Below are 57,671 nucleotides of genomic sequence, written 5' to 3' on the forward strand. Positions count from 1 at the left end.
AGATGTTTGACTTGCTCATAAAATAAAATTTGAATTAACGTTGACGTTTATTTTGTTCAGTTTTCAATGTTCAATTCCTGTCACCCTCAAGCGACTTCTATAATATATCACCTTATTTTAATACCGTCAATAGATTCTATAACTTTTTTATAAAAAAATTTGCTTTACTAAAGATAAAAAGGGAGAGGGCTTTTTCAAGCGCCACTCCTGCAATCATATTAAAGTTGATATATTACAAAATCTCTTCTATATAAAGCTCTCTCATTTTTTCTAAATCTACAATACTGTTATCTCCAGAAAGTTGCACTAATGGTCTCGTTGGATACTGTTGCTTCATAAAAAATATGTTCCCACGTTGACCATTAGATAGTCGTACAGCTGTTCCGGGACCCATTTTCATAAAAATAGAAATTAAAGCTTTTACTGCTTTTATATCAAACTTACCGAAATAATCCTCTTTTATTATTTCAAGTGCTTTAAAAGGAGGGACGTGACTTTGATCCTCTTTTGGAGCCGTTAACTCGTAAAACGTATCCGCTACTGCCACAATTCGTGAAAGTGGATGAATCTTTTCCCCTTTATCTCCCATAGAATATCCGGTGCCATCTAGTCGCTCATGATGCTGGAAAATAGCAATCTTCGCTTCTTGTTTCAATAATTTTAATTCCTTCACCATATTGTAACTATGTAAAGGGTGCTTTCGCAGTTCTTTTTCATTTTCGTTAGTAGAGACTTTCAATATGCTCGTAGGCACTTTAGCTAAACCACAATCAGCTAACACGCCTGCAAGAGCAGCTTGAATAATCATTCCATTTTCAAAATTTAATTTCTCAGCAATACTACCGCTCATTAATCCAACAGCAAGAGGATGGTGAAAACGATAATGCCCGCTTGTCCATTTATGCAGATGAAGGAAAAGATCAGAATTTAATCGAACTTGCTCAAGTAAAGGCAGGATAATTCCTCGAATTTTCACTATATCTATACTCATTCCAGCTTGCCATTTAAGGAATTCTTTATTGTATTGTTGTTCACCTTCCATGTACTGTTTTGAAAATTCTTCCTGTGAAAAATCGAGTGTAACTTTCAGCGAACTCTTTTCATCTGTTACTTCAGGTAGAGTCGAACCATCTATTTGAACATCTACTTCCTTGATCAAAAAAGCTTTTAACAATTCAATGTGGCGGTCCGTTAAGATTGTATTTTTAGCAATTAAGGGGCAGGATGTTTTACCCATAACATCATCTTGCAATACATACCCCGCTTGCAGATCCTCTACTTTTATATACATAGGCCCAATCTCCAAGTTTTTATTTCTATTCTACCAAATCATTAGAGAAAGGAGGAATATAATTTTTAAATCTGTTTACTTATAGCAAGAAAGCCTGGTTATTAAAAATACATAACCAGGCTTTCTTACTGTTATTCAAAAGATTCATCTTCTTCTATCATCTCTTCTTGCGTTTCTTCTTTGGCAATTTTAGCGACAGTAGCTACCGTCTCATTATCGTCTAGTCGGATCAGCTTTACACCTTGCGTGTTTCTTCCGGTAATGGAAATATCATTTACATCCATTCGGATGAGGACACCACCGAGAGTAATTAGCATTAAATCTTCTTCACCAGTAACAGTTTTCACCGCTACAAGAGAGCCATTCTTTTCAGTGATATTACATGTTTTCAATCCTTTACCGCCTCTTGTTTGAATACGGTACTCAGTTTCAAGCGTGCGCTTTCCGTAGCCATTTTCGGTAACGATGAGAATATAGCCATCTTTCTCTAACAGTTCCATTCCGACAACAGCATCGTTCGATGAGAGCTTGATTCCTTTCACACCAGTAGAGACACGTCCCATTTCACGTACATCTTCTTCAGCAAAGCGAATCATCATGCCATCCTTTGTCCCCATAACAATCTGCTGCTTTCCATCTGTCAAACGTACAGAAATTAATTCGTCGTCTTCTTTTAAATTCAAAGCTCGCAAACCATTGGTCCGAATATTGGCATAATCAGCAAGCAATGTCCGTTTGACGATACCTGATTTTGTAGCAAAGAACAAGTACGAATCTGCTGTGAATTCTTTAACACGAATCATCGTGTTCACCCACTCATCTTTCTCCACTTCTAACAAATTAATAAGTGGAATTCCTTTCGCTGTTCGGCTATATTCAGGAATTTGATATCCCTTTAAGCGATATACCTTCCCTTTGTTTGTAAAGAACAGAATTGTATCATGAGTCGATGTCGTTAGTAAATGTTCAACAAAATCATCTTCATTTGTTCCCATTCCTTGAATGCCGCGACCTCCGCGTTTTTGGCTTCGATAAGTAGAAGCTGGCAAACGTTTCACATAGCCGTTATGGGTTAATGTCACAACGACTTGCTCCCGCGGAATAAGGTCTTCATCCATAATCCCTTCCACACCAGCATCCATGATTTCTGTGCGTCGCTCATCGTTAAAGCGCTGTTTAATTTCTAATAGTTCTTCGCGAATAATCTCCAATATTTTTTCTTCATCTGCTAAAATCGCTTTTAATTCAGCGATTAACACTAATAGATTTTGGTATTCATCTTCAATTTTTTCTCTTTCTAATCCTGTTAAACGCTGCAGACGCATATCAAGAATAGCTTGTGCTTGCTTTTCGGATAGAGAAAAATTGTCCATTAACCCTTGTCTGGCGATATCCGTTGTTTGTGAACTGCGAATAAGCGTGATGATTTCATCAATGTGGTCGAGCGCAATACGCAGCCCTTCTAAAATATGAGCTCTTGCTTCCGCTTTCCTTAGCTCAAACTCTGTTCGTCGGCGAATAATCACTTTTTGATGTTCAAGGTAATGATGCAAACATTCTTTCAGATTTAACACTTTTGGTTGGCCATCAACAAGCGCCAATAAATTAATTCCAAAGCTTGTCTGCATAGCAGTATATTTATATAAATTATTTAAAAGTACGCTGGAGTTCGTATCTTTACGGACTTCCATCACGATCCGCATTCCTTTGCGGTCAGATTCGTCACGCAAATCAGTAATGCCTTCAATTTTCTTATCGCGTACAAGTTCAGCAATTTTTTCAATTAATTTGGCTTTGTTCACTTGATAAGGAAGCTCTGTGACAATAATGGTTTCCTTGCCGCTTGCTTTTTGTTCGATTTCTACTTTCGCCCGAATAACGATGGAACCTTTACCCGTTTCATAAGCCCGACGAATGCCACTTCTCCCCATAATCATACCTGCTGTTGGGAAATCCGGCCCTGGAATATACTCCATCAGCTCAAGCACATTCAAATCTGGATTGTGACTTAAAGCAACAATTCCATCTATTACTTCCCCAAGCTGGTGTGGTGGAATATTGGTGGCCATTCCTACAGCGATACCGGACGTTCCATTAACTAATAGATTAGGGAATCTAGCTGGAAGAACAGCCGGCTCTTTCTCCGATCCATCATAGTTATCTTTATAATCAATGGTGTCTTTATTGATGTCACGTAATAGTTCCATCGAAATTTTAGACATGCGCGCTTCTGTGTAACGCATCGCAGCTGCTGCATCGCCATCGACAGATCCGAAATTTCCATGACCATCAACAAGCATGTAACGATAGCTAAAATCTTGCGCCATCCGCACCATGGTGTCATATACAGCTGTATCGCCGTGAGGATGGTACTTACCGATTACTTCACCAACGATACGAGCAGATTTTTTGTATGCTTTATCAGCCGTCATGCCAAGATCATTCATGGCGTATAAAATACGGCGGTGAACAGGCTTTAATCCATCTCGTACATCTGGCAAAGCACGAGAGACAATGACGCTCATCGCGTAATCTAAAAAGGATGAGCGCATTTCTTTACTAATATTAATCTCTTTTACTTGAGAGTTAGGCGTTTCAGCCATTTTCAAAGACCTCCTTTAACGGACACTTATAGAAAGAGAGACAGGATAGATTCAATCTATCCTGCTTATAAAGCAGCCTTTACGGGCATTATATATCTAAGTTTTTTACATAGAGAGCGTTTTCTTCGATAAATTGACGACGGGGCTCCACTCGATCCCCCATGAGAATTTCAAACGTTTCATCCGCCTCAATAGCATCTTTTAAGCTTACTTGAAGTAATGTTCTTGTCTCAGGATTCATCGTTGTTTCCCAAAGTTGTTCTGGATTCATCTCTCCAAGACCTTTATAACGCTGAAGTCCTGGTTTCGTATTTTCAGGCAGCCCAGCAAGAATCTCTTCTAATTGACGATCATTGTAAGCATAATCGATCTTTTTCCCTACCGTCACTTTATATAAAGGCGGTTGAGCAATATAAACATACCCCGCTTCAATGAGCTGTCTCATGTAGCGGAAGAAAAAAGTAAGCAACAATGTACGAATATGTGCACCATCAACATCAGCATCTGTCATGATCACTAACTTATGATAACGAGCTTTAGAAACATCGAAGTCTTCTCCAATACCCGTACCTAAAGCAGTTATAATGGTACGAATCTCATTATTAGACAAAATTTTATCCAATCTTGCTTTCTCTACGTTAATAATCTTTCCGCGTAGGGGTAAAATTGCTTGGAAATGACGATCGCGTCCTTGCTTCGCTGATCCACCCGCTGAATCTCCCTCAACAACATAGAGTTCACTAATTTTCGGATCACGCGAAGAACAATCTGCTAATTTTCCTGGTAAACTAGATACTTCTAAAGCGCTCTTTCTACGCGTTAATTCTCTCGCTTTTTTTGCAGCAAGCCGTGCACGAGCAGCCATCAGCCCTTTATCAACAATTTTACGAGCAACAGCTGGGTTTTCTAGCAAAAAGGACTCAAACCGAGCAGAGAAAACAGAATCCGTCACAGTTCTTGCTTCAGAATTGCCCAATTTCGTTTTCGTTTGTCCTTCAAACTGAGGATCTGGATGTTTAACCGATACAATGGCTGTTAATCCTTCACGCACATCTTCTCCAGACAAGTTCTGATCTGCTTCTTTAATTAATCCGTGCTTGCGGGCATAATCATTAATGACACGAGTTAAAGCAGTTTTAAACCCGGATTCGTGTGTTCCACCTTCATGGGTATTAATATTGTTAGCAAAAGAATAAATATTGCTAGTGAATCCCTCATTGTATTGTAAAGAGATTTCTACAGATATGCCTTCTTTCGTTCCTTCCATGTAAATCGGTTCGCTATGAATGACTTCCTTCGTGCGGTTTAAATGTTCAACATAAGATTTAATTCCGCCTTCATAATGATATTCATTGATTTTGCCTTCCTCTCGCTTATCCTCAATGATGATTTTAATGCCGCGGTTTAAAAAGGCAAGTTCACGAAGACGGTGCGCTAACGTATCATAATCATAGACTAATGTTTCCGTAAAAATTTCAGGATCTGGACGAAAGTGAATTGTTGTACCTGTATGATCTGTTTCCCCAATTACTTTCAGATCTGCTTCAGGAGCACCGCGTCTATAAGATTGATAATAAATTTGGTCATCTCGATGAACGTATACTTCTAGTTGGGTAGACAGTGCATTAACAACAGATGCACCCACTCCATGAAGGCCTCCAGATACTTTATATCCGCCGCCTCCGAATTTTCCGCCGGCATGAAGTACTGTTAAAATAACCTCTACAGCCGGGCGGCCCATTTTTTCATGAATGCCGACTGGAATTCCACGGCCATTATCTTTTACTGTAATGCTATTATCTTCTTCAATTGTTACACGAATTTCATCACAGTAGCCTGCTAGTGCTTCATCAATACTATTATCTACAATCTCCCATACAAGATGGTGCAAACCTTTTCCGCTTGTTGAGCCAATATACATCCCTGGCCGCTTTCGAACAGCTTCAAGACCTTCTAAAACTTGTATCTGGTTTTCATCATAAGAAGGCTGGTTCGTTGTATTATGTTGTTCCATAGTCAAATTCATTCACCTGCTCTTTCTTCAAAAACCTTCAGCAAAGTCTGTTATACTTCAGGCTTTTGCAAATAATTATCAAATATTCTCTTTTTTAATGTGTTTGATGAAAACGCCGAAAGATATAATTGGTTGTCTATACCGACAATCGATTTACAATTTTCATTTTTTAATAAAGCGTCATCATAAATAATGTCGATTGTTTCTTAGGATGTTAAATCTATTATTTCATAATCAGCAATCGCGATTATGTCATTTACTTGAAGAATGATGACCTCAACGTGAACATACATGGGCTAAATCCTCACTTTATTTGTGTCATCGTTCCAGCTTCAACTGTAAAGGTGGACGCTTCTTGCAAAGTTTGGTGATTGATTCCTTCTGTGCTTGTCGTCGTAACGAATGTTTGAACTTTTCCCTGAATTGTATTTAGCAAATGAGACTGGCGATAATCGTCAAGCTCTGACAATACATCATCCAATAAGAGAATAGGGTACTCCTTGATTTCAGAATGGATCAATTCAATCTCCGCTAATTTCACAGATAGTGCCGTCGTTCTTTGTTGTCCTTGTGAGCCAAATGTTTGAACATTCTTGTCATTGACATAAAAGACAAGATCGTCTCTATGCGGACCACTAAGGGTCACTCCTCGTTCAACCTCTTTCTGTCTTTGCAAATGATATTTTTCCTCGAATATACTTACCATTTTCGACCAATCGTTCTCTTCTGATACCCCAACAGACGGTTCATATGCAATATTTAATTGTTCTGTTCCTCGGGAGATGCCAGAATGAATAGCACTTGCCCAGTCTTGAAGTAAGTGAATAAACTCAAAACGTTTTCTGACAATTTTCACAGCGAGATCAATCAACTGTTCCGTCAACACGTCGAGCATGGTGTAATCCGTTGTTTTTTTGATTTGCAATTGCTTTAAATAGTGATTTCGCTGTTGGAGCACTTTATGATATTGACTAATCTCGTGAAGATACACTGGTGAGACTTGCCCAATTTCCATATCTATAAAACGCCTTCTTACTTGAGGATTCCCCTTCACAAGATGAAGATCCTCAGGCGCAAACATGACAACGTTCATATTCCCGATATATTGACTAAGACGCTGCTGCTCTAAATGATTGCACTTCGCTTTCTTCCCTTTTTTAGAAATAATTAACTCCAAAGGGACGGAATTTCGAGATTTTTCTACTCTCCCTTTTATTTTAGCATACTCCGCTTCCCAGCGAATTAAATCTTTATCATTAGAGGTGCGATGAGACTTTGCCATAGCAAGCACATAAATAGATTCCATAACATTTGTTTTTCCTTGAGCGTTTTCGCCAAGAAAAACATTCACTTTATTTTCAAATTGCATATCTAAGTTCAAATAGTTTCTATAATTTTCTAATTGCAATTCCTTAATGTGCATGAGCAAAACACCCTTTTGTTTTATGAATCCGCTATAATAAAAATACCAAATCCAGGGATTTCTATTTGATCTCCTACCCGCAATTTTCTACCTCGGCGCTGATCTAATTCTCCGTTCACATACACTTCATGCTCACTCAAGAACCACTTAGCCATCCCACCTGTTTGAATTACTTCAGCCAGCTTTAAAAACTGCCCAAGAACAATATATTCCGTTTCAATCACTACTCTATTTTCCATTTTTCATCACTGCCTTCGATTGAATTCTCTAATACTTTATTTTACTAAACTTTTCACATTAACACAAAGATAGAAAAGCGGAAGCAGCCGTTGAGACTCGGCAGACATAAGATGGACCGCCGTAGTGGCGTTCTTTGCCACGTAGGCGTGACAGCTTATGTCCGAGAGTCTGGCTGCTATAGCTGGACAGGAAAAGCGGAAGCAGCCGTTCGGCCACTTACGAAAAAAAGAAGGCTGCCCAGCTTTGGGAAACAGCCTTTTTCTCATTGTTTATGTCTTTAAGAGAATTAATACGTTCTAACAGGCAAAATTAACTGTAACGTTGAATCGTCATGTTGCGGACGAATGACAAAAGGTCTCATCGGGCCTGCGAATTGAATATTAATTTCTGTTCCTTCAAGTGCTTTCAGTGCGTCCATCATATATTTAGCACTAAAAGAGATTTTCAGATCTTCCCCTTCTACCGCTTGACTGCGCACTTGCTCTGTCACTTTACCGATTTCAGGAGAATTGGAAGAGATTTCAATCATTTCATCTCCAATCATGGAAAGTTTTACAACATTATTGCGTCCTTCTCTTGCTAATAAAGAAGCCCGGTCAATAGCTTGTAAAAATTCTTTAGAGTTTAACTCTAATTTAGTTTTGCTATCTGTAGGGATTAAGCGGCTTGTATCAGGATAGTTTCCTTCTAAAAGTCTAGAGAAAAACAATAAATGTTTCGCACGGAACAAAACTTGATTTTCAGTAATAACAATTTCAACTGCATCTTGGCTATCATCTAAAATTTTGCTTAATTCGCTTAAGCTCTTTCCTGGAATCACTACGTTATATTCTGCATCTGACATTGTTTCAACAGCCGCTTTCCTTAAAGCTAATCGATGACTATCTGTTGCAACACAGCTCAAGGTTCCATCTTCAATCCGCCAGTTGACACCTGTCAAGATGGGGCGTGTTTCTGAGGTGGACACGGCAAATACGGTTTGTCGTACCATCGCTTTCAACAAATCAGTAGGCAATTTGAATACTTCCTCTTCCTCAATTCTTGGCAGATGAGGGTATTCGTCTGGATCTAGTCCATTTAAGTTAAATTCAGCTTGACCAGAACGAATCACTGTTTGAAAAGATGAAATGACTTCGATTTCAATCGTATCAGAAGGCAATTTTTTCACAATCTCATTAAAAAAACGAGCATTTAATACAATGGATCCTGTTTGTTTAATATCGGCTAGAACTATCTCGTCTTCTTCTTTTGGGATAAAAGATTCAATTGAAATATCAGAATCGCTACCTGTTAATTTAATTCCCTCTGTACCTGCATCTATTTTTATTCCTGTCAAAATGGGAATCGTGGTTCTTGAACTGATCGCTTTTAAAACATCTTGCACACTTTGAGCAAATCGATCTTTTTGAATAGAAAATTTCATTTCTCTGCCTCCTGCTTTTTTAGAATAATTGCTTTTCTAACTGCATATATTAATTATTTTATATTAAAAAATAATAGTAGTACTAGTAGGGGTTGTGAATATGTGGATAACCCTATAGAACGAAAGTAAATACAGTCTATCCACATGTGGACAGACTGTTTGTAAAGTCAGCTAAGTTATTCACATTATTAAGATTTTAAAATGTTTTGGATTTCTTTCACATTGTATTGAAGTTGGCTATCCGTTTCTAATAATCTGGAGATTTTTTCGTGAGCATGGATGACAGTCGTATGATCACGGCCTCCAAATTCTTCTCCTATTTTAGGCAACGAAAAATCAGTCAGCTCTCTAGATAGATACATCGCAATTTGTCTAGGGAAAGCGACGGATTTCGTTCGTTTTTTCGCTTTAAAATCCTCAAGTTTTACGTTGTAATGTTCTCCAACGACCTTTTGAATATTTTCAATGGTGATCGTTTTTGGTTTCGAGCTTGGAATAATATCTTTTAACGCTTCTGCTGCAAGATCGGCATTTACGTCTTTATTGATTAATGAAGAATAAGCGACCACTCGAATAAGTGCCCCTTCAAGCTCGCGGATATTCGTATCTATTTGATTGGCAATATAGAGCATCACTTCATTTGGAATGTCTAGATTATCGGCTTTCGCTTTTTTGCGCAAAATAGCAATTCTAGTCTCCAAGTCTGGTGGTGTGATATCAGTGATTAATCCCCATTCAAACCGAGATCGAAGACGGTCCTCTAGTGTTGGAATTTCTTTAGGAGGACGATCACTTGAAATGATGATTTGCTTACTTTCTTCATGCAACGTGTTAAACGTATGGAAGAATTCTTCCTGTGTTTGTTCTTTGCCAGCAAGAAATTGAATATCATCAATTAACAGAACATCAACATTGCGATAACGATTGCGGAAATCAACCGCTTTATTGTCCCGGATGGAGTTAATAAATTCATTAGTGAACTTTTCCGATGATAAGTAAACAACCTTTGCCCCTGGATTATGTTCAAGAACATAGTGGCCGATTGCATGCATTAAATGGGTTTTGCCTAATCCGACTCCTCCGTAAATAAAGAGTGGATTATAAGCTTTTGCAGGTGCTTCAGCAACAGCTAAAGAGGCCGCATGGGCAAAACGATTTCCTGAACCAATAACGAACGTATCAAATGTGTATTTGGGATTCAGCATACTTTGCGGAAATTCGTGTGTATCTTCTTTTTGTTTTTTTTGTTTTTTAGTACTAGAGACATCAAATTCCTCAGATTCTTGATTTTCTGGGATGATAAAGCGCACGGCTAATTGTTCCCCAGTAATCTCTCCAATCACTCCGGAAATTAACTGCGAATAATGTCCTTCTAACCAATCGCGTGCAAAGTCATTGGGTGCAGTAATTGTAATAGAGTTTCCTTGTAGCGAATGAGCTTTTGTAGATTTCAGCCAAGTGTCAAAGCTGGGTTTGCTAATTTTTTTCTCTATACTTTGCAAAACCTTACTCCAAAGATCGTCGATGTTTTCCATTGTCCCCCTCCTTTTGTTGATTTGTACAACCTTTGTTTAAGCACTTCGAGCGCAAACTTATATTTATGCAACCCTTTGGTTGTGAGTAAATATATAATAATGAAAGTAATAGTTTTTCGACACAGTTCACAAGTTGTGGATAAACTTTTTCAGACATGCTGAATATCTTTTCCACAAACTATTCACATGTTGTGGATAACTATAAATCCATAATAACTCATCCAGAGTGAAAACAAAATAATAATAGCAGATAATTAGAGTAGTTGCAATGAGTTTAAAAAATTATCCACAGTCCTATCCAGTTGTGAAAAAAACTTTTCCACAGGGGTGCGTTTGTGAAAAAGTTGTCGATAAGACTTGTGGATAATGAGAAAAGATGCTGACAACTATCCACAGCTATACAAAGAATAAAACAATAACAAGCTGAGATGCCAAGATCTAAAGATTTTTGGAGAAAAGTTCAGTGCGAAAAAATTTACAACAATTAAATACAAGAATTAAAATTGTAGAGAAGTGGTTGACAGAATAAAACTTCATCTTTATAATCAAAAAGACTGTCTTTAACGATTAAATTTTACCGATCCTTTAGGGAGGTGTTTTATAATGAAAAGAACTTACCAACCAAATAAGCGTAAAAGAAGTAAAGTTCACGGTTTCCGTAGCCGTATGAGTTCTAAAAACGGCCGTCGTGTACTAGCTCGTCGTCGTGCTAAAGGAAGAAAAGTATTATCTGCATAGGCCACTGAAAAATCTCAGTGGTCTTTTTTTTCTAATAGCTCTGTTAAACAAGAATGTTGATTGTTGTCTCATGTATGAAATAAACATCAACACTACTCTTTAACAGAGTCTTTTTAATCAATTCATTTATTTACTATATGTTTGAGCAGGTGGCTAGACTGATGAAAAAGACGTTTCGAATTAAGAAGAATAGTGAATTTCAATCCGTATTTAACGGCGGAAAGTCATTTGCCAACCGACAGTTTGTGGTATATATGTACAAATCCGAACAAAAGGTACCTTTTCGGATTGGCTTATCTGTAAGTAAAAAGATCGGTAATGCGGTCACACGCAATCGGATTAAGCGCTACATTAGACAGAGTTTTACAGAACTAAAAGAACAAATTCAACCTGGTTTTGATTATGTTGTTATTGCTAGGAAGCCAGCAGCTGAAATGACTTGTCTTGAAGTTAAGAAAAGTATGGTTCATGTATTAAAACGAGCAAAAGCATTAAATGTAAATCATCCTAAATATAAAAATGAGGACTGAAAAGAAAGTTGACAGGGGGAATAATAGTTTGAAACGGAAGATCTTCACCCTAGCCTTCCTTGTGGCAACTATGATGTTGTTATCTGGCTGTACAGAAGTAAATCAAGAGATTACGCCAGAAAGTAAAGGCTTTTGGAATGAATTTGTCGTTTACCCGCTTTCTCAAGTAATTATAAAGACGGCAGATATGGTAAACAGCTTTGGTTGGGCGATTATTATTGTCACGATCCTTATTCGTCTAATTATTTTGCCATTAATGATCAAACAGACGAAAAATACGAAAGCAATGCAAGCCATTCAACCAGAAATGCAGCGAATTAAAGAGAAGTATAAATCGAAAGATGCTGTTTCTCAGCAAAAAATGCAGCAGGAAACGATGGAGCTGTTTCAAAAACATGGCGTCAATCCGTTAGCGGGATGTTTTCCATTACTTGTTCAAATGCCAATCATCTTTGGCTTCTATCAAGCGATTATGAGAACAGAAGCAATTAAACATGACAGTTTCTTGTGGTTCGATCTTGGCGCGCCAGATCCGTTCTTTATTCTGCCGCTTGTTGCAGGTGTAACAACATTCCTGCAACAAAAGCTCATGATGGCAGGAATGACGGAGCAAAATCCGCAAATGGCGATGATGCTTTGGTTAATGCCAATCATGATTATTATCTTTGCAGTCAACTTGCCAGCGGCTTTATCTTTATACTGGGTGGTAGGTAATATATTTATGATTATTCAGACGTTAATTATTAACAAACCTAGTACAAGCAAAACTGCTTCAGCAAGCAAATAAAAAATCATGTGCAACCAAATGAAAAAAGAGGTATCCCTGATATAAAAATGGGTTACCTCTTTTTTGCGGTAGGTGTAATGAAACAATCATATTCATTCATGCCAAACGACTATAGGGTCTGCTTACATATTTTATTGTTATCCACACATGAATAAGTTAAAATAGTAACGGTTAAAAAGAAGGGTGTGGATAAATCAGTTGCTTTTTAAAACATTTATCCTATGTTATTCTAATGATTTAAGGTTAAAACGTTTACGGTTTATATAAATGAGCACAAACGAAGAAAGAGGTGAAGAACATGGAATTTGATACAATAGCGGCCATTTCAACTCCTATGGGAGAAGGAGCGATTGCGATTGTCCGTTTAAGTGGAGAGGAAGCCATTGCCATTGCCGATCAAGTATTTAAAAGCCCAAGCGGGAAATCTTTGAAGGAAGTAGATAGCCATACGATTCATTATGGACACTTAATCGATCCGAAAACAAACCAAATCGTGGAGGAAGTCATGTTGTCTTTAATGAAAGGGCCGAAGACATTTACGCGCGAAGATGTAATTGAAATTAACTGTCATGGGGGGTTAGTGTCTGTTAATCGTGTACTTCAGCTTGTTCTGAATCAAGGAGCCCGTCTAGCTGAGCCTGGAGAGTTTACAAAACGGGCTTTTTTAAATGGCCGTATTGACTTATCACAGGCGGAAGCCGTGATGGACTTAATTCGAGCGAAAACAGACCGGGCAATGAACGTTGCGCTCAATCAAATGGAAGGGCGTCTTTCGAAGCTGATCCGCAAACTTCGTCAGGAGATTCTTGAGATTCTTGCCCACGTAGAGGTTAATATTGATTATCCGGAGTATGATGATGTGGAAGAAATGACGCATCGAGTGCTGCTTGAAAAATCAACCCATGTAAAAAGTGAAATCGACAAATTACTACGTACATCTGAACAGGGAAAAATTTTGCGTGAAGGATTATCTACTGTGATTATCGGACGTCCTAACGTTGGAAAGTCATCGCTACTGAATGCCCTTGTCCATGAAAATAAAGCGATTGTAACCGATATTCCTGGGACGACGCGCGATGTAATTGAAGAGTATGTAAATGTGCGTGGGGTACCTCTTCGATTAGTCGATACAGCTGGGATCCGTGAAACAGAAGATATTGTTGAACGAATTGGCGTCGAACGTTCTCGGCAAGTCTTAAAAGAAGCCGACTTGATTTTACTCGTGTTAAATTACTCTGATCTGTTAACAATGGAAGATGAGAATTTATTTGAAGCCGTCGCGGGCATGGATGTCATTGTCATTGTCAATAAAACGGATTTAGAGCAAAAAATTGATATGGATCGAGTGAGAGAACTAGCGCGTGATAAGCAGCTTGTGACAACCTCCTTACTAGAAGAACAAGGAATTGATGAACTAGAAGAAGCCATCTCCTCCCTGTTCTTTTCAGGCTCGATTGAAGCAAGTGATATGACATATGTATCTAATTCGCGTCACATTGCTTTATTAAATCAAGCGCTAACAGCGATTACCGATGCGATTGAAAATACAGAAATGGGTACACCAATTGATATTGTTCAAATCGATTTAACGAGAACGTGGGAGCTATTAGGTGAAATCATTGGTGAAAGCGTTCATGAAAGCTTAATTGATCAACTGTTTTCACAATTTTGTTTAGGAAAATAAAAAATAAAGGAGGAGATCGTTATGGCACAATATGAAGCCGGTCAATATGATGTGGTTGTTGTTGGAGCAGGCCATGCGGGAGTTGAAGCGGGGCTGGCTGCTGCTCGCATGGGTGCAAAAACACTGATGGTAACGATTAATCTAGATATGATCGCGTATATGCCGTGCAATCCATCAGTTGGCGGACCAGCAAAAGGGATCGTTGTTCGTGAAATTGATGCGTTGGGCGGAGAAATGGGAAAAAACATTGATAAAACCCATATTCAAATGCGAATGCTGAATACAGGAAAAGGACCAGCTGTACGCGCGTTAAGAGCGCAAGCGGATAAAGTTCTTTACCAGCAGGAAATGAAAAAAACGATCGAAAATGAAGAGAATTTAACATTAATTCAAGGCATGGTAGAACGTTTAATTGTGGAAGATGGAGAATGCCGTGGCGTCATCACACAAACGGGTGCTATGTATTATTCAAAAGCGGTTATTATTACAACGGGAACATTTTTACGCGGAGAAATCATTATCGGGGATTTAAAATATTCCAGCGGACCGAATAACCAACAGCCATCGATTCGCCTGTCCGATCATTTAAAAGAGCTTGGCTTTGACCTTGTACGCTTTAAAACAGGGACTCCGCCACGTGTAAATAGCCGCACAATCGATTACAGCAAAACAGAAATTCAACCGGGTGATGATGAGCCGCGGGCCTTCAGCTATGAAACAACCAAATTCATCACCGATCAATTACCGTGCTGGTTAACTTACACGAATGAGGAGACACATGCGATTATCGGTGAAAATCTTCATCGTTCACCTATGTTTTCTGGCATGATTAAAGGAAGAGGGCCACGCTATTGTCCGTCGATTGAAGATAAAGTTGTTCGTTTTAACGATAAACCGCGCCATCAAATCTTCCTTGAACCAGAAGGACGAAATACAGAGGAAGTATATGTTCAAGGGCTTTCCTCCAGCTTGCCGGAAGATGTGCAATACCGCATGTTGAAAACCATTCCTGGATTGGAAAAAGCTCAGCTAATGCGCGCTGGCTATGCGATTGAATATGATGCAATGGTGCCAACGCAGCTTTGGCCAACGTTGGAAACGAAAAAAGTAAAAAATCTTTATACAGCTGGCCAAATTAATGGAACGTCTGGTTATGAAGAAGCAGCTGGCCAAGGATTAATGGCTGGAATTAATGCCGCTTGCCGTGTGCTGAATAAAGAAGAAGTTATTTTAAGCCGTTCTGATGCCTATATCGGTGTGTTAATTGATGATTTAGTGACGAAAGGGACGAATGAACCGTATCGTTTGCTGACGTCTCGTGCTGAATATCGCCTTCTTCTTCGTCACGATAACGCGGATCTTCGCTTAACAGAAATTGGTCATCAAATTGGCTTAATTTCACAAGAGCGTTATGATCATTTTACGAAGAAGAAAACAGATATTGCCGGGGAAATAGAGAGATTAAAATCAATCATTATTAAACCGAACGAAGCCACACAAACATTAATTCGTGAAGCAGGCGGAAGTGAGTTAAAAGATGGGATTCGTGCAGCAGACTTACTGAAACGTCCAGAAATGACTTATAAACATATTAAACAGCTTGTTCCAGCTGATGTGGAAATGGGCGCTGAAGTAGAAGAACAAGTAGAAATTCAAGTTAAATATGAAGGTTATATTGAAAAATCACTTCAGCAAGTAGATAAATTGAAAAAGATGGAAAATAAGAAAATTCCTGAAGACATTGATTATGACGCCATTAGCGGGTTAGCAACAGAAGCTCGCCAAAAACTCATTGAAGTTCGGCCGCTATCAATTGCTCAAGCTTCCCGGATCTCAGGAGTCAATCCGGCAGATATTTCAATTTTGCTTGTTTACATTGAACAAGGTCGGATTGCTCGTGTAGGAAATGAACTTTAGTGAAGGGATGAGTGAAGCCATGAATCAAGAACAATTTTTAAAGCTACTTGAGGAGAAAGGAATCCACCTTTCCTCCTCTCAGCTTGAGCAATTTGACTTATATTATAAGCTGCTCGTTGAATGGAACGAAAAGATGAATTTAACGGCCATTACAGAGAAAGAAGAAGTATATTTAAAACATTTTTATGATTCATTATCAGCCGCCTTTTACTATGATTTTTCCGGAGAGTTAACCATTTGTGATGTTGGAGCAGGAGCGGGATTTCCAAGTATTCCATTAAAGATTGCTTTTCCGAACTTGCGTGTTAATATTGTTGATTCTTTAAATAAACGAATTACCTTTTTAAATCATTTAGCGAACGAATTAAAATTAGAAAATGTCCATTTTTTCCATGATCGTGCTGAAACATTTGGTCAGCTTTCAGAACATCGTGAGCAATATGACATTGTGATGGCGCGGGCAGTGGCAAGAATGTCTGTATTAAGTGAATTATGCTTGCCGCTTGTGAAAAAAGGCGGTGTGTTTCTTGCGATGAAAGCAGCGAGTGCAGAAGAAGAACTGCAAAGCAGCAAGAAAGCTGTTACCGTGCTTGGTGGCAAAGTACAAGACATCCACTCGTTTATGTTGCCAATGGAAGAAAGTGACCGCACCATTATGGTAATCAAAAAAGAAAAAAATACGCCGAAAAAGTATCCAAGAAAACCAGGCACACCAAACAAATCACCAATCGAGTAAAGTTGTCCACATGTGGACAACTTTACTTCACATAAGCATGGTGTAAAATGAAGAAGGAACATGATAAGTGTAGAGAGAATACGTATACAGGGAGTTTGTTAAAGGTGGTGTAGGGATCATGAAGCATCCTTTCTCTCGTTTTTTTAACTTAGGAGAAAAAACAGCTGAAGAACAGCCTGGGAAACCGTTAGCCAAGGGAGAAAACATCAAAAAGATTCCGGTTTCCGAAATAGTTCCCAACCGTTTTCAGCCAAGAACAATATTTGATGATCAGAAAATAGAAGAATTAGCTCGGACCATTCATACTCATGGAATCATTCAACCAATCGTTGTTCGTGAAATGGGAGATGGCCGCTATGAATTGATTGCTGGCGAACGTCGTTGGCGAGCCGTACAAACATTAAATTGGGAAACTGTTCCTGCCATTATCAATAATATGAGCGATACAGAAACAGCTTCCGTTGCCTTGATAGAAAATTTACAAAGGGAAGAGTTATCGCCAATTGAGGAAGCATTAGCTTATGCGAAATTACTAGAGCTTCATCAATTAACGCAAGAAGCCCTTGCCCAGCGTCTTGGAAAAGGACAATCAACGGTAGCCAATAAGTTACGTCTACTAAAGCTCCCTCAAGAAATACAAGAGGTGCTTATGAACAAGCAAATAACTGAACGCCATGCTAGAGCATTAATTCCGCTGAAGGATGCCGAAAAACAAATTCAACTGATGAATGAGATGATTGAAAAACAATTAAATGTGAAGCAAGTAGAAGATCGAGTGGCCCAAATGCTAACCGTATCGAAGGAAGCGCCGAAACCTCGCCGCAAAGCTTTTAGTAAAGACGTCCGAATTGCAGTGAATACGATCCGCCAGTCTTTATCGATGGTGTCAGACAGCGGAATTGATTTGAAGTCACAAGAAGAAGAATTTGATGACTTTTATCAAATTACGATTAAAATACCGAAGAAAAAATCGCAAGGGTGAATGACCAGAGATGGACTTCACCCTTTTTATTTATTGAGATTTAAAGAATTTGTCTGTGGAATGATAACGAAAGAGGGTATATTTGTTAAAATAGAGAAAACATAGTTTCAAGGGATAAGAGAAGGTAGGTGGTTCAAATGGGAAAAGTCATTGCTATCGCTAATCAAAAAGGCGGAGTAGGTAAAACGACAACATGTGTGAACTTAGGAGCCTGTTTAGCCTTTTTAAACAAGAAAGTGTTGTTAATTGATATCGATCCTCAAGGAAATGCAACAAGCGGTTCGGGCATCGAAAAAGGAGAAGTCGAGCATTGTATTTACGATGTATTAGTCGACGATGTGGATATAGCCGATACGATTAAACCAACAGAAATTGAGCATTTTTTTGTTGTGCCAGCCACCATTGCACTTGCTGGCGCAGAAATTGAACTTGTACCAACCATTTCAAGAGAAGTTCGTTTAAAACGCGCATTAGAAGAAATTCGTGAGGAGTACGATTATATTATCATTGACTGTCCACCCTCACTTGGGTTACTCACTATTAATGCGTTAACAGCAGCGGATTCAGTCATTATTCCTGTGCAATGTGAATACTATGCACTTGAAGGCTTGAGCCAGTTACTGAACACCGTGCGGCTCGTTCAAAAGCATTTAAATCAAGACTTATATATTGAGGGCGTACTTTTGACGATGTTGGATGCCCGCACAAACTTAGGGCTTCAAGTGATTGAAGAAGTAAAAAAATACTTTCAAGATCGAGTCTATCGGACGATTATTCCTCGAAATATACGCCTGAGTGAAGCACCGAGTCATGGTCAACCAGTTATTTTATATGATGCTCGTTCACGGGGAGCAGAAATGTATACAGATTTTGCAAAGGAGGTAGCTGCTAGTGGCTAAAGGATTAGGAAAAGGAATTAATGCCATTTTCAAAGACTTAGAACCTGAAAATGAAGAAGCTGTGAAGGAAATAAAGTTAAAAGAGTTACGTCCCAATCCTTATCAACCTCGTAAAATATTTAACGAAGAAGCTATAGAAGAATTAAAAGCATCGATTATTGAGCATGGGATTTTACAGCCCATTATTGTTCGTCAAAGTATTAAAGGATATGAGATTGTCGTTGGAGAAAGGCGCTTTCGAGCAGCAAAAGCTGCTAACTTAGAAAAGGTTCCCGTTGTTGTTCGCAAGCTCTCTGATCAGCAAATGATGGAGATGGCTCTTTTAGAAAATCTTCAACGTGAAGATTTAACTACGATAGAGGAAGCTACTGCTTACCAAACATTAATGGAAAGACTAGACTTCACACAAGAACAATTAGCACAGAGAATGGGAAAAAGCCGCTCACATATCGCTAACTATGTTCGCTTGCTGACATTACCAGAAAAAGTACAACAATATATTATGGATGGAAAACTATCGATGGGTCATGGCCGAGCACTCGTTGGGCTAAAAAATAAAGAGAAAATAACCCAAGTAGCTGAACAAACGGTCAAAGAACACTTAAATGTCCGTCAGTTGGAGAAAATGATTCAACAAATGAATGAAAATGTTCCACGTGAAACATTGTCTTCGAAGCAAGACAAAAATCCTTTATTAAAAGAAAGAGAAGAAATCTTGCGTGAACGATTTGGTACAGCTGTTCATATTAAACAAACGAAAGACCAACAAAAAGGAAAGATTGAAATTGAATTTGTATCTGTCGAAGATTTAAACCGTATTCTTGATTTGCTTAATTAATGAGCTGCCAATACTCGGCAGCTATTTTTTATGAATGGACTGCTCTTCTACTTTTAACAACGAAGGCTGACGGTATTCCTGCTTAATCAAGGGCTGAGCAGTTAAAAGCTGATAGCGAACCCCTGCTTTTACGATGCCATTAGCAATGATTTTGGCCATGCTCATCACTAAATGGAGCCGGGTATTTTGTAAAACGAAAAACTCCATAAATCCGCTGACATTAACTGTTCCAGTAATATGAATGTCGCCTACAGCCGGCAGTTCCTTTTTCACTCCCGCCCCGGGTTTAACGGGTCCGTTTCCTAATTGGATATTTCCAATCGTTTTTACTGTACCTAAACAAGCATCTGCTCCGATAATAAAAGGCTGTTGATGCTGTTCATGAATAAGAGATAACTTGTCAGAAAGATTCACAGCATGTACAGGGTGTTCCAATGTCCCATACACATGAAAGCTAGGTAATAGTTTTTCTGAAAGCAGCGTGCCGATCAGTGGACCTAGGGAATCACCAGTTGACCGATCTGTACCAATAAAAGCAAAAACGATCGGGCGGGTGCCGGGTAGCGGCAGTAAAGACAGCAAGTGCTCAGCTACTATAGACGAAGCTTGTTGTTCTGCATAATGAATAGTTAATGAGTCAGGTTTGCGATCAAACATTTTTTTAAGATTCATATCACACCTCCTGCAGATTATAGTAAGAGTATACGGAAATCCTTTATTTTCTATACATCAATCCATAAGAAAAGTCAGAATTTTATATCAAATAGACATTACTACAAATTAGGGATGGTTCTTGGTAAAATAAAAACGATTCTTCAGTTTATGAAGAGGAGGAAATAGTAATGAATGCATTACAGCGGATAATAGAAAAAAAGTGGGATCAATATACGAAAGAAGATTTATGGTTTGCCGTTGGTGAAGGAGCATTAAAAATTATTTTAATTCTCATTCTAGCAGCCATAGTAATTAAAGTAGCGAAAACGGCTGTACGTAATTTCTTCCTAATTCGTTCGAAGACTCCCCTTGGTTTCTCTGAACGTCGAGAAAATACACTATTAAAATTAATAGAGAACGTCATCTCCTATGTTGTCTATTTCGTTGCATTAATTAACATTTTAGCTATTTTGACATTTGATATTAAAGGATTAATTGCCGGTGCTGGGGTCGTAGGTTTAGCTATTGGTTTTGGTGCACAAAGTCTTGTGAAAGATGTGATTACTGGTTTTTTTATTATCTTTGAGGATCAATTTTCGGTTGGCGACTTTGTTCGTATTGGTCAATTTGAAGGAACAGTAGAAGAAATTGGTCTTCGGACAACGAAAATCAAAAATTGGACAGGGGAACTCCATATTTTACCGAACGGTTCCATTATAGAAGTCACTAATTTTTCCGTTCACAATAGCGTCGCTGTTGTGGATGTTAGCATTGCATATGAAGAAAATATTAATGAGGCCGAACGAGTAATTAATGAGTTGCTAAAAACTTTGCCTGAAAAATACGAGCAAATTGTGGAACCGCCGCAACTGCTTGGTGTACAAAATTTAGCTGCTTCAGATGTTGTGATGAGAATTACAGCAGAAACGACTCCGATGAACCATTTTGTTGTAGCAAGGCATATTCGAAAAGAAGTGAAAGAATGCTTAGAGCAAAATGGAATAGAAATTCCGTTTCCGCGCCTTGTTATGTATTCTCGGGATGAGCAGGCAGAAGCTGTAGCAAAACAAAGAAAAGAGGGATGATGGATTGGAAAAAGTTTTTAATTTAAATGATGTTGTAGAAATGAAAAAACCCCACCCATGTGGCACAAACCGCTGGAAAATTATCCGTCTTGGAATGGACATCCGCATCAAATGCGAAGGGTGCGGACATAGCGTCATTCTTCCGCGACGAGAATTCACAAAAAAAATGAAAAAAGTGCTAGGTCCCATTGAAAACAGCAGCGAGTGAGGAACGCTGCTGTTTTCTTGTTTGAAGCCTTCTGCTATAATTGGGAAGGGTTTAGGGTAGAGAAAAAATCTTTTGATTTTAAATAGAGGAGTGAAAGAAATGGCATTAACGGCAGGGATTGTTGGGTTGCCGAACGTAGGGAAATCCACATTATTTAATGCGATTACAAAAGCGGGTGCAGAATCAGCGAACTATCCTTTCTGTACGATTGATCCGAACGTTGGAATCGTTGAAGTGCCTGATGAGCGTTTAAATAAATTAACGGAAATGGTAGAACCGAAAAAAACAGTACCAACAGCGTTTGAGTTTACAGATATTGCGGGAATTGTAAAAGGAGCAAGCAAGGGAGAAGGGCTTGGAAATAAGTTTTTAGCTCACATTCGCGAAGTAGATGCGATTTGTCAAGTTGTTCGCTGTTTTGCAGATGATAACATTACTCACGTATCCGGAAAAGTTGATCCAATTGATGATATTGAAGTTATTAACTTAGAATTAATTTTGGCTGACCTTGAATCAGTGGAAAAGCGCTTGGTGCGAGTAGCGAAATTAGCGAAGCAGAAAGATAAAGAAGCTGTCATCGAAAATGATATTTTAGTGAAGCTGAAAGAAGCTTTAGAACAAAATAAACCAGCTCGTACGGTAGAATTTACCGACGAACAAGAAAAAATTGTTAAGCAGCTTCATCTATTAACGAGAAAACCAATGTTATACGTAGCGAACGTTGGAGAAGACGAGATTGCTGATCCATCAGGAAATGAATATTTGCAAAAAGTACGTGAATTTGCTGCCGAAGACAATGCAGAAGTGATCGTCGTTTGTGCTAAAATTGAAGAAGAAATTGCTGAACTTGATGAAGAAGAAAAAGCAATGTTTTTACAAGAGTTAGGTATTAAAGAATCTGGGTTAGATCAATTAATTCGTGCCGCTTACTCTTTACTAGGATTAGCTACTTACTTCACAGCAGGGGTTCAAGAAGTCCGGGCTTGGACGTTCCGCAAAGGAATGAAAGCTCCTCAATGTGCCGGTATCATTCATACGGATTTTGAGCGCGGTTTTATTCGTGCCGAAACGGTTTCTTATGACGATCTTGTGACAGCTGGTTCAATGACTGCAGCAAAAGAAGCGGGGAAAGTTCGTTTAGAAGGTAAAGAATACATCATGCAAGATGGAGACGTTGTTCATTTTAGATTTAATGTATAACGTTGCATCGTCAAAATCATTATGTTATAATTCTATATTGTGAGTAATGAAATACTTACTCCTTGCTCTTTTCAAAAGAAAAAGAGCCGTATAGTCCATGAGGAGGTGAAAGAAAGATGAAAAAGTACGAATTCATGTACATTATCCGCCCAAACATTGATGAGGAAGCGAAAAAAGCTGTTGTTGAGCGTTTTGACGGTATTTTAACTTCTAACGGTGCGGAGATCATCGAATCTAAAGATTGGGGTAAACGTCGTTTAGCGTATGAAATCAACGATTTCCGTGAAGGTTTCTACCAACTAGTACACGCTAACGCTGAAGCTGCAGCGGTTGAAGAATTTGACCGTTTAGCGAAAATCAGCGATGACATTATCCGTCACATCGTTGTTCGTGAAGAAGCAAAATAATATCTTTAAATAAACTATACTTGCTAAATGTTTCACGTGAAACATTTAGCTATAAAGGAGTTGATTCTGATGATGAACCGAGTCATTTTAGTTGGACGTTTAACTAAAGATCCGGACCTTCGTTATACGCCAAATGGAGTCGCTGTTGCTACATTTACATTAGCTGTTAATCGTTCTTTTACGAATCAGCAGGGGGAACGTGAAGCTGACTTCATTAATTGTGTTGTTTGGCGCCGTCCTGCAGAGAACGTAGCAAACTTCTTGAAAAAAGGCAGTTTAGCAGGAGTCGATGGTCGCCTTCAAACTCGTAACTACGAGGGACAAGATGGCCGTCGAGTATATGTAACTGAAGTTCTTGCCGAAAGTGTACAGTTTCTTGAGCCGAAAAGCGCTTCTTCTAATTATGAACAGCGCGGCGGTGACAGCGGCATGTACGGTGGCGGACAAAGGAAACAAGACTTCCCATTTGAGCAACAGAATCAACAACGAAACAATAACTCAGGTTATACACGCATGGATGAAGATCCGTTTGCAAATGATGGTCAGCCGATCGATATTTCAGACGACGATCTTCCATTCTAACTAATAAATAAAGGAGGGACATAAACATGGCAGGACGCAGAGGTGGACGTAAACGCCGGAAAGTATGTTATTTCACAGCTAACGGTATTACACATATCGATTATAAAGATGTAGATCTTTTGAAAAAATTTATCTCTGAACGTGGAAAAATTCTTCCACGTCGTGTAACTGGAACAAGCGCTAAATACCAACGCCGTTTAACTATCGCAATTAAACGCGCTCGTATGGTAGCTCTTCTTCCATTCGTATCTGGAGAATAATTTAAGAGCGTTTGAGCAACAAGGATAATATCCTTGTTGCTTTTTTGTGTTTTAGAAAGAGATTTATATGACGATCATGTACATGATTTGGTAAATAAAAAAATTGAATGCATGTATATATTTATTTTATAAAAATCCGATAAATAGATAAGAAGTATTTTATCTAAACATCGGGTGGTGGGAACATTGAAATCAATTAAAGCTAAGTTAATTATCCCTTTGATTATATTACTTGTCCTGTCGTTTTCAATGATTATTATGTTTACGAACTATCAGACAGAAAAAAGAATGACAAAGGAAATTATTAATCAAACAGAGGTAATGGTTGAAGAAATGAACGAGGCAACACAATTATTTTTAGAACAGCATGAAAAAAGCATCGATTTGCTGTCGGATCATCCTGTCGTATTAACTTATGGAAATGAAATAGTGAAGTCTGGCAATAGTAAACAAAAAGCCTCTTTAGAAAAAGTATTAAGGGATTATTTAGATTCATACGGTGATGTGGAAAATATTTTTTTTGCTACGCCGAAGGGAACGATTGACCTTTATCCGAACTCACTTCCTAAAGATTATAATCCGTTAACGCGAGATTGGTATAAGCAAGCTATAGCGGCGGGTGGAAACATGATTTGGAGTGAACCTTATGTCGATGCAGCTACTGGTGAATATGTGGTTACTATTTCTAGATTAGTGAAGTATCAGAATAAAGCAATTGGTGTACTTGGAGCGGACATTAATTTAACGACATTAACAGAGAAAATTAGCAGTATAAATATTGGGTATAAAGGATATGTGATTATTTTTTCTCAGCAAGGATTAGGTATTGTTCATCCAACAGAGAAAGGGAAAGATTTGAGCAAATATGATTTTGTTCAGAACATATTCAATTCCTCTTCGCCAAAAGGTGTTAACGCTTATCAATTGAAAGGTGAAGATCGTTTTTTTGTCTACAGCACAGTTGAAAACACAGGATGGAAAATTGGAGCATCTTATAAAAAAGAGAATATGCTTAGTTTAGCCAATTCTATTCAACAAACATTGATTTTGACTGGAATGGTTGTTTTAGTGTTAATGATTGGAGCGATTTGGGTAATTTCTGTAAAAATTATAGAGCCAATTAAAGTCCTTCAACAATCTGCTAGAAAAGTAGCAACGGGTGATTTAAGTGTACAAGCAGAAGTGATGACGCGAGATGAAGTAGGAGAGCTTGCTTCTTCTTTCAATGACATGACGAAAAGCATGAAAGAAATTCTTTCAATGGTCAATCAGTCCGCTTCCAATGTGACAGAAGCAGCTGAGAACTTAAGTGCTGTATCAGAGGAAACAAATGCATCCAGTGAGCAAATTGCAGCCGCTATTAATGAGATTGCCAAGGGGGCTGCCAAATCAGCAGAAGAGTCTGCTGAAGCAACGGAACAGGCCCACCATCTTGGTGATCAGATGAATATTATTACGAATCAAGCATCAGAGATGGAGAATGCAGCTAAACAAGCGGAAGAAGCGCATAGAGCGGGTCTTCAGCAAATACAAGAACTTGGTCAATCAAGCATAGAATCGAAGCGATATATTAATGGAATGGAAGAAGTAATTACGGCTTTAGAAACAAAGATTACATCGATTGAGCTTGTAATTCAAACGATTACCGATATTTCTGCTCAAACGAATCTGCTTGCCTTAAATGCCTCCATTGAAGCGGCTCGTGCAGGAGAACATGGAAAAGGTTTTGCCGTTGTAGCCGAGGAAGTTCGAAAGCTAGCGGAGCAATCTGGTCAAGCTACAGATCAAGTAAAAGAGATTATTACCGATATACAAAGCGGATCGCAGCAAGTGGTGAATCAAATGATGAAAACGAAAGCGAATTTTGATCAGCAGACAGCCGTTGTAGAAGCGACAGAAGAAATATTTACTCGCTTATCTTCCTTGGTAGAGGACATGGAAAGTGCTATTAGGAGAATTAATAGTGAAATTTTTGAAGCTGCTGAGGCCAAAAATGAAATGTTGCAAGTGATGGAAGGTATTGCAGCGGCATCGGAACAATCGGCAGCAGCAAGCGAAGAAATTAGCGCTTCTGCTGATGAGCAGCTTCGAGCGATTGAATCGGTAACGAAATCATCAGAAAGTTTAATGGAACTAAGTGTACAATTAAAACAAGCAGTCAATCGTTTTAAATTGAATGAATGAGAAAGAGCACATCGGCTTAGTCGGTGTGCTCTTTCCATTGTAAAGGTAAATAAATAAAATCTTTACAATAACTTTGTATTTTATATAGGTAAAAAACACTATAATGAACGATAGTGATGTAACAGAAAGGTGTGAAAAAACTGAAATCTATTCGATTTAAGTTCATAGTACCTATTTCTTTTTTATTATTCATTTCCTTTGCTTTTATGATTGTGTTTACAGGTGCAAAAGTCGAAGAGAAAACAAAGAAAAATGTATTAGCACAAACAAAAGGAATTGTGAAAGAATTAGAGCATTCTTCTCAACAATTTTTACAAAAATATGATGAGAGTCTTCAGTTATTATCAGAAAGCCAACAAGTCAAAGTATACGGTCAATCGATTAATGCATCTGCTGAAAAGAAAGGTCTAGCTGAAAGAGAGCTTCAGGAGATGTTTAATCAGTATACGCGCTTATATAAAGATGTATTAAATGTATACTTCGCTACACCGAATAAACAATTTAAAATAGTGCCTGCTACTCAATTAAATAATAGCTATGATCCAACAGCCCAAAGCTGGTTTCAATCAGCGGTGAAAGAGAAGAAATCGGCTGTATGGAGCCAGCCGTACGAAAATGAGACAGGCCATTATGTGATTACCGTATCAAAGGCAATATATAGTGGAAAGAACTTAATTGGAGTTGTAGGGGCAGATATTAATTTAACAAGTCTAACCAATCATATCAATGATTTAGATATTGGATATGAAGGATATCCTGTTATTATGGCGGAAAGTGGAGATGCAATTGTCCATCCAACAGAAAAAGGAAAAAAACTAACAGGACAACTTTTATTTAAACGTGCAATGACGAATAAGGGAGATAATGGAATAGCGTTAGACCAAGGGGAAAAGCATTTATTTGTTTATCAGAGGGTGAATGATACGAACTGGACAGTGGGAGCCGTGTTTAACGAAGAAGCACTGATCAGCGTCTCCAAAGAGATTCGAACGATACTATTCCTTACCGCTCTGTCCATTTTGGTGGTGATGGTCAGCGTTATTTATTACTTATCAGCTAAAATAACAAAACCGATTGAGCAATTAAATCGATCGGTTAGTGAAGTAGCAAAAGGTCATTTACATACTAAAGTGGAGATAAAAGGAAGAGATGAAGTGGCACAACTAGGCTGTAATTTTAATCATATGATGGACAGTATGAGAAATATTATTAAAGTAGTCTCACAATCAGCAAAAAATGTGAAAGAATCTGTTCATGAGTTACAAACAACGACACAATTATCGGCTGCTTCAAGTGAACGAACGGTTTATGCTATTAACGAAATTGTTGTTGAGTCGGCTAGCTCCGCAAATAAAGCTAAATCTGCTAAAGAGCTCTCCACAGATTTAAGTGAAATTATTAATGCTGTTTCTGAGAAAACAGAAAAGATGGCGACTTTTGCAGTAGATGCGGATCGCGCGAATCAGCGAGGAGTGCATCATATTGACTCTCTACAGCAATCTAATGATCTGTCGCAACAGTTTATTGATTCAACAGAAGAAGTGATTATCGAGTTAGGGACGGAAATTCAACAAATTGAAAAAATTATTTATACAATTACTGATATCTCAGCTCAAACGAATATGTTAGCTTTAAATGCGAGTATTGAAGCTGCTCGAGCAGGGACTTACGGACAAGGGTTTTCAGTTGTTGCTCAGGAAGTTCGCAAGCTTGCTGAACAATCTAGCCAGGCAGCGCAAGAAATTCAAGAGATGATAGAAATGATTTTACAAGGCTCCAACAAGGCAGTGAGCCACATTGTCCAAACAAAGAAAAATTTCACCGAACAAACAAAAGCTGTTAAACAGACCAATCAAATTTTTGAAAACAACTCCATACTAATGAAAGATATGAAAGAACTAATCCATTCACTACATCTTGATATGCGACAAGTAGGAGTTAGAAAAGATGAACTGCTTGATTTATCTAGTTATATGGCGGCGCTTTCCGAGCAGACGGCAGTAGCCTGTGACAAAGTAAATAATCATACGGAGGAGCAATTACATACTGTACAATCTGTTAAAATTTCCATTGACCGGCTGAACGAATTGAACCGAGAGCTTCAGCAATCTATTCAGCGTTTTCGTGTTCAGAATCAAGAAGATGAATTGGTGAACTAAGTTGGTATCAATCATATGTTTTGACACTCGCTTTCTGTTTTTTACAGCGGAGTGAGTGTATTTTTTGTGTAAACGATAAGTCAACATCGATTCACTACCGTTCATCGTGTTTTCTTTATCTCATGCGGTTCGCTCCAGTTCATACGTCGCTAAACGGTGCCTTCCACTTTTCTTTAGTTGAAGGAAGGAGGAAAGGAGGATAAAATAGTAAGGATAATGATCATTTTTTATGTTAGGATGAATGATTAGGAATTTGTGTTAGCTATTACTTAATGAGGTGTTTGAGTGGAAAAGAAAAAAGTATTAAATGAAGGAATGTGGATGTTAGCCTTGTTTGTTATTCTTTTATTGGTATCTATCTACGTTCCGGGATTGTCGATTATATCTAGCTTATTTCTTGTCCTTCCTTTTTTGGTGTTTAGCGCTAAATATTCAATGAAATCGTCTGTGATTTTTGGATTCATTAGTTTGCTGGCAGCAAGTGTGGCAGGAGGATTAGGTGCCGTACCGTTAGCCTTTCTTTTTGGCTCGACTGGAATTGTGATGGGGAGTATGCTCCGTAAGAAATTAGATAAGCTGTCTATATTTATGGCAGGAAGTCTCGTGTTTTTGTTGAATATTGTTTTGTTATACGTATCCATGATTATAGTGACAGGAGTCAATATGGCAACAGAAATGAACGAAGCGTTTAAGCGTTCTTTTCAGGAATCGATGGACTTGATGAAAGAGATGGGGCAGCCATTGCCGGAAGAAGCCGCGAAACAGGTGCAGGAAGGATTCGCCTTTTTCTATGCTTTAACGCCTAGTTTATTTGTTTTATTTGCTATCACAGCTGTATTTTTATTTATGGTTGTGAATTTTCCTATATTAAAAAAGTTCAAAGTGGATGTACCTCGTTTTCAGCCATTTCGGATGTGGAAAATGCCTAAAAGCATTTTATGGTATTATTTAATTTTGTTGCTTTTGAGCTTTGTTGCTGTTCCAGAAGTAGGCAGTTTATGGTATTCAGCCTATGTAAATTTGATGTTTATGCTACAATTTTGTTTAATTATACAAGGGATCTCTTTCATTTATTTCCTTGCTCATGTCAAGAAATGGTCAAAAATTGTACCCATTATTTTAACGATTTTTTCAATTCTCTTTCTTCCGCTTCTTTATCTGGTAAGATTATTAGGTATAATTGACTTAGGTTTTGATTTGCGACAGCGCCTTCAACAAAAACTATAATTTGCGGGTTTACTTTTAATTTTAGGAGCTGAAATGATGCTTTCTTACTACAGTCGGCAGAGGATTCAACTTCTGCTATACGGAATCATGTCGGTTTTATTTCTTGTATTAGTTGTGCTTGCTTTTTATAACTGGGTTGCGGCGTTAGTTGGCTTCATAACGGGTGCCATTGCTTTTTTTCTCTTACTGAAAGCAGAAAAGAAGATTCATGAAGAAATTGAGTTATATGTAACGAATCTTTCGAAAAGGGTGCGTCGAGTCGGAGAAGAAGCAGTCATGGAAATGCCAATTGGGATCCTTCTATATAACGAAGAATATTACATAGAATGGGCAAATTCTTTTCTGTTGTCCTATTTTCAAAAGGAGACATTGGCAGGGGATTCTTTATATGAGGTGGCAGAAGCAGTCATTCCCATTATTAAAAATGAAAAAGGCGATATCATTCAGTTAAATGAACGGGAATTTAATGTGGTAATCAAGCCGAAAGAGAAACTCCTCTACTTCATTGATATTTCAGAAGAGATGAAGGTGGCCCGAAAACAAGAAGAAGAACAGACAGTATTGTCGATTATTTACTTAGACAATTACGACGATTTAACACAGGGGATGGATGATCAGACCCGCAGTCATTTAAATAGTATGGTTACCTCTATTTTGAATAATTGGGCAAAAGAGTATGGCATCTTTTTAAAACGCATTTCTTCGGAACGTTTTTTTGCAGTGCTGAACCAAAAAATCCTGCATAGACTCGAGGAAACGAAATTTTCTATTTTAGATGAAGTGCGAGAAAGTACAGCTAAGCAAGCTGCTTCCTTAACATTAAGCATCGGTGTAGGGCAGGGAGAAATGTCTTTGCCGGAGCTTGGAGATTTAGCGCAATCCAGTTTAGATTTAGCGCTTGGCCGCGGCGGCGATCAAGTAGCTATCAAGCAATTAAATGGAAAAGTGAAGTTTTATGGCGGGAAAACAAACCCTATGGAAAAGCGAACGCGTGTCAGAGCGCGTGTCATTTCGCATGCTTTAAAAGAATTAGTCATGGAAAGTGATAAAGTCATTGTCATGGGGCATAAATATCCTGACATGGATGCAATAGGGGCTGCTATGGGGATTCGGCGCGTGGCAGAAATGAATGATCGTGAAGGGTATATTGTTCTTAATACTTCAGAAATTGATACAGCTGTTAAGCGGTTAATGACAGAGGTGAAGAATTATTCCGATCTATATTCTCATGTGATTACGCCAGAAGAAGCTTTAGATATCGCAACAGATGATACGCTGCTTGTTATTGTTGATACACATAGACCTTCCTTAGTCATTGAAGAAAAGCTTCTGAATAAAATGGAAAAGGTTGTGGTGATTGATCATCATCGTCGCGGGGAAGAGTTTATTAAGAATCCGTTGCTTGTTTATATGGAGCCTTATGCTTCATCTACAGCGGAATTAATTACTGAACTGTTGGAATATCAGCCGAAAGTGAAGAAAATTAATAGGCTAGAGGCGACGGCTTTATTAGCTGGAATTGTCGTCGATACGAAAAGCTTCTCGCTTCGAACGGGATCACGAACGTTTGATGCGGCTTCTTATTTAAGAGCGCATGGAGCAGATACGATTCTTGTTCAAAAGTTTTTGAAAGAGGACATTGATACGTATATTCAACGGTCACAAATCATTGAAACCGTTTATTTTTATCGCGATGGTATTGCCATTGCGAAAGGAAACGACTACTCTGTGTATGATGGTGTCATGATTGCACAAGCAGCTGATACCCTCCTGACTATGGATGGGGTACAAGCTTCATTTGTCATTGCCTACCGTGAAAAAAATATAATCGGGATTAGTGCCCGTTCACTAGGAGATGTGAATGTTCAAGTAATCATGGAGCAACTAAACGGTGGAGGCCATTTATCCAATGCCGCCACGCAAATGAAAGAAACAACCGTTGCTGATGCAGAAATTCAACTGCAAAAAGCAATTGATGAATTTTTTGAAGGAGGTCATGAAGAATGAAAGTTATTTTCTTACAAGACGTAAAAGGAAAAGGAAAAAAAGGGGAAGTGAAAAATGTAGCGGATGGTTACGCTCATAACTTTCTGATCAAAAATGGTTTAGCTGTGGAAGCGACAGCCGGCAACCAAAAAACGTTAGATGCACAAAAAAGAAAAGAAGCCGAGCTTGCTAAGCAAGAACTAGAAGACGCGAAAAAATTAAAAGAAGTGGTTGAAGCGTTAACAGTAGAAGTTGCTACAAAAGCAGGAGAAGGCGGCCGCTTATTCGGTTCTGTAACGACGAAGCAAATTGCTGATGAACTGAAGAAAACACATAACATTGCTATTGATAAGCGCAAAATGGATCTGCCGGATGGCATTCGGGCGTTAGGTTACACAAATGTACCTGTAAAGCTTCACAATGAAGTATTTGCCACATTAAAAGTTCATGTAACAGAAGAAAAATAATCTGTTTCATGCTAAAATAATAAGGTTGAAAAAATGTGATCGGATTGTTCTGGTCACATTTTTTTATCAACGAGATTGTTCTTTAAGGGAGAGGTAAGCGATGAGCGATGTTATGACTGATCGGATTCCGCCGCAAAGTATTGAAGCGGAACAGGCTGTTCTTGGAGCCATTTTCTTAGAGCCATCCGCTTTAACGGTTGCTTCTGAGATTTTGATACCAGAAGATTTCTACCGTACCGCCCATCAAAAAATATATAATCATATGCTGAGGCTCAATGATCACGGAAAAGCGGTGGATGTAGTGACCGTGACGGAAGAGCTGGCAGCTGTTAAAGATTTAGAGGATGTCGGCGGCGTCATCTATTTAACAGAATTAGCTGAGTCTGTTCCGACAGCAGCCAATATTGAATATTATGCTCGAATTGTCGAAGAAAAATCGCTTTTGCGCCGATTAATTCGCACAGCGACTCATATTGCACAAGAAGGTTATAGCCGGGAAGACGAAGTAGATGCTTTATTAAGCGAAGCGGAAAAAAGCATCATGGAAGTGGCGCAACGAAAAAATACAAGCGCCTTTCATAATATTAAAGATGTTCTTGTACGCACCTATGATAACATTGAAATGCTTCATAATCGGAAAGGCGATGTCACTGGGATTCCAACAGGGTTCGCTGAACTAGACAGCATGACAGCAGGATTTCAGCGCAATGATTTAATCATTGTAGCAGCTCGTCCTTCTGTTGGTAAAACCGCTTTTGCCTTAAATATCGCTCAAAACGTAGCCACTAAAACAGATGAAAATGTAGCGATCTTTAGCCTCGAGATGGGGGCTGAGCAGCTAGTCATGCGTATGCTTTGTGCGGAGGGAAATATTAATGCACAAAACTTGCGGACGGGTTCCTTAACTGATGAAGATTGGCGCAAGCTGACAATGGCTATGGGCAGTTTGTCTAATTCAGGCATTTACATTGATGATACGCCAGGTGTCCGTATTGGAGAAATTCGTTCGAAATGTCGTCGCTTAAAGCAAGAGCAAGGGTTAGGTATGATTTTAATTGATTACTTGCAGCTGATTCAAGGAAGCGGTCGTGCTGGTGAAAACCGTCAGCAGGAAGTATCCGAAATTTCCCGTTCACTAAAGGCGCTTGCTCGTGAGCTTGAGGTTCCTGTTATTGCTCTTTCGCAGCTATCCCGTGGTGTAGAGCAGCGGCAAGACAAGCGTCCGATGATGTCTGACATTCGGGAATCTGGATCGATTGAGCAAGATGCAGATATTGTTGCCTTTTTATATCGAGACGATTATTATGATAAAGAATCAGAGAACAAAAACATTATCGAAATTATTATCGCGAAACAGCGGAATGGCCCAGTTGGAACCGTTCAGCTGGCATTTGTGAAAGAGTATAATAAGTTTGTGAACTTAGAGCGGCGGTTTGATGAAACAGGATAAAGCATATAAGAGACCAGCAGTTTAAGCAAGAGACTGCTGGTATTTATTGTTTTACCGAACGAATTTACAATAAATTCACAAAAATGTTCGTGTTTCACGTTTGACTTCTTTTACTTTAACCTGTTAAAATAAAAGATGCTTGAAATAAAGAAATTTATGGACCCTTCGGAGGTGCTTATACATGTCGTCAGTAGTAGTAGTAGGAACACAATGGGGCGATGAAGGAAAAGGGAAAATCACTGATTTCCTTTCAGAAAACGCAGAAGTAGTTGCGCGTTATCAAGGCGGTAACAACGCGGGACACACGATTAAATTTAACGGTGTTACGTACAAATTGCATTTAATTCCATCAGGTATTTTTTATAAAGATAAAATTTGCGTGATCGGTAATGGAATGGTTGTAGATCCTAAAGCATTAGTTCAAGAGCTGAAATATTTACATGATCAAAACATTTCTACAGATAACTTGCGCATCAGTAACCGTGCTCATGTTATTCTTCCTTATCATTTAAAAATTGATGAAGTCGAAGAAGCGCGCAAAGGCGATAACAAAATCGGTACAACGAAAAAAGGAATCGGTCCAGCTTACATGGATAAAGCCGCACGTATTGGTATCCGCATGGCTGACCTTTTAGATCGCAAAGCATTTGAAGAAAAATTAGCTCGCAACTTAGAAGAGAAAAATCGTTTGCTTGAGCGCTTCTATGAAACAGAAGGCTTCAAGATGGAGGATATTCTTGATGAGTATTATGAGTATGGCCAACAAATTAAACAATACGTTTGTGATACATCTGTTGTGTTAAACGATGCATTAGATGAAGGTCGCCGTGTATTATTTGAAGGTGCTCAAGGCGTAATGTTGGATATCGACCAAGGTACATATCCATTCGTTACATCTTCTAACCCAGTAGCAGGTGGAGTCACAATCGGCTCTGGTGTAGGTCCAACGAAAATCAATCACGTTGTCGGTGTAGCTAAAGCATACACTAGTCGCGTAGGAGATGGCCCATTCCCAACAGAACTTCATGATGAAATCGGCCATCAAATTCGCGAAGTAGGCCGCGAGTATGGTACAACAACTGGTCGTCCGCGCCGCGTTGGCTGGTTTGACAGTGTTGTTGTTCGTCACGCTCGCCGTGTCAGCGGTTTAACAGATCTTTCTCTTAACTCAATCGATGTACTGACAGGTATTGAAACATTAAAAATCTGTGTGGCTTACCGTTACAAAGATGCAGTCATCGAAGAGTATCCAGCGAATTTAAACATTTTAGCTGAATGTACGCCAATTTATGAAGAACTTCCAGGCTGGACAGAAGATATTACTGGCTGCAAGACATTAAATGATCTTCCAGTCAATGCTCGTCACTATGTAGAGCGTGTATCTCAATTAACAGGTATTCCATTGTCTACATTCTCTGTAGGACCAGACCGTAACCAAACAAATGTGGTTCGCAGTGTTTGGGCACAAAGATAATATAAACATCACCGGCTTCTTAAAAAAGAGAAGTCGGTTTTTTTAGTTTGTCAGACCATCTGTTGTTACACTATATAAATCTAAATTGATTGTCTGACATCATCACATCCTATTTAGTTAGAAAAATCAACGGCGTATCCAAATAAACATTCTTATATCGATTTAATAAGTTAAACATATATAGAAATTGTACTCTAGCAAGTTCTATTTCTAGTGTGAAACTTTTTTCGACATATTTTTTAAAAAACTATTGTCAGAGTGATAATGCTATGATAATATTAACAACGTTGCTAACAACAAATAATATTTAGAGCCATTAGCTCAGTTGGTAGAGCATCTGACTTTTAATCAGAGGGTCGAAGGTTCGAGTCCTTCATGGCTCACCATTTTACTAAGTGGCCCGTTGGTCAAGCGGTTAAGACACCGCCCTTTCACGGCGGTAACACGGGTTCGAATCCCGTACGGGTCACCATTTATATGGAAATGAAAGTGACATAAATTTATAGTCCGGTAGTTCAGTTGGTTAGAATGCCTGCCTGTCACGCAGGAGGTCGCGGGTTCGAGTCCCGTCCGGACCGCCATTAATTAATCATTTACTTTTTACCGTTTAGTTTAATGAATCCTATTTTCTCATTATTCGGCCATGACTTCTAAGAGTAACCTCTTTGGTGGCCGCTCAACTTTTTATGAAATACATATTGGTTTGGCTCAGTAGCTCAGTTGGTAGAGCAATGGACTGAAAATCCATGTGTCGGCGGTTCGATTCCGTCCTGAGCCATCAAAAAAGCATCGCGATGATTATACTCTCGCGGTGTTTTTTTCTATGAAGAAAACCAATAAAAAGAAAGATGTTTGGATATGTTTTCCTAGTGGCTATTGGCAGATGAAAAAGGCAGTTGTTCGTGATACAGTTAATAGATGTGATGTGGCTCTATGGGAGTAAATAAAAGGTGGAAGAAATTAGAGTTTTCTTATGATAAAATAGAGGAATAGCCTCTTCACTGAATAGTGTGACGATAAATATTTTTTATTTTGAAGAAAAGAGGAGAAACGTATGCAAAAGAAAATATTAGTTGTAGATGATGAAAGGCCAATTGCAGATATTTTGCAGTTTAACTTAAAAAAAGAAGGTTATGAAGTTCATTGTGCATATGATGGCGATCAGGCTGTAGAGATGGTAGAAGAAGTGCAGCCAGACTTAATTTTATTAGATATTATGCTTCCGGGACGAGACGGTATGGAAGTGTGCCGTGAAGTAAGAAAGAAATATGAAATGCCGATTGTCATGTTAACGGCTAAAGATTCCGAGATTGATAAAGTGCTCGGTCTGGAACTAGGTGCAGATGACTATGTGACGAAACCATTCAGTACAAGGGAATTGATTGCCCGCGTAAAAGCGAACTTACGACGCCATCAAGCGGCGCCTGCTCCAGCAGAGGAAGAGGAAGATACAAATGAAATTACAGTAGGTACTTTAACGATTCTTCCAGATGCTTATATGGTATCTAAGCGGGGAGAAACGATTGAGCTTACTCATCGTGAATTTGAATTGCTTCACTACTTAGCCAAACATATTGGTCAAGTCATGACAAGGGAGCATTTGTTGCAAACCGTTTGGGGTTATGATTATTATGGGGACGTTCGTACAGTTGATGTGACGGTTCGCCGTTTACGTGAAAAAATTGAGGATAATCCGAGTCATCCATCTTGGATTGTAACAAGAAGAGGAGTCGGCTACTATTTGCGCAATCCTGAACAGGAGTAATAATACATGAAAAAAGTGGGTTTTTTTCGTTCAATACAATTAAAGTTTGTATTAATTTATGTGTTGCTCATTTTATTTGCTATGCAAATTATCGGCGTTTATTTTGTCAATGAATTAGAACAGAAGCTAGTGACCAATTTTAAAAGATCTTTGCAAGAACGAGTGACGTTGCTTGAGTACAATTTGAGAGAAGAAATGTTAAAAGAGCGAACGGAGGATACGCCGACATTAGAACAGGATATCCAAAAAATATTAGAGGATTTTTCAGCCCCTGATATTTCAGAAGTAAGGGTTATTGATGCGCGCAGCCGAATTATTGGAACATCGGACCCGGCGAAACAAGGAACACTCGGTCAAAGAACAACGGAAATCTCTGTGAAGAGGACGCTTTCTGTTGGAGCAGAAGAAGACAAGATGTATGTTGATAAACAAACGAATAAGCGTTTTTGGGTGTTAACGTCTCCCATTATTTCAAATCGAGAAGTCATTGGTGCGGTTTATTTAGTAGGGAAAGTGGAGAATGTGTACGGACAAATAGATGAAATTAATGAAATCCTATTTTCCGCAACAGCTCTTGCTCTAGGAATCACAGCTATTTTAGGTGTGGTGTTAGCCCGGACAATTACTCGTCCAATTACTGATATGCGCCGTCAAGCAGTTGCTCTTGGAAAGGGAAATTTTTCGCGCAAGGTAAAAGTATATGGACAGGATGAAATCGGTGAATTAGCGGTTACCTTTAATAATTTAACGAAACGGCTTCAGGAAGCTCAAGCGACGACGGAAGGAGAGAAACGGAAGTTATCATCTGTTCTGTCTTATATGACAGATGGAGTGATCGCAACCGATCGAAGAGGTCGTGTCATTTTGATCAATGAACCTGGAGCGAAGTTATTAAATGTTTCACGTGAAACAGTGATGTCTCAACCGATTACTTCATTGTTAGGTCTTGAAGAAGAATATTCGTTTGAAGATTTAATGAATGAACAAGATTCTGTGATCCTAGATTACAGCAATGAAGAAGGGCCTTATATTTTGCGAGCGAACTTTTCCGTTATTCAAAAAGATACGGGCTTTGTGAATGGATTAATTACGGTATTGCATGACATTACGGAACAAGAAAAAATTGAAGCAGACCGTCGTGAATTTGTGGCGAATGTGTCTCATGAATTAAGAACACCTTTGACAACCATGAGAAGTTACCTAGAAGCATTAGCGGATGGCGCATGGCAAGATCCGGATATCGCGCCTCATTTTCTAGAAGTGACCCAGACAGAAACAGAGCGAATGATTCGACTGGTCAATGATTTGCTGCAGCTATCTAAATTCGATAGCCGTGATTTTCAATTAACGAAAAAAGAAGTGAACTTCACGAGATTTTATAATCGAATTATTGATCGATTTGAAATGACAAAAGCTCAAGATGTTACGTTCAAACGGGAGTTACCTAAATACCCGATGTATGTAGAAATTGATACAGATAAGTTAACTCAGGTGCTAGATAATATTATTTCTAATGCCTTGAAGTACTCTCCAGAAGGTGGACAGCTGACGTTTAAGGTAGAGGAACAATCTAATGCGATTGTCGTTAGTGTCAGTGACCAAGGAATGGGGATTCCAAAGAAAAATCTTGAGCGGATTTTTGAACGTTTTTATCGAGTAGATCGTGCCAGAACCCGCAAAATGGGAGGTACAGGTTTGGGCTTGGCAATCGCTAAAGAAATTGTTACCGCACATGACGGTGATATTTGGGCAACGAGTGTGGAAGGGAAAGGAACCACTATATTCTTCTCGCTTCCGTATGAGTTATCTCAAGAGGATGATTGGTTATGAACTATGAACAAATCAAAAATGTTGTTTTAGTGGTGCTTGTCTGTACTAGCATTATGTTGACGTTAAGCATCTGGAACTACAAGCCGAACTTGGAAACTATTGAAGATGATTACATTCATGAAGTATCCATTGGTGAAACAAGGGAAGCGGTTGATCTCATTAAGCCAACTAAGCTACTGTTTCACGATGAAGATCAGCATTTTGGTACCACTAATGAAAAAGAGATTGATTCGGTCATGGAAGAGCTGCAAGGCTGGACATTCAATGAGCCGAAAAACATTTCTAATGCTTTAAATGAGAAAGAATTTGAGCAGTTGGTGTATGGAATGAATAAAATGGAATTGGTTTTTCCAACCTTTATTCCCTTTTATACAATGAATACAATATGGTCATTCAAAAGCCGAGAAGTGCCTAATGCTGTTTTTGATCGTATCGTCATCAACCGAATGCATATAAAAGATAAAAAAACGAGTGTATATTTTATATCAACGAATGAACGGCTTGTGTTTGAAAGTGAAGTTTCTTCTCCAACATTAAGTACATTTAAAAAAAATTATTTGAACCAATCTCGTGAATGGGATATTTATGTTTCTAAGAAATTAGATGAAAATCGTCAGCTGTTTTTACCAGAAGGGGTTCCTTCTTTAATGAGATATAAATATTATCCTGATGATATTGATACAGTAAAGTTTAAGGATGCGTTATTTACAGATCCGGGCATTGTGAAAAAAGGAACAAAAACGGATGGAGAAGAGTACACAGACGGCTCAAGTTTAATGCGGGTAAGCACGAAAGATAAGATGATATTATATGTGAATCCAGCGAAAGAAATGGAAACAGGCCGCGGTGGAAGCTTGCATGGATTAATTGATAAAAGTATTAATTTTGTGAATGAACATAGTGGCTGGACCGATCAATATCGATTATTTGAAGCGGTGCCAGGTTCTCCGCAAATTAGCTATCGGTTGTTCATTAACGGTCAGCCGGTGTTTAATCAAGAAGGTATGGCTGAAATCGTGCAAATTTGGGGGAAAGAACAGATTTATAAATATGTTCGTCCTTATTTTACTTTAAATATTTCGATCCCTTCTGAAGCAGATGAAGTGGAACTGCAAGACGGTTTGACTGCGTTTAATCAAGTAAAGCAACAGCCTGGCTTTGATGTAGAAATGTTAGAAGATATGACGGTTGGCTATCAATTGCGTCATGATGTGCAAACGGATAAAATTCTCGTTCTTGAACCAGCTTGGTTTTATAAATACGATGGAAGCTGGAAGGAACTGTTGTGGGATGAAGAAATGGGGGGCAATATTCATGGATTGGAGTAAAGCAAAAACAATCTTTATTGCTGTTTTTCTCATTTTGAACATTTTCCTACTGCTCGTGTTTTTTAATAAAGATCGTGCCAACCAGTACGTCACTATGAAAGAAGAGCCTATTGAGGAAAAGTTAAAGGCATACAATATTGACTATGGAGAATTACCGAATGATGTGACGGAAGCGGCTATTATTACTGCTAAGTCCAAAAGCTTCTCCAAAAAAGAATTTGAAAAGCTGGATAATCAGCAAATCCAATTTTTAGATAGTCCAATGACTATTGAAGGCGTGTTGCAAAAGCCAGTGCCGTTAGGAGAAAATAAAGTTCATGACATCCGTTCGTTCGTGAACAATCAAGTTGTTTACGGGAAAGAATATCGTTACTGGGGCACAGAGGGAAAAATAGTCACTTTTTATCAGCATGTCAATAATAAAAAGCTGTTCGAAAACATTAAAGGCAGGTTAGAAATTCATCTAAATGATAACGGAGAGGTTATCAAATATAAACAAACGCTTCTAGGAGAAGTAGAAGAGAATTCTAAGAAAGAGACGATTATTTCAGCCTTTCAAGCAATTCAGAGCCTCTATAAAAACGGGCTCATTAAACAAAATAGTAAAATATTGCACACGGAGCTTGGGTATTATACGGTGGTTCGGTTAACGGAGGCACAAGTTCTTTCTCCTACTTGGTACTTTAAAATAAAAAATAATGACAAAGTCGAGAAAGTGTATGTTAATGCGTTAGAAGGAACGATTTATACAAGCGAAATGGACAGTCAGAAATAAGTGGAGTGAAAAAGATGTTGCATTTTAGTGTGCTAGCGAGCGGGAGCACAGGAAATGCGTTTTATGTAGAGGCGGATGGACACTCCTTTTTAGTGGATGCCGGTTTAAGCGGTAAACAAATGGAGTCATTATTTGCTTCAATCGATCGAGACATCAAACATTTATCGGGCATACTCGTTACTCATGAACATAGTGATCACATTAAAGGCATCGGGGTGTTAGCTAGAAAGTATAAGCTTCCGATCTATGCGAATGAAAAAACGTGGAAAGCAATGGATGGGCTGATTGGAAAAGTCGATACGGATCAGAAATTCATTTTTGACATGGAAACAGTCAAAAGCTTTAACGGATTAAGTATTGAGTCCTTTGGTGTTTCTCATGATGCGGCAGAGCCGATGTTTTATGTGTTTCATTATCAAGGAAAAAAACTTGTATTGATTACAGATACAGGTTATGTCAGCGATCGCATGAAGGGGATCATTAAAGATGCCGATGCCTACGTATTTGAAAGTAATCACGATGTTCAAATGCTACAAATGGGGCGTTACCCATGGAACATTAAGCGTCGAATACTAGGTGATTTCGGCCATGTGTCTAACGAAGATGCGGCCCTTGCGATGTGCGATGTCATTGGTGATCGAACAAAGCGCATTTACCTTGCTCACTTAAGTCAAGATAACAATATGAAAGATTTGGCGAGAATGAGTGTGACACAAACACTCGAAAGAAAAGATATGCCGGTTGGCGAGCAATTTGAATTATTTGATACGGATCCCAAAACGCCAACGGCTTTAACTGAATTATAAGCTAATAAACCGTCTTGTCCGTAAGGCGGTTTATTTTAGTGCCCTTGCATATTAATTGAATTTTTCCTAGGAAGCGTTATAATTTTTTAAAATGGGGAAAATAATCACAACATCAATTGTAAAGGGTGAGGAATTTGGGTTATTATGATGATCACGAAAGAACACGAGGAAAACAAAATGGCCCTAAAAAAAGCGGATATTTTCTTTCAAGTTTGGCAGGTTTGATTGTAGGTGCTTTACTCGTCACCTTTGTTTCTTCAAACATGACAGACACTTTCGGGGTAAATGACCAAGATACTGCACAGCCATCAGTAAAAACGAAAAACGTCTCCTTAGATGTTACAACGGATGTCACAAAGGCTGTTGATCAAGTAAAGGATGCGGTTGTAGGTATCACAAATATTCAATCCGGTAACTTTTGGGAAGGTGGAGCGGCCCAACCAGCGGGAACAGGATCAGGTGTGATCTATAAAAAAGTAGGAGACAAGGCTTATATTGTCACGAATAACCACGTGGTTGAAGGCGCTGAAAAGCTAGAAGTGTCATTAGCTGATGGAACTAAAGTACCTGCTACACTTCGAGGAAACGATATGTGGACGGATTTAGCGGTTATTGAAATTGACAGTAACAAAATAAAAGATGTAGCTGAATTTGGCGATTCCGATGCATTAAAAATTGGGGAGCCTGTCATGGCCATCGGAAATCCATTAGGATTGGAATTTTCAGGTTCTGTCACACAAGGAATTGTATCTGGACTTGAGCGTACGATTCCCGTTGATATTAATGAAGATGGGATGATCGACTGGCAAGCAGAAGTGCTGCAAACAGACGCAGCTATCAACCCAGGAAACAGCGGCGGAGCGCTCGTTAATATTTCCGGGCAAGTTGTCGGGATTAACTCGATGAAAATTGCCCAGCAAGCCGTTGAAGGTATCGGATTATCGATCCCAATCAATTATGCGATGCCAATCATTGATAACTTAGAGAAGTACGGAAAAGTGAAACGCCCATCGATGGGTGTACAATTGCGAAACGTTAACGAAATCCCTGCTTATCACCAGCAGCAAACATTAAAATTGCCAGAAGGAGTCACTGATGGCGCGATGATTGAACAAGTCTATCCAGGAACACCAGCATCAAAAGCAGGCTTACAAGAGCTAGACGTAATTGTTCAACTAGATAATCAGGAAATCAACGATATTTTAGAGCTTCGTAAATATATGTACACAGAGAAAAAAGTGGGCGACAAGATGGAAGTAACGTTCTACCGAAACGGCCAAAAGAAAACAATTACCGTTGTACTGACAACTGAAGGAGCTTTATAAATAAGAGAACGCAGAATCGCGAACCGCTTTTCTGCGTTTCTTTTCGAACATGTATAGGAGGAAAACAACATGATTTATTGCTGTAAAGAACATGCGGAACTCGCCTTAGATGTCATTGTGGATGAGTACGAAACCTCACCAACGATTGAAAAACTAGATGACGACAAAAAACTGTCCACAACCTGTGAATATTGTCAAAACAACGCGGAATATGTAGTAGCAAACTAATATTCGCCCCACTATATGTGGATAGATATTGTGGATATGTGGATAACATCTTGTGAATGAGTTGTTAACGTTGTGAATAAATAGAGGAAGAGCCGATTTCTCATAGAGAACGGCTTTTTCTATGGAAGGAGAGGTTTATCGGTATTCGTTCCAGTTTATCAGCAGTTCAGGCCTTCCTCATCGATTGAGGAAGGCCTGAACTGTTTACTTTATTGTCACTTCAATTGGTTCGGCGACTAAGCGCCACTCTTTTCCAAGCATCGTAAAGGTGTGCTGCACAAATACATTCGTTTTGCCTGGTGCCAGCGCTTTGATGGTGTTACCTTCAATTGAAATAATTTGTTGGTGATCCGAGACAAATAAGCTTGTTTCGATATTTTCTTTTTTCTCTGTGCGATAGTTGACGAACGCTTTCGCTTGAATGGTTGCCGTTGCTCCTACTTTTAAATTGCGTTTTTTAATTGGCGTTTCTAAGCGAACAGGAGCGGCGCTGAGCCATTGCGTATAATCGGTAATCGGGCCGATCATGCCGTTCATTAGCTGTTCCTCTAATGCTTGTTCATTGCGGAACGTCCAGTGAAGATTCGTCATGCCACGCTGGCGCATATACGTAATGAATTCTTTAGACAAACTGCCGTAGCTGGAGTTTAGTGTCGCATTCATTGTAGCAGCGTAATTTAACATTTTTCTAGCATCTTTCAATCGGCCCTCTGTTGTTCCAGGGACAGCTGCTGAATATAAAAAGCCCGTGCCAATCGCTGGTTTTAGCTCATGTGATTTTTTCACGCTATCTAAACTAAAGCTTTGGATCAATACTTGGTCAGACATCCCTTCCTCTTCAATTTCCTGAAGGACTTGTTCTTCAATATTCGCCGCCTTTAATTCGATTAAAAGAACGACGTCTTTTCCTTTGAATTCCTGTAAATATTCGCGGAAAGAAGGCACTTTCTCTCCTGCAAACTCTGGGCCGAATTTGATGCCCGCATCAAGCTGACGAATTTCTTCATACGACATATTAGCTACTTTCCCTTTGCCGTTCGTTGTACGGTCCACCGTGTAGTCATGCATGATCACGAGTTGTCCGTCCTTTGTTCGATGAAGGTCTGTTTCGATCATATCAGCGCCTAACTCGTATGCCTTTCGGTAGCCAGCCATCGTATTTTCTGGAGCTAGAGAAGGAATTCCACGGTGAGCTGCTACAATTGGACGTTGAACAAGCGTATTTTCAGGATATTGGCTAAATGCTGTTAATACAGGAGCTGGATCTTGAGCGATAATCCCGTCGACCCCCGTATGAATTAATGTATGTGCATCCGCTTCTTGAGAACCAGCAATGCCCCATACGGAAACGGTCCGGCTATGAAGCGTGTGCACAAGATCAGCCGTCAATAATTTTTGTGGAATAATTGCCACTTTTGCATTATTTTCATGAATTTTTCGGATCAAACCATTAATATCATGCTTATTCATTGACTGTTTGTCATAAACGACTGCTCCCCTAGCTGTAGGGATCTCTTGTTTCGTTTGATGGACGAGTGCTGGATTAGATGAAGCAATATGAACGTCTTGAATCGCCATTTCTTTTAACAAAGTCACCAGTGGCTCAACGGCTTTTTCATCTTCTAATTGAATAACCGGGATCATTTTTCCTTGCATTTTTTCGAGCATCATTTGAAGCGGTGTGCCATTGACCAGTAAGCGGTGATCTGTTTTCAACACCATCGAAGAAACACCTGTGTCAGCAAGTGCATCTACTGCTTGTGGTGTGGCGGCAGATGATAAAATCGTCGGTGCGTTTAAAATATTTGTTTCTGCTTCTTTCGGTAAAAAGGCGCCAGATTGTGATAATGGCGGCAATTCAGCCTCTTGAGAAGACACTCTCACATTGTCAAATTGTACTGTCGTTCCAGCGGCTTGAAAACCAATATCGCCATTCATAAGCGCTGAAGCGGCATCCGTATCAGTCACGAGCTGATCGTTTATGTATTGCTGCACACGATTGCCTTTGGAGACAATTTTCAAACGATATGTTTGATTAAAAGCAAACGGCTCGGAGTAAAATGTTTTATCGTAAACTTCCCATTGGTTGCGATCGTTGCGTAAAGCAAACTCTACGCCATTTAAAGCTGTCGTTCCACGGCGAATTGCCATTTGATAATAAGGATAATTTTCGGATTGAACGCGGTACATGACTGAAGCCCAGCGAGTGTCTTCTACAGCCGATAAGAACGTTATATCTGCTTCGATTACATAATCACCTGTTTTTTCAGCAAGTGGTACAACTACACGGGCTGGTTGAGAAGTAGAGGGCGATGTTAATGTCAACTTGCCGTTTTGTACAGACGCTTGTCCTTCTACCACCTTCCACCCAGCTGGCAGTGAAGCGGAAGCATCGAAATTTTCTTCTAAGAATGTTCCTGGAGCGGCTTCAGGAATCATCGGGGCAGAGCTAAGTACTATTCCTGCCGCTAGCATGAATGGAAGCGTCTTTGTTCGGATTTTTTTCATGTGTCATCCTCCTTGGAATTTAGAAAAGTCTGCTTTCATTTTTACAGGAGAATGTAAAGGAAATATTAACCGCATTTTAATTTTGAAGAAAAAAAGGAAATTAACTTCTTTGTACCCACCGTCATCAGGCAGATCGTTGTGGAAAACAGAAAACAGCTGGAAAAAATAGAAGCCAGTTGTAACAGTATGTTATGATAATCTAAAATAATGAACAGTGGATAAATGATAGAAAAAACAGATTATTATGTTGATATGTGGATAACTTTTGTGGATATCCTGTTTGTAAATTGTTTGTAAAGAGAGGGAAACCTGTGAATATCTCAATTATTACAGTAGGAAAATTAAAAGAAAAATATTTAAAGCAAGGAATCGACGAATACACGAAGCGCCTTTCCGCCTACGCCAAAATCGAAATCATCGAAGTCGCCGATGAAAAAGCACCAGAAGAATTAAGCCCGATTGAAATGGAACAAGTCAAAAACAAAGAAGGCGAACGCATCCTCGCCAAAATCAGCCCAGACACCCACGTCATTGCTCTCGCCATCGAAGGCAAAATGAAAACATCCGAAGAACTAGCGAAACAACTCGACCAGCTTGCGACCTACGGCAAAAGCAAAATCGCCTTTGTCATCGGCGGATCACTTGGTTTGGGGAAAGATGTTATGCAGCGGGCGAATGACACACTATCGTTTTCTAAGATGACATTTCCTCACCAGTTGATGCGGTTGATCTTGGTGGAGCAGGTTTATCGGAGTTTTCGTATTAATCGGGGGGAACCGTACCATAAGTAAGTGCGGTTTTTAAAAGAACCATTTAGAATGTCGATTTTTCAGCTTTTTAGATGGTTTTATATTTTCTTATAATGCTATAATATTACAAATAGGAGGTTTTTTCGTGGATATTATTACTAAAGGTATGGTCGAGGAATTTTTAAAGATAAATGAAATAAAATCAAAAGGTTTACAAGATGATTTCGAGAAGTTTGTATGTGGAACAATTTTAAGCAATGAATATAGTATTGAAATCGATTATGAAGATTTATTAACCGACCCTCATACTCAAGGGATAGATGGTATTGGCATTGTAGTCAATGGTGAGTTAATAGTCGACATAAATGTTTTAGAAGATATTCTTGAAAATCAGAAAAATATAGATTGTAGTTTTATCTTTATTCAATCAAAGACTTCATCGAAATTTGATAGTGGAGATATACATAATTTTAATACAGCGGTTAAATTTTTCTTTTCTGAACAACATTTTAGTTATTTCCCTAAAGAAAAAATGCGTAATTTTATTGAAATAAAAAACTTAATATATGCAAATCCTTCTTTATTAAATAAAAATCCAGATATAAGATTATATTATGTTACAACTGGTAACTGGCAAAACGACCAAAATTTATTAGCTATTCAAGAAAATTATGAAAATGAACTATCGAATACGAATTTATTCGATAATATTAAATTTTTCCCTTTTGGCGCAAAAGAAATTCAAAATTATTATAGAAAAAATAAACTGGAACTTTCAACTACATTTAAATTTGAAAAAAGAGTAACTATACCAGTAGGTGAAGGAGTTAGTGAATCTTATTTTGGGATTCTTCCATTTGTTGAATTGAAAAAAATTATTACAGATGAGTCAGAACAAATTAGAAGTATTTTTTATGATAATGTAAGAGATTTCTTGGGTGAAAATCCAGTAAACAAAAGTATTTCTCAAACTTTAGAAGAAAAGAAATTTGGTTTTTTTGGAGTATTAAATAATGGTATAACTATAGTAGCTGATAAACTACAATCAACAGGTGATCAGTTTACGATTACAAACTATCAGATAGTTAACGGCTGTCAAACAAGTCACGTGTTATACAATCATATGAATATTGAGGGAATTGAGGATGTTAATATTCCTTTTAGACTAATTATTACTAGCAGTGATGATATAAAAAATGACATTACTAAAGCTACAAATAGTCAAACAGAGGTTAAACAAGAGGAATTGGAAGCTTTATCAAAATTCCAAAAAGATCTTGAGCAATATTATGAAATGCACCCAGGCGATACGAAATTATATTATGAAAGAAGAACAAATCAGTACACATCAAATTCAATTTACAAAACAACTATAATTTCAATTCCAACTCAAATAAAAATTTTTTCTGCGATGTTTTTAGAAAATCCACATTTAGTTTCTAGGTACTATGGAACAATTGCTAAGGAAATGGGCGAAAAAATATTTAAAAAGAACCATGAGTTATCTCCTTATTATACAAGTGGATTAGCTTACTATAAGTTGGAAAGCTTCCTCAGAAATGGATCGATTGATGCTAAGTATAAGAAAGCTAAGTATCATATGCTGATGTTATTTAGGTTAGTAGTAAGTGAACAAGATATGTGTGGATTTGAACATAAAAACATTAATAAATATTGTAATCATTTAATAGAGATATTAAATAATAACGAAAAAGCATTAAATGTATTTATTGATATTACCAAAATAATTGATGAGGTAATTGGTGATTTATCTAATAGAGATGTATTTAAGCGTAGAGAAGTTACAGAGAATTTAATTCAAAATGTCAAAATGAAAGTCCGCACTTAGTCCCATTACGGTGAACCGTATCACAAGTAGGGACAAACATTTTGTTTTTTTGAAAGAGCCTCAAGTTATTGAGGCTCAAAAAATAATGTTATTTCATGCTCAATGATCGCTAGATATTGAATGTTTCAAGCGCCTCTGAAATGAGTGGATGATCAAACTCTTTCCTACGGTCGGTATAAAATATTTTAACATCCTTCAAATTGGCTTGATACACAAGTTCGGCTGTTTTATTTCCACCAGCACTATGGCCAATGATTTCACAATTGAAAAGGTCGACAAAAAGCATACATAATGCCATTTTTTCCAGACGCGGACGTAGGTTAAATCGCTGATAATGACAGCTGATGGTTCTTCCTGGTTGAATTGATTATCATTCATTTTTTTCTTCTGAACGATTCCAATCGGCTTCTTTGAAAATGATGGCATTCAAATTTCAAGCAGCAATACTACCCTTGCAAAATCTTTAAAATCATCAATATGTTTTTCTAAAATCGCTTCTAAAATATCGAGTTCTAAAGCTTGGTAATCATGTACGGCTATATTACGAAAGCCAACCATATTCATTAATGTTTGGGCTAATGGAACATCAATTAGCCCAGCCTCTTGCAACAATTTAAACCCTTCACGACTCGCTTTTGGTACGCCAAGTTTACGTTCGCTGACAATATGCATCGCTAAATCAATACTCGCCTCACAAGCACGTTGAATATTTAAAATGATACTATCCTGTTTTGTGAAATCCTTTAAGTTCTCTGGGTTACCTTCATATACTTCATGAATACGATTGACACAGCGTTCAATCGTCGTTGTTTTATTTAAAATGACATCATTCATCGCCAAATACACTTCCCCTTTCTTTAATTGCTTCAATAATGCCTGCGCGTTGCTCGCTTAATGTGGCATACATACTATAAGCACGTATTTTTTGACGCGTAAATTCGTTTTCATCGTTTATATAGATTGGAACACCTTCAGAATAAATTTGCATCGTGAAAACTGTGTCGATTAGTTTAAGATCAATTAAATCTACTTCACGACCAGTAAGTGTTGCTAAATCGCCAGCAAGCGTAAAACGTTCATATGATGATAGTAGTTTGTCACTAAAATAAGCAATATCAATATCGCTGTCTTTATGAGCAGTTCCTTTTGCAAAAGAACCAAATAACATAATGAAATCTGGATCAAGTTGTTGTTTCAATTTTTCAATGATCTGTGCTTGAATTTCTTTGCTTAGCATACTATCACCGTCCTTTATTTCATTATAAAGCTTAGGCAAAAAAACCGCACTTATACTTCTTGTTACGGCGAACCATATCCATAAGTAAGTGCGGTTTTTGATTAGGGGAGAAAGGCTGACATGCTCATTATTTTATGTATGAATAATGAATATTTCAGCCTTTTTTGGATCTTTCTCTAGAAATCACGCTCTCCATGCTTCATTTTTATGAACAAAGATGGTTTGATCTCAATTTTTACCCCTGTATTAAAAGAGCTAAGCTGAAAATCCAGCTTAGCTCTAATTTTATTGAGCAAGGGAAGTGTTCAACAGTTAATGCATCAATCATACTCCCTTTCAAGAGTGCTGCCATTTTAATTGAAAATGTGGTTTATTTATGTAAACCTTTACTATAAATAATGACTTTTTCAATGTTTATTTAATTTTAAAAGCAGAACAAACCTTAATAAATAAGGTTTTGTTTAAAAAGTCTAAAAATTTTTTAAATTCATTATTGTAAACCTTTACATAATTGAGTACAATAATTTCAGAAAGATCAATAACGTACTTGTAAGTTTAATATCTCTTGTGAGGAAAGGGGAAAATATCATGAGTGTTCAAACAATAAGTAAAGAGGAGATCTTAAAAAGGGTAATTCGAAAAGAGGACTTTGTAGCAGATAAAACGGCTTTTATTGATGCTCGAACGCCTGGTTCGGATAAAAAGGAGAATTATTGCATCATTGGTCCGGGAGTTTCTGAAAATGCTAGTCGTGTCATTAACTTGGAGGAACCTCATGGCTTTAATATCGGGGCTGCGGCGATGCCTAATGGTTGTGTGAATTCGCTTCATCTTCATCAAACAGCAGAAGTTTTCATTGTGGCGAGGGGCACATGGCGGTTTATTTGGGGGAATGAAGGAACAGACGGGGAAGCTGTTTTGACTGAAGGTGATGTGATATCGCTTCCAACCCATATTTTCCGAGGGTTTAAAAATATTGGTTCTGATGACGGTTTTCTTTTCTCCATTTTAGGTGAAGATGATCCGAAAAAAGTAACATGGGGACCACAAGTATTGCGTGATGCAAAGGAATTTGGTCTTGTTCTCCTCGAAAGTGGCGAATTAATTGATACTTCAATTGGGATGACAATTCCGGAGGGAGCCAAAATTATTGAACCAATGAGTGAGGAAGAACTGGCAAAGATTCGCAAAGTCACTCAGGAAGAAATGGAAGCGCGTGTATTTTGGTTTAAAGATCGCGTTCCGCATGAGGAAGCATTTTTGGATGGTCGTTCGGAAGGTGGAAAAAAGCTGACATACGGCATCATTGGACCAGGAATTGCGACAGATGAAAACCGCCCAACCATTGTTACGAATCCACATACCTTTAGTCTTGAGCTAGTGGAAGCGGAACCTGGAAACGGGTTGAGTGCATACAGTCAGCCTACTTCTCAAGTTCTCGTTGTATACAAAGGAGAATGGAAAGTATCTTGGGGAGAAGATGGTCAAGAAGGTGAAGGAGTATTGACGGAAAAAGATGTGATGTCTGTTCCTAAAAATCTTGTTCGCAGCATTAAAAATGTTGGGGATGAAACGGGTTTTCTTTATATGGTGAATGGTGGAGATGAGTGGGTACCGCTTCAATGGAGCAATGCTGTAGTAGAAGAGGCCAAAAAGAATAATATGGAATTGGATGAGCGCGGAAGATTGATTAAAAGATGAGAGGACGTTTTTTATTCTGAGTGCTTAGGCAGTTACTAGAAAGACAAAACGCAAGTAACGAATGAAATGATGATCAAAAAATTAAAATCATCATGTTTTTCGGAAGGATGGATGGAAGTGATTATGCCGTCTAATGTAAATTATAAAAGTGTGATAGAATCATTGCCGCCGCCATGGAGCGATGCGTCTTTGCGCCAGCAAATCTATTCATTAAATATGAAGTTAAATAGGAAAATCATCGTGTTGGATGATGATCCAACTGGATCGCAAACAGTTCATGATCTTTTTGTGCTTACGCGTTGGGACAAAGAGATACTACGCAAGGCATTCAATCATTCAAATTTTATTTTTTATATATTAACTAACACACGAAGTTTTGAACCGAAAAGAGCGGAAGCTATCAATCGCAAAATAATGGAAAACCTTGCATCAGTTGCAAAGGAGCAAGGTTGTTCTTTTACAATTATTAATCGAGGCGATTCGACCTTGCGAGGTCATTACCCGTTAGAGATTGACGTGGCTACTGAGGAATTGCGGCGATTAATGGGCGAGGAAATTGATGGTCATCTAATTATTCCAGCTTTTTTTGAAGGGAAGCGCTTTACGTATCATGATGTTCATTATATAAAAGAAAATGAACAGTTGATTCCACTAGGTGAAACAGAATTCTCCAATGATAAAGCTTTTGGATTCAAAAAAAGTAACTTATGTGAGTGGATAGAAGAGAAAACCGATGGACAGATAAATAAATCTGAATGTCAGTCCATTTCCGTGGAGCAGTTAAGAAAAGGCCCGGATGCCGTCCTCGCTATTTTATTAAAAGTGAGAAATAACCAGCCTGTTATTGTGAATGCACTTTGTTATGAAGACTTGAATGTTTTAGCTATGGCTCTTATTCAAGCTGAAATACAAGGGAAAAAATTCATACATCGCACGGCAGCTTCCTTTGTCAAATCATATGCTGGAATAGAAGACAAGCCTTATCTATCAAAAGAACAAATGATCATTAAAGGAAATGAAAAAAGAGGCGGTTTGATCATTGTCGGATCTCATGTGCAAAAAACGACAAGCCAGCTGAATACGCTGTTACAAAAGGGATCGATCACTGCCATTGAAATGAAAGTGAAGAAGTTGCTTGAACTAGATCAAAGGAAAGAGGAAATTGACCGAATTCATGGAGAGTTGAACGACTTGATTCAGTCAGGTCAAACCGTCGTTGTCTATACGAGCAGAGAGTTGATTGCTGTAAAGGAACAAAATGATAATTTGAAAATCAGCCAGCATGTATCCAAAGCGCTTACTGAAGTGGTTCAGTCATTAGTATTACCTCCTAAATTTGTCATTGCTAAGGGTGGGATTACTTCCAGTGATATTGCTACTATGGGCCTTGGTATTCAAATGGCCCAAGTTGTCGGACAGGCAGCACCAGGCATTCCGGTTTGGCTTACAGGTGAAGAAGCGAAGTTTTCTAGTATTCCTTATATTATCTTTCCTGGAAATGTAGGAGATGACTCTACATTGCTCGACATCGTTACACAACTTTCTTGAATAAACAGCGTCCTTCCGATTGTGTATGTCAGTAATTGATAAAATATGATAAGATGATTGTAAACCTTTTCATATTTATCGATTTTTTGAAGGGAAGGAACGAATATATATGGCTACTATTCATGATGTTGCAAAATTGGCCAAAGTATCTATTGCTACGGTTTCAAGGGTCACATCCAATGAAAATGTTGTAAATGAAAAAACAAAAGAACGTGTGCTGAAGGCGATGAAAGAACTAGGATATAAGCCTAATAGCGCTGCTCGCACCTTAAGAATGTCACAAAGTAACATTATTGTTGTGCTGATGATTAATATTAAAAATGCGTTTTTTTCCGAGTTTATACGAGGGATTGAAGAAGTAGCTCGTGAGGCGGGATATTATCTATTACTTGGTAGCACAGACGGAGAAGCGGAAAAGGAAAAAGAATATATTGATCTTATTCGAGAAAGCCGCGTAGATGGAGTCATTTTAACGACAGCAAGTGTAGAAATGAATTCCGCGATTGAAGAAATTAGTCGAAACAGCCCTATTGTTTTAACATTTGACTATGTGCCGAATCAAGATATCCCCTCTATTTCTATTGATAATGAAAGTGCTAGTAGAAAAATAACTAATCATCTCATTAAACTTGGACATCAGCGAATTGCTCATATCACTGGTGATATGAGAAGGTTGCAAAGTCAGACTCGCTTGTCTGGATATAAACAGGCGCTGTACCAAAATGGAATAGCTGTTGATGAAGCATTGATTCAAGAAGGCGGATATTTATTTGAAGATGGTTACGCAGCGGCGCAAAAACTATTGAGCTTTGAAAAGCGACCATCAGCAATTTATGGTGGCAATGATAATGTAGCCATTGGCGCTTTAAAAGCAGTACAGGATGCAGGGTTGCGTGTGCCGGATGATATTGCGGTTGTTGGGTTTGATGATGTGGACATGTCCCGTTATACAACACCTCGTTTAACGACCATTCACCAGCCACGATATGAAATTGGAAAGCGAGCGATGAACCTGCTTTTGAAAAAGATTAAACATGAAAAGATTGATCGTCCTCATGTCATTCTTGAAGACAAACTGATTGTTCGTGAATCATGCGGAGCAGAGATGAAGGAATGATAAGGAATAAAACCATGGTTTATCATGAAAGAAATTCACACCAATGATAAACGGTGTAGCTCTCTCTGAACAGAGAGAGCTAACAAATGATGAAAACGCTTACTTTAATTCAGTAGTATTTCTATTTTGTAAACGTGGAGGTGAATAAATGATGAAAATGCCGCTCCTTTTATTGCCGGGAACGCTATGTACAGAACAGTTGTGGGCACATCAAATTGAAAATCTATCCGACATTGCTGAAGTCAAGGTCGGGGATTTGACAACTGAACCTACCATTCAAGGAATGGCCAAATATGTACTAGATCACGCACCGGAGCGATTTTTTCTTGCCGGATTGTCTCTAGGTGGGATTGTTGCGATCGAAATAATGCGTCAAGCGCCAGAGCGTGTATTGAAACTAGCGTTGCTTGATACAACTGCCAATCCTCCAAGGCCTGAACAGCTGGACACATGGACTCAGTTTATCGATATGTCAAATAACGGGAAATTTTTAGAGGTAACGAAAGAAAGACTGTTACCGCATTTGATATATCAACAACACCCTATGAAAGAACGTTTATCAGCAACAATTATTGAGATGGCGGAATGTATCGGTAAGGATGCATATATCAATCAAGTGAAAGCGGTTATGACCAAACCAAATGGCTTCGACGTTTTGCCAAATATACAGTGCAGTACTTTATTGCTTGTCGGAAGAGAAGATGCTCTTTGTACGGTCAGAATGCATGAGGAAATGAAAAGAGAAATTCCCCATGCTGATTTAGTTATTATTGAGGATTGTGGTCATTTAAGCAGCATCGAACAACCTGAAACTGTTACGAAAGTATTTAGGAAATGGTTAACTACTGAACTGGATGAGATTGGTGAAGGTCTCTAAAAGTCATGTACTAAAGTATCCTTGATATGTTTTTTATATAGCTAGTTCGTGAAACTCTTGCTTTTTGTCAAGAGGGGAGTAGCAAGATGAAAAGCACTATAGCCATTGTAATTAACATGTAATTTTGTTTTTTATAGTTACAAAAATTTATCTGTTGTTACTTAAAATTAAGTTAATTTTTTGGAGAAGCGGAGGTGTTCAATTGCTAGTCAATACGAAATGTATGTTACAGGATGCTCAACATAACAAATATGCGGTGGCGGCATTCAGTATATATAATTTAGAAATGGTACAAGCAGCTATTAATGTAGCTACTAAAGAGCAGCAACCCGTTATTTTAGCAGTAGGTGAACGCTATTTTTCATCGGTAAATATTGAGGGTTTTGCCTCGCTAGTTAAGACGATGGCTCAACAAACAAAAGTTCCTATCGCTCTTCATTTAGATCATGCTTACCGAAAGGATTCTATTCTTCGCGCTATTCGCAGTGGTTTTACATCTGTCATGTTTGATGGCTCAAGTTATTCTTTTGATGAAAATGTTCGTCTCACAAAGGAAATGGCCGAAATCGCACATTTGGCCGGCGTGTCTATCGAAGCAGAAATTGGCTCTTTAGCTCGAGGAGCATTTTCAGATGAAGAGCAAGGAAGTGGTATGTTAACAGATCCTGTTTTAGCTGGGGAATTTGTAAAACAAACAAAAGTTGACTTTTTAGCAGCAGCGATTGGAACAGTACATGGTATGTATGTAGCAGAACCCAATATTGATTTATTACTTTTAGAACGTATCCGGAAACAAGTGGATATACCACTTGTTCTTCATGGAGGATCGGATACGCCTGAACAACAATTGAGAGAAGTAATTGAACGAGGAATATGTAAAATCAATATTAATACGGACATATCGATGGAGGCAGTTTCTTTTTTAAAAAGGTCCTTAGTTGAAAATGATTGTGTACACTTGTCTGTTTTGATGGAAGATATGCAAAAAGTGATTGAGCAATCTATGGGAAGATTTGTCAGATTATTCAGTAAATAATTGGTTGTTTAATACAATTGTTAAGGTGGTCATCAGAAATGCTGAAAGCAAATGAAGTTTTTCAAAATACAACGAAAACGCTTTTGAAAGAGAACAAAAAAACTGCAGGAGCATGGCTTCAGCTAGCAAGCCCTCTTACAGCAGAAATTTTCGCTAAGGCTGGTTTTGACTGGGCTTTAGTTGATATGGAACATGGGCCAGGGGATATTATGACTCTTGTTGCACAATGTCAGGCATTAAAAGCTTATGATGTTGATCCGCTTGTCAGAACGCCGTGGAATGACTTTGTTACTATTAAACGAATTTTAGATGCTGGCGCTTATGGAATATTAGTACCGCATGTCAATACAGCTGAAGATGCACGAAAAGCGGTGGCTGCAGCAAAATATCCGCCGGAAGGAATTCGAGGGATTGCACCGAGTCCGCGAGCTGGAGGCTTTGGCATGAACAGCCAAAATTATCTTGAATATGCAAACGAGCAAACGTTAGTCATGATAGCTGTTGAAACACCAGAGGCTTTAAAAAATATTGATGAGATTGTTTCAGTGGAAGGTCTTGACGGTGTGTTTATTGGACCTATGGATTTGGCCACTTCTATGGGGCATTTCTGTAATCCGGCCGCAGCAGAAGTGCAGGAAGCGATAAAAAAGGTTGAAGAGGCTGTTTTAAACAGTGATAAATTTCTTGGAACAGTGGCAGGAAGTATGGAACAAGCCATCGGGCTATATGAAAAGGGGTACACATTTGTAGTTGGGATGTCGGACAGTGTTTCTCTTGGAAAGCTGGCTTTGGAGAACGTCAAAAAGTTTAACGAGAAATACCCTGATCGTTAATATTTTCATATGCAAAGATTAAATGATCAGCTAGATCGAGCCATGCCGCTGATTACACCAACAAGTGTGATTGTCGGTGTATTATTTGCAGATAGTTTTCAGGCTTACTCATTTCTAGTTCCGTGGATTTTTGCTTTTATGACTTTTTCAGGAAGTTTACGTTCAAACTTTTCCTCTTTTAAGCGAACGCTTTCCCACCCTTTGCCCATTTTGCTTGTGCTGTTTATTTTGCACATATGGATGCCTTTATGGGCATGGGGATTAGGTCATTTAGTGTTTAGCGGAGACCATTTCACCATTACAGGCCTGCTATTAGCTACGGTTATACCGACCGGAATTACAAGCCTTATTTGGGTATCGATCCATAAAGGGAATGTGGCGTTAACTCTTTGTATTATCTTGATCGATACATTTTTGTCACCATTCATTGTTCCTTATAGCCTTTCTATTCTGATTGGACAAAGTGTGATGATGGATGTATGGGAAATGACAAAAGGTCTTTTTGGAATGATTGTTTTTCCTTCAATTTTAGGCATGATACTAAATCAAATGACTGCTGGAAACATACAGAAGACATTAGGACCAAGACTGGCTGTGTTTTCTAAAATAGGTGTTATGGCTGTCATCATGATTAACGGCGCTGTCATCTCACCTTATTTGGTAAATTTGGATAGAAAACTACTGACTATCGTGTTTGTTGTACTATTGCTTTCTTCTTCTGGTTACGCATTTTCATGGTTCATCGGTAAATTTGCCAGGTTGGAAAAAGATGAGATCATCGCACTGACGTTCACTGGCGGAATGAGGAATATTAGTGCCGGTGCTGTTTTAGCTATATCTTATTTTGAGGCTTCTATAGCTGTTCCCGTAGTTATTGGAATCCTCTTTCAGCAAGTAATTGCTTCTTTTTATGGGTACATGTTAAATCGGTTTTACCATCGGTTGGAGTGCGAAGAATGTATGCAATATAAAGAAACGGAGGGGTAAAGATGTTAAGAAGAAAAACATTTGTATGGTTCACCATTGTTGTGTTGGTGTGTGGGTTATTTGCAGGGTGCTCCCAATCAACTGCTGAAGAGAAGGGGGAAAAAGGCAGTTCAAAAGGGGGAAAGATTGAAATTCGTATTGGTCATGACAGCAATGTTCAACATCCAGTCCATAAAGCATTACTAGAGT

At 38.5% G+C, this 57,671-nt stretch carries 52 protein-coding genes, 3 tRNA genes and 1 pseudogene (1 of these 56 running past the window's edge); 44 read left to right on the plus strand and 12 right to left on the minus strand.

The window, feature by feature from the left end:
- Positions 1-232: 232 nt before the first annotated feature.
- The 5 genes from IRB43_RS13270 to yaaA all read right to left on the minus strand — a co-directional run bounded on the left by IRB43_RS13270 (position 233) and on the right by yaaA (position 7,570).
- Complete coding sequence (locus IRB43_RS13270; RefSeq protein WP_203363976.1) at positions 233-1,291, minus strand: HD-GYP domain-containing protein; 1,059 nt, start codon at positions 1,289-1,291, stop codon at positions 233-235.
- A 131-nt stretch (positions 1,292-1,422) separates the two neighbouring features.
- The gene (gene gyrA / locus IRB43_RS13275) at positions 1,423-3,894 is read right to left on the minus strand and encodes a DNA gyrase subunit A (RefSeq protein WP_203363977.1); all 2,472 of its coding nucleotides are present in this window, start codon (positions 3,892-3,894) and stop codon (positions 1,423-1,425) included.
- An 88-nt stretch (positions 3,895-3,982) separates the two neighbouring features.
- Complete coding sequence (gene gyrB / locus IRB43_RS13280) at positions 3,983-5,908, minus strand: DNA topoisomerase (ATP-hydrolyzing) subunit B (protein WP_203364091.1); 1,926 nt, start codon at positions 5,906-5,908, stop codon at positions 3,983-3,985.
- Positions 5,909-6,212: 304 nt separating this feature from the next.
- On the minus strand, positions 6,213-7,331 hold the full coding sequence (gene recF, locus IRB43_RS13285; RefSeq protein ID WP_203363978.1) for a DNA replication/repair protein RecF: 1,119 nt from the start codon (positions 7,329-7,331) through the stop codon (positions 6,213-6,215).
- A gap of 20 nt (positions 7,332-7,351) precedes the next feature.
- Positions 7,352-7,570, minus strand: coding sequence for a S4 domain-containing protein YaaA (gene yaaA, locus IRB43_RS13290; protein WP_203363979.1), 219 nt, complete (start codon positions 7,568-7,570; stop codon positions 7,352-7,354).
- A 111-nt stretch (positions 7,571-7,681) separates the two neighbouring features.
- Between yaaA and IRB43_RS13295 the strand changes: the two genes are divergently transcribed.
- Entirely contained in the window at positions 7,682-7,852 is a 171-nt protein-coding gene (locus tag IRB43_RS13295; RefSeq protein ID WP_203363980.1) for a hypothetical protein, read from the plus strand.
- Between the two features lie 5 nt (positions 7,853-7,857).
- On the opposite strand, the gene dnaN is transcribed toward IRB43_RS13295, so the two are convergent.
- Both dnaN and dnaA read right to left on the minus strand, forming a co-directional pair.
- The gene (dnaN, locus tag IRB43_RS13300) at positions 7,858-8,994 is read right to left on the minus strand and encodes a DNA polymerase III subunit beta (protein WP_203363981.1); all 1,137 of its coding nucleotides are present in this window, start codon (positions 8,992-8,994) and stop codon (positions 7,858-7,860) included.
- Between the two features lie 188 nt (positions 8,995-9,182).
- Positions 9,183-10,529, minus strand: a complete 1,347-nt coding sequence (dnaA, locus tag IRB43_RS13305; RefSeq protein ID WP_203363982.1) for a chromosomal replication initiator protein DnaA — start codon at positions 10,527-10,529, stop codon at positions 9,183-9,185.
- A 603-nt stretch (positions 10,530-11,132) separates the two neighbouring features.
- Here dnaA and rpmH point away from each other — a divergent pair.
- The 9 genes from rpmH (at position 11,133) to IRB43_RS13350 (ending at position 19,640) form a co-directional block, all read left to right on the plus strand.
- Positions 11,133-11,267 carry a 50S ribosomal protein L34 gene (rpmH, locus tag IRB43_RS13310; protein WP_049665949.1) on the plus strand — a complete coding sequence of 45 codons (135 nt, stop codon included), beginning with the start codon at positions 11,133-11,135 and terminating at the stop codon, positions 11,265-11,267.
- Between the two features lie 161 nt (positions 11,268-11,428).
- The gene (rnpA, locus tag IRB43_RS13315; protein WP_203363983.1) at positions 11,429-11,797 is read left to right on the plus strand and encodes a ribonuclease P protein component; all 369 of its coding nucleotides are present in this window, start codon (positions 11,429-11,431) and stop codon (positions 11,795-11,797) included.
- On the plus strand, positions 11,787-12,584 hold the full coding sequence (spoIIIJ, locus tag IRB43_RS13320) for a YidC family membrane integrase SpoIIIJ (RefSeq protein ID WP_203363984.1): 798 nt from the start codon (positions 11,787-11,789) through the stop codon (positions 12,582-12,584). Before rnpA ends, spoIIIJ begins: the two co-directional genes overlap by 11 nt.
- Positions 12,585-12,882: 298 nt before the next feature.
- Positions 12,883-14,268 carry a tRNA uridine-5-carboxymethylaminomethyl(34) synthesis GTPase MnmE gene (gene mnmE / locus IRB43_RS13325; protein ID WP_203363985.1) on the plus strand — a complete coding sequence of 462 codons (1,386 nt, stop codon included), beginning with the start codon at positions 12,883-12,885 and terminating at the stop codon, positions 14,266-14,268.
- 21 nt (positions 14,269-14,289) lie between these two features.
- On the plus strand, positions 14,290-16,185 hold the full coding sequence (gene mnmG, locus IRB43_RS13330; protein WP_203363986.1) for a tRNA uridine-5-carboxymethylaminomethyl(34) synthesis enzyme MnmG: 1,896 nt from the start codon (positions 14,290-14,292) through the stop codon (positions 16,183-16,185).
- Positions 16,186-16,204: 19 nt separating this feature from the next.
- Positions 16,205-16,921: a 16S rRNA (guanine(527)-N(7))-methyltransferase RsmG gene (gene rsmG / locus IRB43_RS13335; RefSeq protein WP_203363987.1), complete on the plus strand. Its 717-nt coding sequence runs from the start codon at positions 16,205-16,207 to the stop codon at positions 16,919-16,921.
- Between the two features lie 118 nt (positions 16,922-17,039).
- Positions 17,040-17,903 (plus strand): nucleoid occlusion protein, encoded by an 864-nt coding sequence (gene noc / locus IRB43_RS13340; RefSeq protein ID WP_203363988.1) that lies wholly within the window; start codon positions 17,040-17,042, stop codon positions 17,901-17,903.
- A 137-nt stretch (positions 17,904-18,040) separates the two neighbouring features.
- Positions 18,041-18,802, plus strand: a complete 762-nt coding sequence (locus tag IRB43_RS13345; RefSeq protein ID WP_203363989.1) for a ParA family protein — start codon at positions 18,041-18,043, stop codon at positions 18,800-18,802.
- Positions 18,795-19,640 (plus strand): ParB/RepB/Spo0J family partition protein, encoded by an 846-nt coding sequence (locus tag IRB43_RS13350; RefSeq protein WP_203363990.1) that lies wholly within the window; start codon positions 18,795-18,797, stop codon positions 19,638-19,640. Before IRB43_RS13345 ends, IRB43_RS13350 begins: the two co-directional genes overlap by 8 nt.
- Positions 19,641-19,661: 21 nt before the next feature.
- On the opposite strand, the gene yyaC is transcribed toward IRB43_RS13350, so the two are convergent.
- Positions 19,662-20,312: a spore protease YyaC gene (gene yyaC / locus IRB43_RS13355; protein WP_203363991.1), complete on the minus strand. Its 651-nt coding sequence runs from the start codon at positions 20,310-20,312 to the stop codon at positions 19,662-19,664.
- Positions 20,313-20,482: 170 nt separating this feature from the next.
- Here yyaC and IRB43_RS13360 point away from each other — a divergent pair, with 170 nt between their 5' ends.
- From IRB43_RS13360 to IRB43_RS13470, 24 genes and pseudogenes are all read left to right on the plus strand, one after another.
- Complete coding sequence (locus IRB43_RS13360; protein ID WP_203363992.1) at positions 20,483-21,379, plus strand: mechanosensitive ion channel family protein; 897 nt, start codon at positions 20,483-20,485, stop codon at positions 21,377-21,379.
- A gap of 4 nt (positions 21,380-21,383) precedes the next feature.
- Positions 21,384-21,587, plus strand: a complete 204-nt coding sequence (locus IRB43_RS13365; RefSeq protein WP_275296778.1) for a DUF951 domain-containing protein — start codon at positions 21,384-21,386, stop codon at positions 21,585-21,587.
- A gap of 99 nt (positions 21,588-21,686) precedes the next feature.
- On the plus strand, positions 21,687-22,787 hold the full coding sequence (gene ychF / locus IRB43_RS13370) for a redox-regulated ATPase YchF (protein WP_203363993.1): 1,101 nt from the start codon (positions 21,687-21,689) through the stop codon (positions 22,785-22,787).
- A gap of 116 nt (positions 22,788-22,903) precedes the next feature.
- The gene (rpsF, locus tag IRB43_RS13375; protein WP_203363994.1) at positions 22,904-23,194 is read left to right on the plus strand and encodes a 30S ribosomal protein S6; all 291 of its coding nucleotides are present in this window, start codon (positions 22,904-22,906) and stop codon (positions 23,192-23,194) included.
- Between the two features lie 69 nt (positions 23,195-23,263).
- Positions 23,264-23,776, plus strand: coding sequence for a single-stranded DNA-binding protein (gene ssb, locus IRB43_RS13380; RefSeq protein WP_203363995.1), 513 nt, complete (start codon positions 23,264-23,266; stop codon positions 23,774-23,776).
- Between the two features lie 26 nt (positions 23,777-23,802).
- Positions 23,803-24,036 carry a 30S ribosomal protein S18 gene (gene rpsR / locus IRB43_RS13385; protein ID WP_203363996.1) on the plus strand — a complete coding sequence of 78 codons (234 nt, stop codon included), beginning with the start codon at positions 23,803-23,805 and terminating at the stop codon, positions 24,034-24,036.
- Positions 24,037-24,324: 288 nt separating this feature from the next.
- Positions 24,325-25,269: pseudogene (locus tag IRB43_RS18285) on the plus strand (cache domain-containing protein); the annotation flags it as partial.
- 27 nt (positions 25,270-25,296) lie between these two features.
- Complete coding sequence (locus IRB43_RS18290) at positions 25,297-26,220, plus strand: methyl-accepting chemotaxis protein (protein WP_481748152.1); 924 nt, start codon at positions 25,297-25,299, stop codon at positions 26,218-26,220.
- A gap of 131 nt (positions 26,221-26,351) precedes the next feature.
- Complete coding sequence (locus IRB43_RS13395; RefSeq protein ID WP_203363998.1) at positions 26,352-28,379, plus strand: methyl-accepting chemotaxis protein; 2,028 nt, start codon at positions 26,352-26,354, stop codon at positions 28,377-28,379.
- A 285-nt stretch (positions 28,380-28,664) separates the two neighbouring features.
- The gene (locus IRB43_RS13400) at positions 28,665-29,606 is read left to right on the plus strand and encodes a DUF2232 domain-containing protein (RefSeq protein ID WP_203363999.1); all 942 of its coding nucleotides are present in this window, start codon (positions 28,665-28,667) and stop codon (positions 29,604-29,606) included.
- Positions 29,607-29,642: 36 nt separating this feature from the next.
- Positions 29,643-31,613, plus strand: a complete 1,971-nt coding sequence (locus IRB43_RS13405; RefSeq protein ID WP_203364000.1) for a DHH family phosphoesterase — start codon at positions 29,643-29,645, stop codon at positions 31,611-31,613.
- Positions 31,610-32,059 carry a 50S ribosomal protein L9 gene (gene rplI, locus IRB43_RS13410; protein ID WP_203364001.1) on the plus strand — a complete coding sequence of 150 codons (450 nt, stop codon included), beginning with the start codon at positions 31,610-31,612 and terminating at the stop codon, positions 32,057-32,059. Before IRB43_RS13405 ends, rplI begins: the two co-directional genes overlap by 4 nt.
- Positions 32,060-32,159: 100 nt before the next feature.
- Positions 32,160-33,509 carry a replicative DNA helicase gene (gene dnaB / locus IRB43_RS13415; protein WP_203364002.1) on the plus strand — a complete coding sequence of 450 codons (1,350 nt, stop codon included), beginning with the start codon at positions 32,160-32,162 and terminating at the stop codon, positions 33,507-33,509.
- Between the two features lie 181 nt (positions 33,510-33,690).
- A complete protein-coding gene (locus tag IRB43_RS13420) occupies positions 33,691-34,983 on the plus strand; it encodes an adenylosuccinate synthase (protein WP_203364003.1) in 1,293 nt (430 codons plus the stop codon).
- 310 nt (positions 34,984-35,293) lie between these two features.
- Positions 35,294-35,369: transfer RNA gene (locus IRB43_RS13425), tRNA-Lys, on the plus strand.
- A gap of 11 nt (positions 35,370-35,380) precedes the next feature.
- A tRNA-Glu gene (locus IRB43_RS13430) sits at positions 35,381-35,455 on the plus strand.
- A 233-nt stretch (positions 35,456-35,688) separates the two neighbouring features.
- Positions 35,689-35,761, plus strand: a tRNA-Phe gene (locus IRB43_RS13435).
- Between the two features lie 276 nt (positions 35,762-36,037).
- Positions 36,038-36,748, plus strand: a complete 711-nt coding sequence (yycF, locus tag IRB43_RS13440) for a response regulator YycF (RefSeq protein WP_203364004.1) — start codon at positions 36,038-36,040, stop codon at positions 36,746-36,748.
- Positions 36,749-36,754: 6 nt separating this feature from the next.
- Positions 36,755-38,578 (plus strand): cell wall metabolism sensor histidine kinase WalK, encoded by a 1,824-nt coding sequence (gene walK, locus IRB43_RS13445; RefSeq protein WP_203364005.1) that lies wholly within the window; start codon positions 36,755-36,757, stop codon positions 38,576-38,578.
- Positions 38,575-39,906, plus strand: coding sequence for a YycH family regulatory protein (locus tag IRB43_RS13450; protein ID WP_203364006.1), 1,332 nt, complete (start codon positions 38,575-38,577; stop codon positions 39,904-39,906). Before walK ends, IRB43_RS13450 begins: the two co-directional genes overlap by 4 nt.
- Positions 39,893-40,681 carry a two-component system regulatory protein YycI gene (locus tag IRB43_RS13455; protein ID WP_203364007.1) on the plus strand — a complete coding sequence of 263 codons (789 nt, stop codon included), beginning with the start codon at positions 39,893-39,895 and terminating at the stop codon, positions 40,679-40,681. The genes IRB43_RS13450 and IRB43_RS13455 overlap by 14 nt, the downstream gene beginning before the upstream one ends.
- Positions 40,682-40,695: 14 nt before the next feature.
- A complete protein-coding gene (locus IRB43_RS13460; RefSeq protein WP_203364008.1) occupies positions 40,696-41,487 on the plus strand; it encodes an MBL fold metallo-hydrolase in 792 nt (263 codons plus the stop codon).
- A 134-nt stretch (positions 41,488-41,621) separates the two neighbouring features.
- Positions 41,622-42,812 (plus strand): S1C family serine protease, encoded by a 1,191-nt coding sequence (locus IRB43_RS13465; RefSeq protein WP_238942010.1) that lies wholly within the window; start codon positions 41,622-41,624, stop codon positions 42,810-42,812.
- Between the two features lie 69 nt (positions 42,813-42,881).
- Positions 42,882-43,040 (plus strand): CxxH/CxxC protein, encoded by a 159-nt coding sequence (locus IRB43_RS13470; protein ID WP_094834694.1) that lies wholly within the window; start codon positions 42,882-42,884, stop codon positions 43,038-43,040.
- A gap of 204 nt (positions 43,041-43,244) precedes the next feature.
- On the opposite strand, the gene IRB43_RS13475 is transcribed toward IRB43_RS13470, so the two are convergent.
- Positions 43,245-45,548 (minus strand): glycerophosphodiester phosphodiesterase family protein, encoded by a 2,304-nt coding sequence (locus tag IRB43_RS13475; RefSeq protein WP_203364009.1) that lies wholly within the window; start codon positions 45,546-45,548, stop codon positions 43,245-43,247.
- Between the two features lie 311 nt (positions 45,549-45,859).
- Between IRB43_RS13475 and rlmH the strand changes: the two genes are divergently transcribed.
- Together rlmH and IRB43_RS13485 are read left to right on the plus strand one after the other, a co-directional pair.
- Positions 45,860-46,339, plus strand: a complete 480-nt coding sequence (gene rlmH / locus IRB43_RS13480) for a 23S rRNA (pseudouridine(1915)-N(3))-methyltransferase RlmH (protein WP_203364010.1) — start codon at positions 45,860-45,862, stop codon at positions 46,337-46,339.
- 103 nt (positions 46,340-46,442) lie between these two features.
- A complete protein-coding gene (locus IRB43_RS13485; protein WP_203364011.1) occupies positions 46,443-48,146 on the plus strand; it encodes an AIPR family protein in 1,704 nt (567 codons plus the stop codon).
- 109 nt (positions 48,147-48,255) lie between these two features.
- Here IRB43_RS13485 and IRB43_RS13490 read toward each other — a convergent pair whose 3' ends face one another.
- The 3 genes from IRB43_RS13490 to mntA all read right to left on the minus strand — a co-directional run bounded on the left by IRB43_RS13490 (position 48,256) and on the right by mntA (position 49,383).
- Positions 48,256-48,432: a hypothetical protein gene (locus IRB43_RS13490; RefSeq protein ID WP_203364012.1), complete on the minus strand. Its 177-nt coding sequence runs from the start codon at positions 48,430-48,432 to the stop codon at positions 48,256-48,258.
- Between the two features lie 140 nt (positions 48,433-48,572).
- Positions 48,573-48,980: a type VII toxin-antitoxin system HepT family RNase toxin gene (gene hepT, locus IRB43_RS13495; RefSeq protein ID WP_203364094.1), complete on the minus strand. Its 408-nt coding sequence runs from the start codon at positions 48,978-48,980 to the stop codon at positions 48,573-48,575.
- Complete coding sequence (mntA, locus tag IRB43_RS13500; RefSeq protein WP_203364013.1) at positions 48,973-49,383, minus strand: type VII toxin-antitoxin system MntA family adenylyltransferase antitoxin; 411 nt, start codon at positions 49,381-49,383, stop codon at positions 48,973-48,975. The genes hepT and mntA overlap by 8 nt, the downstream gene beginning before the upstream one ends.
- 588 nt (positions 49,384-49,971) lie before the next feature.
- Between mntA and IRB43_RS13505 the strand changes: the two genes are divergently transcribed.
- From IRB43_RS13505 to IRB43_RS13540, 8 genes are all read left to right on the plus strand, one after another.
- Positions 49,972-51,084 carry a cupin domain-containing protein gene (locus tag IRB43_RS13505; protein WP_203364014.1) on the plus strand — a complete coding sequence of 371 codons (1,113 nt, stop codon included), beginning with the start codon at positions 49,972-49,974 and terminating at the stop codon, positions 51,082-51,084.
- A gap of 111 nt (positions 51,085-51,195) precedes the next feature.
- A complete protein-coding gene (locus IRB43_RS13510) occupies positions 51,196-52,632 on the plus strand; it encodes a four-carbon acid sugar kinase family protein (protein WP_203364015.1) in 1,437 nt (478 codons plus the stop codon).
- A gap of 109 nt (positions 52,633-52,741) precedes the next feature.
- The gene (locus IRB43_RS13515; RefSeq protein ID WP_203364016.1) at positions 52,742-53,749 is read left to right on the plus strand and encodes a LacI family DNA-binding transcriptional regulator; all 1,008 of its coding nucleotides are present in this window, start codon (positions 52,742-52,744) and stop codon (positions 53,747-53,749) included.
- 148 nt (positions 53,750-53,897) lie between these two features.
- Positions 53,898-54,626, plus strand: coding sequence for an alpha/beta fold hydrolase (locus IRB43_RS13520; RefSeq protein WP_203364017.1), 729 nt, complete (start codon positions 53,898-53,900; stop codon positions 54,624-54,626).
- Positions 54,627-54,828: 202 nt separating this feature from the next.
- Positions 54,829-55,662 (plus strand): class II fructose-bisphosphate aldolase, encoded by an 834-nt coding sequence (locus IRB43_RS13525; RefSeq protein WP_203364018.1) that lies wholly within the window; start codon positions 54,829-54,831, stop codon positions 55,660-55,662.
- Between the two features lie 38 nt (positions 55,663-55,700).
- On the plus strand, positions 55,701-56,495 hold the full coding sequence (locus IRB43_RS13530) for an HpcH/HpaI aldolase family protein (RefSeq protein WP_203364019.1): 795 nt from the start codon (positions 55,701-55,703) through the stop codon (positions 56,493-56,495).
- 9 nt (positions 56,496-56,504) lie between these two features.
- Positions 56,505-57,482 (plus strand): bile acid:sodium symporter family protein, encoded by a 978-nt coding sequence (locus tag IRB43_RS13535; protein WP_203364020.1) that lies wholly within the window; start codon positions 56,505-56,507, stop codon positions 57,480-57,482.
- A gap of 2 nt (positions 57,483-57,484) precedes the next feature.
- Positions 57,485-57,671 carry the start of a TRAP transporter substrate-binding protein gene (locus IRB43_RS13540; protein ID WP_203364021.1) on the plus strand. 863 nt of this gene lie beyond the right edge of the window, so 187 of the gene's 1,050 nt are visible here — the first part of the coding sequence; it begins with the start codon at positions 57,485-57,487; the stop codon falls past the right edge of the window.

Origin of the sequence: Bacillus sp. REN10 (genome assembly GCF_016820555.1) — a bacterium.
Taxonomy (GTDB): Bacteria; Bacillota; Bacilli; order Bacillales; family Domibacillaceae; genus Bacillus_CE.

Coding starts and splice junctions, on each gene's coding strand:
- recF (WP_203363978.1), bottom strand. CDS start 7,331: ATGCACATTAAGGAATTGCAATTAGAAAATTATAGAAACTATTTGAAC.
- rpsF (WP_203363994.1), top strand. CDS start 22,904: ATGAAAAAGTACGAATTCATGTACATTATCCGCCCAAACATTGATGAG.
- IRB43_RS13530 (WP_203364019.1), top strand. CDS start 55,701: ATGCTGAAAGCAAATGAAGTTTTTCAAAATACAACGAAAACGCTTTTG.
- yaaA (WP_203363979.1), bottom strand. CDS start 7,570: ATGGAAAATAGAGTAGTGATTGAAACGGAATATATTGTTCTTGGGCAG.
- rsmG (WP_203363987.1), top strand. CDS start 16,205: ATGAATCAAGAACAATTTTTAAAGCTACTTGAGGAGAAAGGAATCCAC.
- ychF (WP_203363993.1), top strand. CDS start 21,687: ATGGCATTAACGGCAGGGATTGTTGGGTTGCCGAACGTAGGGAAATCC.
- IRB43_RS13470 (WP_094834694.1), top strand. CDS start 42,882: ATGATTTATTGCTGTAAAGAACATGCGGAACTCGCCTTAGATGTCATT.
- noc (WP_203363988.1), top strand. CDS start 17,040: ATGAAGCATCCTTTCTCTCGTTTTTTTAACTTAGGAGAAAAAACAGCT.
- dnaN (WP_203363981.1), bottom strand. CDS start 8,994: ATGAAATTTTCTATTCAAAAAGATCGATTTGCTCAAAGTGTGCAAGAT.
- IRB43_RS13515 (WP_203364016.1), top strand. CDS start 52,742: ATGGCTACTATTCATGATGTTGCAAAATTGGCCAAAGTATCTATTGCT.
- gyrB (WP_203364091.1), bottom strand. CDS start 5,908: ATGGAACAACATAATACAACGAACCAGCCTTCTTATGATGAAAACCAG.
- IRB43_RS13345 (WP_203363989.1), top strand. CDS start 18,041: ATGGGAAAAGTCATTGCTATCGCTAATCAAAAAGGCGGAGTAGGTAAA.
- IRB43_RS13475 (WP_203364009.1), bottom strand. CDS start 45,548: ATGAAAAAAATCCGAACAAAGACGCTTCCATTCATGCTAGCGGCAGGA.
- IRB43_RS13505 (WP_203364014.1), top strand. CDS start 49,972: ATGAGTGTTCAAACAATAAGTAAAGAGGAGATCTTAAAAAGGGTAATT.
- IRB43_RS13460 (WP_203364008.1), top strand. CDS start 40,696: ATGTTGCATTTTAGTGTGCTAGCGAGCGGGAGCACAGGAAATGCGTTT.
- IRB43_RS13510 (WP_203364015.1), top strand. CDS start 51,196: ATGGAAGTGATTATGCCGTCTAATGTAAATTATAAAAGTGTGATAGAA.
- IRB43_RS13535 (WP_203364020.1), top strand. CDS start 56,505: ATGCAAAGATTAAATGATCAGCTAGATCGAGCCATGCCGCTGATTACA.
- dnaB (WP_203364002.1), top strand. CDS start 32,160: ATGAGCGATGTTATGACTGATCGGATTCCGCCGCAAAGTATTGAAGCG.
- IRB43_RS13295 (WP_203363980.1), top strand. CDS start 7,682: ATGGACCGCCGTAGTGGCGTTCTTTGCCACGTAGGCGTGACAGCTTAT.
- IRB43_RS13270 (WP_203363976.1), bottom strand. CDS start 1,291: ATGTATATAAAAGTAGAGGATCTGCAAGCGGGGTATGTATTGCAAGAT.
- walK (WP_203364005.1), top strand. CDS start 36,755: ATGAAAAAAGTGGGTTTTTTTCGTTCAATACAATTAAAGTTTGTATTA.
- gyrA (WP_203363977.1), bottom strand. CDS start 3,894: ATGGCTGAAACGCCTAACTCTCAAGTAAAAGAGATTAATATTAGTAAA.
- yycF (WP_203364004.1), top strand. CDS start 36,038: ATGCAAAAGAAAATATTAGTTGTAGATGATGAAAGGCCAATTGCAGAT.
- mnmG (WP_203363986.1), top strand. CDS start 14,290: ATGGCACAATATGAAGCCGGTCAATATGATGTGGTTGTTGTTGGAGCA.
- ssb (WP_203363995.1), top strand. CDS start 23,264: ATGATGAACCGAGTCATTTTAGTTGGACGTTTAACTAAAGATCCGGAC.
- IRB43_RS13405 (WP_203364000.1), top strand. CDS start 29,643: ATGCTTTCTTACTACAGTCGGCAGAGGATTCAACTTCTGCTATACGGA.
- yyaC (WP_203363991.1), bottom strand. CDS start 20,312: ATGAATCTTAAAAAAATGTTTGATCGCAAACCTGACTCATTAACTATT.
- IRB43_RS18290 (WP_481748152.1), top strand. CDS start 25,297: ATGGTCAATCAGTCCGCTTCCAATGTGACAGAAGCAGCTGAGAACTTA.
- dnaA (WP_203363982.1), bottom strand. CDS start 10,529: ATGGAAAACATCGACGATCTTTGGAGTAAGGTTTTGCAAAGTATAGAG.
- IRB43_RS13450 (WP_203364006.1), top strand. CDS start 38,575: ATGAACTATGAACAAATCAAAAATGTTGTTTTAGTGGTGCTTGTCTGT.
- mnmE (WP_203363985.1), top strand. CDS start 12,883: ATGGAATTTGATACAATAGCGGCCATTTCAACTCCTATGGGAGAAGGA.
- spoIIIJ (WP_203363984.1), top strand. CDS start 11,787: ATGAGGACTGAAAAGAAAGTTGACAGGGGGAATAATAGTTTGAAACGG.
- IRB43_RS13520 (WP_203364017.1), top strand. CDS start 53,898: ATGATGAAAATGCCGCTCCTTTTATTGCCGGGAACGCTATGTACAGAA.
- rnpA (WP_203363983.1), top strand. CDS start 11,429: ATGAAAAAGACGTTTCGAATTAAGAAGAATAGTGAATTTCAATCCGTA.
- IRB43_RS13455 (WP_203364007.1), top strand. CDS start 39,893: ATGGATTGGAGTAAAGCAAAAACAATCTTTATTGCTGTTTTTCTCATT.
- IRB43_RS13360 (WP_203363992.1), top strand. CDS start 20,483: ATGAATGCATTACAGCGGATAATAGAAAAAAAGTGGGATCAATATACG.
- IRB43_RS13490 (WP_203364012.1), bottom strand. CDS start 48,432: ATGCTTTTTGTCGACCTTTTCAATTGTGAAATCATTGGCCATAGTGCT.
- rpsR (WP_203363996.1), top strand. CDS start 23,803: ATGGCAGGACGCAGAGGTGGACGTAAACGCCGGAAAGTATGTTATTTC.
- hepT (WP_203364094.1), bottom strand. CDS start 48,980: ATGAATGATGTCATTTTAAATAAAACAACGACGATTGAACGCTGTGTC.
- rpmH (WP_049665949.1), top strand. CDS start 11,133: ATGAAAAGAACTTACCAACCAAATAAGCGTAAAAGAAGTAAAGTTCAC.
- IRB43_RS13420 (WP_203364003.1), top strand. CDS start 33,691: ATGTCGTCAGTAGTAGTAGTAGGAACACAATGGGGCGATGAAGGAAAA.
- mntA (WP_203364013.1), bottom strand. CDS start 49,383: ATGCTAAGCAAAGAAATTCAAGCACAGATCATTGAAAAATTGAAACAA.
- rplI (WP_203364001.1), top strand. CDS start 31,610: ATGAAAGTTATTTTCTTACAAGACGTAAAAGGAAAAGGAAAAAAAGGG.